The organism is Pseudomonas syringae (genome assembly GCF_001698815.1).
Classification (GTDB): domain Bacteria; phylum Pseudomonadota; class Gammaproteobacteria; order Pseudomonadales; family Pseudomonadaceae; genus Aquipseudomonas; species Aquipseudomonas syringae_A.
The window spans coordinates 459,073-516,167 of the sequence record NZ_LGSI01000068.1; the positions used below are offsets into that span (position 1 = coordinate 459,073).

General features: G+C 58.2%; 49 protein-coding genes and 4 pseudogenes (1 of these 53 running past the window's edge). 18 read left to right on the forward strand and 35 right to left on the reverse strand.

Going from position 1 to position 57,095, the window contains the following annotated elements:
• The first annotated feature begins 70 nt into the window (after positions 1–70).
• Together AFK24_RS25600 and AFK24_RS25605 are read left to right on the forward strand one after the other, a co-directional pair.
• Entirely contained in the window at positions 71–1,258 is a 1,188-nt protein-coding gene (locus tag AFK24_RS25600; protein ID WP_065835884.1) for an acyl-CoA dehydrogenase family protein, read from the forward strand.
• Positions 1,259–1,269: 11 nt separating this feature from the next.
• On the forward strand, positions 1,270–2,370 hold the full coding sequence (locus AFK24_RS25605) for a sigma-54 interaction domain-containing protein (RefSeq protein WP_020290675.1): 1,101 nt from the start codon (positions 1,270–1,272) through the stop codon (positions 2,368–2,370).
• Between the two features lie 10 nt (positions 2,371–2,380).
• Here AFK24_RS25605 and AFK24_RS25610 read toward each other — a convergent pair whose 3' ends face one another.
• From AFK24_RS25610 to sfnG, 7 genes are all read right to left on the reverse strand, one after another.
• Positions 2,381–3,157: an ABC transporter ATP-binding protein gene (locus AFK24_RS25610; RefSeq protein ID WP_065835885.1), complete on the reverse strand. Its 777-nt coding sequence runs from the start codon at positions 3,155–3,157 to the stop codon at positions 2,381–2,383.
• 6 nt (positions 3,158–3,163) lie between these two features.
• A complete protein-coding gene (locus AFK24_RS25615; protein ID WP_065835886.1) occupies positions 3,164–4,495 on the reverse strand; it encodes an ABC transporter substrate-binding protein in 1,332 nt (443 codons plus the stop codon).
• A gap of 52 nt (positions 4,496–4,547) precedes the next feature.
• Positions 4,548–5,615 (reverse strand): branched-chain amino acid ABC transporter permease, encoded by a 1,068-nt coding sequence (locus AFK24_RS25620; RefSeq protein ID WP_065835887.1) that lies wholly within the window; start codon positions 5,613–5,615, stop codon positions 4,548–4,550.
• Between the two features lie 21 nt (positions 5,616–5,636).
• Positions 5,637–6,518, reverse strand: a complete 882-nt coding sequence (locus AFK24_RS25625; protein ID WP_065835888.1) for a branched-chain amino acid ABC transporter permease — start codon at positions 6,516–6,518, stop codon at positions 5,637–5,639.
• A 3-nt stretch (positions 6,519–6,521) separates the two neighbouring features.
• Complete coding sequence (locus AFK24_RS25630; protein WP_065835889.1) at positions 6,522–7,325, reverse strand: ABC transporter ATP-binding protein; 804 nt, start codon at positions 7,323–7,325, stop codon at positions 6,522–6,524.
• A gap of 13 nt (positions 7,326–7,338) precedes the next feature.
• Entirely contained in the window at positions 7,339–8,424 is a 1,086-nt protein-coding gene (locus AFK24_RS25635; RefSeq protein ID WP_065835890.1) for an AMP-binding protein, read from the reverse strand.
• 192 nt (positions 8,425–8,616) lie between these two features.
• A complete protein-coding gene (gene sfnG / locus AFK24_RS25640; RefSeq protein ID WP_065835891.1) occupies positions 8,617–9,717 on the reverse strand; it encodes a dimethylsulfone monooxygenase SfnG in 1,101 nt (366 codons plus the stop codon).
• Positions 9,718–10,027: 310 nt separating this feature from the next.
• On the opposite strand from sfnG, the gene AFK24_RS25645 reads away from it, so the two are divergent.
• Complete coding sequence (locus AFK24_RS25645; RefSeq protein WP_065835892.1) at positions 10,028–11,266, forward strand: acyl-CoA dehydrogenase family protein; 1,239 nt, start codon at positions 10,028–10,030, stop codon at positions 11,264–11,266.
• 939 nt (positions 11,267–12,205) lie between these two features.
• On the opposite strand, the gene AFK24_RS25650 is transcribed toward AFK24_RS25645, so the two are convergent.
• From AFK24_RS25650 to AFK24_RS25665, 4 genes are read right to left on the reverse strand one after another with little or no spacing between them, the layout of a single operon-like run.
• Positions 12,206–13,129 (reverse strand): aminotransferase class IV, encoded by a 924-nt coding sequence (locus AFK24_RS25650; RefSeq protein ID WP_065835893.1) that lies wholly within the window; start codon positions 13,127–13,129, stop codon positions 12,206–12,208.
• Positions 13,130–13,143: 14 nt separating this feature from the next.
• Positions 13,144–13,914 (reverse strand): amino acid ABC transporter ATP-binding protein, encoded by a 771-nt coding sequence (locus AFK24_RS25655; protein ID WP_065835894.1) that lies wholly within the window; start codon positions 13,912–13,914, stop codon positions 13,144–13,146.
• 16 nt (positions 13,915–13,930) lie between these two features.
• Positions 13,931–14,593, reverse strand: coding sequence for an amino acid ABC transporter permease (locus AFK24_RS25660; protein ID WP_065835895.1), 663 nt, complete (start codon positions 14,591–14,593; stop codon positions 13,931–13,933).
• 1 nt (position 14,594) lies between these two features.
• Complete coding sequence (locus AFK24_RS25665) at positions 14,595–15,257, reverse strand: amino acid ABC transporter permease (RefSeq protein ID WP_065835896.1); 663 nt, start codon at positions 15,255–15,257, stop codon at positions 14,595–14,597.
• A 201-nt stretch (positions 15,258–15,458) separates the two neighbouring features.
• On the opposite strand from AFK24_RS25665, the gene AFK24_RS25670 reads away from it, so the two are divergent.
• Positions 15,459–16,853, forward strand: coding sequence for an MmgE/PrpD family protein (locus AFK24_RS25670; RefSeq protein WP_065835897.1), 1,395 nt, complete (start codon positions 15,459–15,461; stop codon positions 16,851–16,853).
• A 139-nt stretch (positions 16,854–16,992) separates the two neighbouring features.
• On the opposite strand, the gene AFK24_RS25675 is transcribed toward AFK24_RS25670, so the two are convergent.
• The gene (locus AFK24_RS25675) at positions 16,993–17,829 is read right to left on the reverse strand and encodes a transporter substrate-binding domain-containing protein (RefSeq protein WP_065835898.1); all 837 of its coding nucleotides are present in this window, start codon (positions 17,827–17,829) and stop codon (positions 16,993–16,995) included.
• Positions 17,830–17,968: 139 nt separating this feature from the next.
• A pseudogene (locus AFK24_RS25680) lies at positions 17,969–18,274 on the reverse strand (UTRA domain-containing protein); the annotation flags it as partial.
• Positions 18,275–18,353: 79 nt separating this feature from the next.
• Here AFK24_RS25680 and AFK24_RS30250 point away from each other — a divergent pair.
• Positions 18,354–18,753: pseudogene (locus tag AFK24_RS30250) on the forward strand (IS66 family transposase zinc-finger binding domain-containing protein); the annotation flags it as partial.
• A gap of 177 nt (positions 18,754–18,930) precedes the next feature.
• Here the strand turns inward: AFK24_RS30250 and AFK24_RS25690 are convergent.
• The gene (locus AFK24_RS25690) at positions 18,931–19,851 is read right to left on the reverse strand and encodes a LysR substrate-binding domain-containing protein (protein ID WP_080482303.1); all 921 of its coding nucleotides are present in this window, start codon (positions 19,849–19,851) and stop codon (positions 18,931–18,933) included.
• A 150-nt stretch (positions 19,852–20,001) separates the two neighbouring features.
• Between AFK24_RS25690 and AFK24_RS25695 the strand changes: the two genes are divergently transcribed.
• The gene (locus AFK24_RS25695; protein ID WP_065835900.1) at positions 20,002–21,228 is read left to right on the forward strand and encodes an MFS transporter; all 1,227 of its coding nucleotides are present in this window, start codon (positions 20,002–20,004) and stop codon (positions 21,226–21,228) included.
• 126 nt (positions 21,229–21,354) lie between these two features.
• Here AFK24_RS25695 and AFK24_RS25700 read toward each other — a convergent pair whose 3' ends face one another.
• Complete coding sequence (locus tag AFK24_RS25700) at positions 21,355–22,320, reverse strand: AraC family transcriptional regulator (protein WP_065836003.1); 966 nt, start codon at positions 22,318–22,320, stop codon at positions 21,355–21,357.
• Between the two features lie 105 nt (positions 22,321–22,425).
• On the opposite strand from AFK24_RS25700, the gene AFK24_RS25705 reads away from it, so the two are divergent.
• Positions 22,426–23,676 (forward strand): MFS transporter, encoded by a 1,251-nt coding sequence (locus AFK24_RS25705; protein ID WP_065835901.1) that lies wholly within the window; start codon positions 22,426–22,428, stop codon positions 23,674–23,676.
• 218 nt (positions 23,677–23,894) lie between these two features.
• On the opposite strand, the pseudogene AFK24_RS30255 reads toward AFK24_RS25705, so the two are convergent.
• Positions 23,895–24,161, reverse strand: a pseudogene (locus AFK24_RS30255) (LLM class flavin-dependent oxidoreductase); the annotation flags it as partial.
• Positions 24,162–24,469: 308 nt separating this feature from the next.
• Complete coding sequence (locus tag AFK24_RS25715; RefSeq protein ID WP_065835903.1) at positions 24,470–25,696, reverse strand: OprD family porin; 1,227 nt, start codon at positions 25,694–25,696, stop codon at positions 24,470–24,472.
• Positions 25,697–25,911: 215 nt separating this feature from the next.
• On the opposite strand from AFK24_RS25715, the gene AFK24_RS25720 reads away from it, so the two are divergent.
• The 5 genes from AFK24_RS25720 (at position 25,912) to AFK24_RS25740 (ending at position 32,884) form a co-directional block, all read left to right on the forward strand.
• Positions 25,912–26,817 carry a LysR family transcriptional regulator gene (locus AFK24_RS25720; protein WP_065835904.1) on the forward strand — a complete coding sequence of 302 codons (906 nt, stop codon included), beginning with the start codon at positions 25,912–25,914 and terminating at the stop codon, positions 26,815–26,817.
• A 346-nt stretch (positions 26,818–27,163) separates the two neighbouring features.
• Positions 27,164–28,600: a YfcC family protein gene (locus AFK24_RS25725; protein ID WP_065835905.1), complete on the forward strand. Its 1,437-nt coding sequence runs from the start codon at positions 27,164–27,166 to the stop codon at positions 28,598–28,600.
• Between the two features lie 46 nt (positions 28,601–28,646).
• Positions 28,647–30,515: a CocE/NonD family hydrolase gene (locus tag AFK24_RS25730; protein WP_065835906.1), complete on the forward strand. Its 1,869-nt coding sequence runs from the start codon at positions 28,647–28,649 to the stop codon at positions 30,513–30,515.
• A gap of 118 nt (positions 30,516–30,633) precedes the next feature.
• The gene (locus tag AFK24_RS25735; protein WP_065835907.1) at positions 30,634–31,500 is read left to right on the forward strand and encodes a serine hydrolase; all 867 of its coding nucleotides are present in this window, start codon (positions 30,634–30,636) and stop codon (positions 31,498–31,500) included.
• A complete protein-coding gene (locus AFK24_RS25740) occupies positions 31,493–32,884 on the forward strand; it encodes a CapA family protein (protein WP_065835908.1) in 1,392 nt (463 codons plus the stop codon). The genes AFK24_RS25735 and AFK24_RS25740 overlap by 8 nt, the downstream gene beginning before the upstream one ends.
• A 331-nt stretch (positions 32,885–33,215) precedes the next feature.
• Here the strand turns inward: AFK24_RS25740 and AFK24_RS25745 are convergent, their stop codons facing one another.
• Together AFK24_RS25745 and AFK24_RS25750 are read right to left on the reverse strand one after the other, a co-directional pair.
• Positions 33,216–36,938 (reverse strand): ATP-binding protein, encoded by a 3,723-nt coding sequence (locus AFK24_RS25745; RefSeq protein ID WP_065836004.1) that lies wholly within the window; start codon positions 36,936–36,938, stop codon positions 33,216–33,218.
• A 24-nt stretch (positions 36,939–36,962) separates the two neighbouring features.
• Entirely contained in the window at positions 36,963–38,063 is a 1,101-nt protein-coding gene (locus AFK24_RS25750) for an ABC transporter substrate-binding protein (RefSeq protein WP_139110573.1), read from the reverse strand.
• A gap of 427 nt (positions 38,064–38,490) precedes the next feature.
• On the opposite strand from AFK24_RS25750, the pseudogene AFK24_RS31705 reads away from it, so the two are divergent.
• Positions 38,491–38,700, forward strand: a pseudogene (locus tag AFK24_RS31705) (ATP-binding cassette domain-containing protein); the annotation flags it as partial.
• A 404-nt stretch (positions 38,701–39,104) separates the two neighbouring features.
• Here AFK24_RS31705 and AFK24_RS25760 read toward each other — a convergent pair.
• Positions 39,105–40,085 (reverse strand): AraC family transcriptional regulator, encoded by a 981-nt coding sequence (locus tag AFK24_RS25760; RefSeq protein WP_065835911.1) that lies wholly within the window; start codon positions 40,083–40,085, stop codon positions 39,105–39,107.
• A 388-nt stretch (positions 40,086–40,473) separates the two neighbouring features.
• Here AFK24_RS25760 and AFK24_RS25765 point away from each other — a divergent pair, with 388 nt between their 5' ends.
• From AFK24_RS25765 to AFK24_RS30270, 3 genes are all read left to right on the forward strand, one after another.
• Positions 40,474–41,457: an aldo/keto reductase gene (locus AFK24_RS25765; protein WP_170826396.1), complete on the forward strand. Its 984-nt coding sequence runs from the start codon at positions 40,474–40,476 to the stop codon at positions 41,455–41,457.
• A 285-nt stretch (positions 41,458–41,742) separates the two neighbouring features.
• Positions 41,743–42,432: a hypothetical protein gene (locus tag AFK24_RS25770; protein WP_065836005.1), complete on the forward strand. Its 690-nt coding sequence runs from the start codon at positions 41,743–41,745 to the stop codon at positions 42,430–42,432.
• 22 nt (positions 42,433–42,454) lie between these two features.
• Positions 42,455–42,784 carry a hypothetical protein gene (locus AFK24_RS30270; RefSeq protein ID WP_080482306.1) on the forward strand — a complete coding sequence of 110 codons (330 nt, stop codon included), beginning with the start codon at positions 42,455–42,457 and terminating at the stop codon, positions 42,782–42,784.
• Here AFK24_RS30270 and modC read toward each other — a convergent pair.
• Genes modC through AFK24_RS25795 form a run of 4 tightly spaced genes read right to left on the reverse strand, consistent with a single transcriptional unit; the run spans position 42,755 to position 46,169 of the window.
• Positions 42,755–43,855, reverse strand: coding sequence for a molybdenum ABC transporter ATP-binding protein (modC, locus tag AFK24_RS25780; RefSeq protein WP_065835914.1), 1,101 nt, complete (start codon positions 43,853–43,855; stop codon positions 42,755–42,757). The two genes, AFK24_RS30270 and modC, sit on opposite strands and share 30 nt — an antisense overlap.
• Positions 43,856–43,857: 2 nt before the next feature.
• On the reverse strand, positions 43,858–44,553 hold the full coding sequence (modB, locus tag AFK24_RS25785; protein ID WP_065835915.1) for a molybdate ABC transporter permease subunit: 696 nt from the start codon (positions 44,551–44,553) through the stop codon (positions 43,858–43,860).
• Between the two features lie 12 nt (positions 44,554–44,565).
• Positions 44,566–45,318: a molybdate ABC transporter substrate-binding protein gene (modA, locus tag AFK24_RS25790; protein WP_065835916.1), complete on the reverse strand. Its 753-nt coding sequence runs from the start codon at positions 45,316–45,318 to the stop codon at positions 44,566–44,568.
• A gap of 23 nt (positions 45,319–45,341) precedes the next feature.
• Positions 45,342–46,169: a TOBE domain-containing protein gene (locus AFK24_RS25795; protein ID WP_065835917.1), complete on the reverse strand. Its 828-nt coding sequence runs from the start codon at positions 46,167–46,169 to the stop codon at positions 45,342–45,344.
• Positions 46,170–46,351: 182 nt separating this feature from the next.
• On the opposite strand from AFK24_RS25795, the gene AFK24_RS25800 reads away from it, so the two are divergent.
• Positions 46,352–46,783, forward strand: a complete 432-nt coding sequence (locus tag AFK24_RS25800) for a TOBE domain-containing protein (RefSeq protein ID WP_065835918.1) — start codon at positions 46,352–46,354, stop codon at positions 46,781–46,783.
• Positions 46,784–46,891: 108 nt separating this feature from the next.
• Here AFK24_RS25800 and AFK24_RS25805 read toward each other — a convergent pair whose 3' ends face one another.
• The 11 genes from AFK24_RS25805 to AFK24_RS25855 form a co-directional block, all read right to left on the reverse strand.
• Positions 46,892–47,434 (reverse strand): flavodoxin, encoded by a 543-nt coding sequence (locus tag AFK24_RS25805; protein WP_065835919.1) that lies wholly within the window; start codon positions 47,432–47,434, stop codon positions 46,892–46,894.
• A 221-nt stretch (positions 47,435–47,655) separates the two neighbouring features.
• Positions 47,656–48,987, reverse strand: coding sequence for an ATP-dependent Clp protease ATP-binding subunit ClpX (gene clpX, locus AFK24_RS25810; protein WP_080482307.1), 1,332 nt, complete (start codon positions 48,985–48,987; stop codon positions 47,656–47,658).
• Positions 48,980–49,867, reverse strand: coding sequence for a nitrogen fixation protein NifM (gene nifM / locus AFK24_RS25815; RefSeq protein WP_065835920.1), 888 nt, complete (start codon positions 49,865–49,867; stop codon positions 48,980–48,982). Before nifM ends, clpX begins: the two co-directional genes overlap by 8 nt.
• Positions 49,860–50,327, reverse strand: a complete 468-nt coding sequence (locus AFK24_RS25820) for a nitrogen fixation protein NifZ (RefSeq protein WP_065835921.1) — start codon at positions 50,325–50,327, stop codon at positions 49,860–49,862. The genes nifM and AFK24_RS25820 overlap by 8 nt, the downstream gene beginning before the upstream one ends.
• A 197-nt stretch (positions 50,328–50,524) precedes the next feature.
• Positions 50,525–50,869, reverse strand: coding sequence for a nitrogenase-stabilizing/protective protein NifW (gene nifW / locus AFK24_RS25825; RefSeq protein WP_065835922.1), 345 nt, complete (start codon positions 50,867–50,869; stop codon positions 50,525–50,527).
• Positions 50,866–51,405 carry a hypothetical protein gene (locus AFK24_RS25830; protein WP_065835923.1) on the reverse strand — a complete coding sequence of 180 codons (540 nt, stop codon included), beginning with the start codon at positions 51,403–51,405 and terminating at the stop codon, positions 50,866–50,868. Before AFK24_RS25830 ends, nifW begins: the two co-directional genes overlap by 4 nt.
• An 11-nt stretch (positions 51,406–51,416) precedes the next feature.
• The gene (gene cysE, locus AFK24_RS25835) at positions 51,417–52,211 is read right to left on the reverse strand and encodes a serine O-acetyltransferase (protein ID WP_065835924.1); all 795 of its coding nucleotides are present in this window, start codon (positions 52,209–52,211) and stop codon (positions 51,417–51,419) included.
• Positions 52,208–53,356, reverse strand: coding sequence for a homocitrate synthase (gene nifV / locus AFK24_RS25840; protein ID WP_065835925.1), 1,149 nt, complete (start codon positions 53,354–53,356; stop codon positions 52,208–52,210). Before nifV ends, cysE begins: the two co-directional genes overlap by 4 nt.
• Before the next feature lie 60 nt (positions 53,357–53,416).
• The gene (gene nifS, locus AFK24_RS25845) at positions 53,417–54,625 is read right to left on the reverse strand and encodes a cysteine desulfurase NifS (RefSeq protein WP_065835926.1); all 1,209 of its coding nucleotides are present in this window, start codon (positions 54,623–54,625) and stop codon (positions 53,417–53,419) included.
• The gene (gene nifU, locus AFK24_RS25850; RefSeq protein WP_065835927.1) at positions 54,622–55,605 is read right to left on the reverse strand and encodes a Fe-S cluster assembly protein NifU; all 984 of its coding nucleotides are present in this window, start codon (positions 55,603–55,605) and stop codon (positions 54,622–54,624) included. The genes nifS and nifU overlap by 4 nt, the downstream gene beginning before the upstream one ends.
• Before the next feature lie 61 nt (positions 55,606–55,666).
• Entirely contained in the window at positions 55,667–55,990 is a 324-nt protein-coding gene (locus AFK24_RS25855; RefSeq protein ID WP_065835928.1) for a HesB/IscA family protein, read from the reverse strand.
• A 317-nt stretch (positions 55,991–56,307) separates the two neighbouring features.
• Here AFK24_RS25855 and AFK24_RS25860 point away from each other — a divergent pair, with 317 nt between their 5' ends.
• Positions 56,308–57,095: the 5' portion of an MFS transporter gene (locus AFK24_RS25860; RefSeq protein WP_065835929.1), read on the forward strand. 451 nt of this gene lie beyond the right edge of the window; 788 of the gene's 1,239 nt are visible here — the first part of the coding sequence; its start codon is at positions 56,308–56,310; the stop codon falls past the right edge of the window.

Genomic DNA, 57,095 nt, shown 5'->3' on the forward strand with positions numbered 1-57,095 from the left:
CATGCGCGTCGGCAGACCCCAGGCCTGACGTGAAGACCAACCGTCCGGCGCTGCAACTTCGAGGTTATCCATGACTGCAACACTGCAAAACACCCTTATATCGCCCCTGGAAACTGCACGACAACTGGCGATCGAATTCGCCCGCACGGCGGTGGAACGTGATCATCAGGGCGGCACCCCCGTTGCTGAGCGTAATGCCTTGCGCCAAAGCGGTCTTTTGTCCTTGAGCATCCCGCGTCAATTTGGCGGTCAGGGTGCGACCTGGCGTGAAACGTTCGAAGTGGTACGCGAGTTCGCCAGAGTCGACAGCTCGTTGGCCCACGTTCTGGGGTTCCATCACTTGATGCTGGCCACGGTTCGTTTGTTCGGCAAGCCCGAGCAGTGGCAACCGTGGTTCGAACTCACTGCACGAAAAAACTGGTTCTGGGGCAATGCGCTGAACCCGCTTGATACCCGCACCGTGGTCAAGAACCTGGGCGGCTGGCGTGAGTTTTCCGGCAAGAAAAGCTTCTGCTCCGGCGCCAACAATTCAGAGATGCTTATCGCCTCAGCAGTAGACCCGCAAGCCGGCGGCAAGCTGCTGATCGCCGCGCTGCCCAGCGCACGCTCGGGGATTACCCTGCATAACGACTGGGAGAACATGGGCCAGCGTCAGACCGACAGCGGCAGCGCGACGTTTGAGCGGGTCCGGGTCGAGGAATCGGAACTGCTGCTCGATCCGGGTCCGTTGAGCACACCGTTTGCCTGCCTCAGACCGCTGATTGCCCAACTGCACTTCGCCAATATCTTTCTGGGAATCGCAGAAGGCGCCTTCGAAGAAGCGCGTAAATACACCTTGGAAGAGAGCCGACCCTGGTTCAAATCCAACGCATCGAAGAGCAGCGAAGATCCGTACGTGCTCAACCACTTCGGTGATTTCTGGGTAGGTCTTGAAAGCACCCGAGCCCTGTTCGAACGGGCTGTCGACAACCTGGACGCCGCCTGGGCCAAAGGTTCGCAACTGAGCGTGACTGAACGGGGCAAACTGGCAATAGATATCGCTACGGTAAAGGTTGCAGCCAGCCGTAACGGCCTGGAAATCTGCAACAAGGTCTTCGAGGTTACCGGTGCCCGCTCCACCCATGCGTCCGTGGGTCTGGATCGCCACTGGCGCAATCTGCGCACCCAGAGCCTGCACGACTCGCTGGACTACAAACTCAATGAATTGGGCAATTGGGCATTGAATCAAGCCCTCCCCGAACCGACTTTCTATTCGTAGGGAAAACCTCCATGCAATTGCTTACCCTACCGCCCTCCCCGGCACTGGCGACCTCGATCCGCGCCACCGCGCAGGTATTCGAAGATCCGAAATCACGCGCCTTGCTGGCCCACCTGCAACAAATCGCGCCCAGTGAAGCCAGCGTGCTGATCATCGGCGAAACTGGCACCGGCAAGGAACTGGTGGCTCGCCATATCCACAATCTCAGCGCCCGGCAGAACCGGCCGTTCATTGCGGTCAACTGCGGGGCTTTTTCCGAGTCGCTGGTGGAAGCCGAACTGTTCGGCCACGAAAAAGGCGCGTTCACCGGAGCCCTGAGCGCCAAGGCGGGCTGGTTTGAAGAAGCCAACGGCGGGACGCTGTTTCTTGATGAGATCGGCGATTTGCCGATGCCGATCCAGGTCAAGCTGCTGCGAGTTCTCCAGGAGCGTGAAGTGGTCCGCCTGGGGTCGAGAAAAAGCATTCCCATCGACGTGCGCGTGCTGGCAGCCACCAACGTGCAGCTGGAGAAAGCCATTAATGCCGGCCACTTCCGCGAAGACCTATTTTACCGTCTGGATGTGGTCAGCCTGGAACTGAGCCCCCTGCGCGAGCGTCCGGGGGATATTCTGCCGCTGACCCAGCACTTTATTCAGACCTACAGCCAGCGTTTGGGCTATGGGCAAATCCAGCTCACTGCAGACGCCGAACGACGCCTGAAAGCCTATGGTTGGCCGGGAAACATTCGCGAACTGGAGAACGTGATCCACCATACGCTGCTGATTTGCCGCGATGGCATCATCCAGGCCCAAGACCTGCGCATGTCCAACATGCGGATCGAACGTCAGGACGACAATCCGGCCAGCGACAACTCGGCCCAGGCCCTGCTGGACCGGGCGTTTCAGAAGTTGTTCGAGGAGCAGGCCGGAGCCCTGCATGAACAAGTCGAAGACTCGTTGCTGCGCGCAGCCTATCGCTTCAGCCACTACAACCAGGTGCACACTGCGAATTTGCTGGGATTGAGCCGCAACGTTACCCGTACACGACTGATCAAGATCGGCGAACTGGCGGTCAATAAACGGCGCCCTGCACAGCCCGTCCAGGGCGACCGGATGTTGCACCTGTCGATTTAACGTTGCGCTATCAACGGTTCGCCGTTCCCAGGTAGTAATTCTGGATGTCCTCGCGTCCGGCCAACTCGGCCGCCGCGCCGGAGTCGACCACCCGACCGTTCTCCAGTACATAGGCAAACTGCGCGTAATCCAGAGCCAGGTTAATGTTCTGTTCAGCCACCAATAGGCTCAGCCCTTCGTCGCGATTGAGTCGGGCCAGAATGTCAAAGATCTCTTCGACCACCTGTGGCGCAAGGCCCATGGACGGCTCATCGAGCAACAGCAGACGCGGCTCGGACATCAATGCCCGGCCGATGGCCACCATTTGTTGCTCGCCCCCGGAGGTGTAGCCCGTCAAGCGCTTGCGCAGCAGACGCAACCGGGGAAAGTAGCCGTAGACTTTCTCCAGCCTGGACTTGAGTTCAATACGTGAAGGCCGCGACACGAACGCCCCGATCAGCAGATTCTGCTCGACGCTCAAGTGAGTGAAGCAGTGTCGCCCTTCCAACACTTGAGCCAGCCCCGCCCTGACCAGTGCGGCCGGGTCGGAGCGAGCGATGGATTGCCCAAGGTAGTGAATCTGGCCACTGACCACTTCACCACGTTCGGCGCGAATCAGACTGGAGATCGCCTTGAGGGTCGTGCTTTTACCCGCCCCGTTGGCGCCCAGCAGCGCGACCATCTGGCCTTGGCGCACCTGCAGACTGATCCCGCGCAGCGCGAGGATGGATTGTTCGTAAAACACCTCGACCTGCTCCACCGACAGAATGGTTTCAGCGGACGGGCTGGCGTGCGGGATCTGGTTCATCTGGACTTATTGCTCCTTACTGCAATCGCGAGGGGTGATGCCTTTTTCCTTGGCATACTGCGCGGCGGAGGCTTCGATGATCGGCCGCAACAAGGCGCGGTCAGCCTGCACCCAGTCACTGATCAGGTTCCAGCGCTGCCCATCCCATTGCTGAAAGCGCACCGCACCGCCACCTTCATGGTCGGCGCAGGACAGTTTCAAGGGTTGAACCAGTCCCTTGGCGCCCAACGCTTGCAGGCGAGCGTCGTCCAGATTCAGGTGTTCGAAGCCCCAGCGCACCTGCTCGCCGGTAAGCGGCTTGTCACCGAACCTGGCTTGCGCAATACGCAACGCCTCGACATTGAGAATGCCGTTCACAACGCCGAGGTTGTAGTAAACGGTGCCAAACCGCTTGGCATCGGCCAGATTGCCCTGGCCCTTGTCGAGCACGGATTTCTTGATACCTTCCAGCACTGGAAAATTCGTACCGGACGGGTGGGTCGTGATGGAAATGAAGCCCTTGGCGGCGCCGCCGGCAGGGATCACGTCTTCTTCGGAGTTACTCCAGATATTGCCGATGATGTGATCTGCAGGGAAACCTACCTTCTGTGCTGACTTGAGAGCCACCGGGTTCATCACGCCCCAGCCACGCAGGATCACCCAGTCTGGTTTGAGACGACGGATGTTCAGCCATTGCGATTGCTGTTCGTTGCCGGGATGCGGCACTTCCAGGGCGGTCAATTCAAACCCGTAGTTTTTTGCCAGGGTTTCCAGCACACCGTTGGTTTCCTTGCCGTACGGCGAGCCGTGGTAAAGCACAGCGATTTTCTTGCCTTTGAGGGACGCCACGCCACCTTCGCGCTGACCGATGTAATTGACGATGGCTGAAACTTCCGAATACGGGTTCAACTGCAACGGGAAAACATACGGAAATACGCTGCCGTCAGTGGAGTCGGTGCGCCCGTGGTTGATGGTGATCAATGGCAGCTTGTCGGCGGTCGAACGTTCCAGAGTCGCGTAGGCAATACCCACCGACAGCGGATTGGTGGCCGCGGCCGGGGCGCCATTGAGACCACCTTTGAGGCGTTCGTAGCATTCGACGCCCTTCTCGACCACGTACTCGGTTTCGCATTCCGACCAGGTCAACTTGACCCCGTTTACCCCGCCGTTGTCGTTGATGTACTGCATGTAATCGATAAAGCCACCGAAAAAACCGGTGCCGCCTGCGGCGTAAGGCCCGACCCGATAACTCTGCAAGGGAAAGTATTGCTCGTTGGCCGCTTGCGCCGTTGCCGCCAGTCCAGAGCCCAGAAGGGCCAGACCAAGTGCCAGGCGTTGCAGGTTTTTTCGGTGGTTCATAGGCAGGTTCCTTTAAGAGTGCACGTGGCGTTTTTTGTGGAAAATCGATCGATCAATAACGCAGCGGCCAGACTCGTGCGCGCTGCCGAAAGCGCTGCCAGAGGCGCGCCAGCCCTTCAGGTTCCTTGATCAGAAACGCGATGATCAAAGCCCCGAAGAGCATCTTCTGAATATTTTCCAGCTGCCCGGAATCGACCAGGCCGACCGGCAGCAAAGCGCTGAGGTTGCCCAGCAGAATGGGAAACAACACGATGAACGCCGCGCCGAGGAAGTTGCCGGACACACTCCCCAGCCCGCCGATAATGATGATGAACAGCACCTGGAACGAACGGCTCAAGTCAAAGCCGTGTGGCTCGACAGTGCCCAGATAGGCGAATGCCCACAGCGAACCGGCGATGCCCAGATAAAAGCCGCTGATGGCGAAGGCCAGCAACTTGGCCTTGAACAGGCGGATGCCGATGACCGCAGCAGCGGTGTCCATGTCGCGCACCGCCATCCAGTTGCGGCCCAATTCACTGCGCACCAGATTTTTGCCGAGCCAGAACAACAGCACTACCAGGCTCAGGGTCAGCAGGTAACGCCCTGCGGGAGAGCTGAAATTCAGCCCGGCAATGATCAGCGGTGGCGAGGTGATGACCCCTGACGCATTGTCATTGGTGAACCAGCTGAATTTGGTCAGCACCCACTCCACCACGAACTGCGCAGCCAGGGTCGATACCAGTAGATAGAAACCCTTGATGCGCAGACTGGGCAGGCCAAACAGCAGGGCTACCGCCGCTGCGACCACACCGCCCAGGGCGAAACTGAGCAGCAGTGGCATCCCCGGTATCCGCAATTGCAGGTTGTAGGCGGCAAAGGCACCGACGGCCATGAACGCTGCCGACCCCAGGGACAACTGTCCTGCGTAACCGGTCAACAGGTTCAGGCCCAGGCCGGCCAGCGACAGCACCAAAAACGGAATCAGAATTGCGCTGAACCAGTAGTCGTTGCCCAGCACCGGCACGCCGATGAAAGCAAAGGCCAACAAGGCCAGCAGCCCGATCCGGTCCTGGCGCAAGCGAAAGATGCGGCGCTCTGCTGCATAACTGGTGGAGAGCTGTCCAGCTTCTCGATAAAGCATTGAAATAATCCTTACTGAAAGTCAGACACGTTCGATCGCCCGCTCGCCAAACAGGCCAGCAGGACGAACCAGCAAAAACAGCAACGCCAGCACATAGGGCACCCAGTTTTCGATGCCGCTGCCGATGACGGGGCCGAGGTAGATTTCGGCGAGCTTCTCCGCTGCGCCGATGATCAAGCCACCGACAATCGCCCCGCCAATCGAGGAAAATCCGCCAATGATCAATACCGGCAGCGCTTTGAGCACCACCAGCGACAGGGAGAATTGCACCCCCAGCCGTGCGCCCCAGAGCAGCCCGGCGACCAGCCCGACAAAACCGGCCACGGCCCAGACCACCGCCCAGATGCGCGGTAGCCGGATACCAACCGCGAGGGAAGCCAGCGGGTCATCGGCCACCGCGCGCAAGGAAAGGCCGATGCGGGTGCGGTTAAATAATAGAGACAGGGCTATCACCAGCGTGGCAGCGGTGCCGGCGGCGAACAGATCGAATTGCGACAGCAGCATGCCGCGAATCTCCAGCGGCTCATCGGGGATGCCCAACTCCAGGCCGTGGACCTGCGCGCCCCAGAGCGCCTGGGCCAGACCTTCGATCATGTATGACAGGCCGAGGGTGGCCATGAACAGGATGATCGGCGGGCGATTGACCAATGGCCGCAGCACCAATTTTTCGATCAGCAAGGCCAGCGCCACCATCGTGGCAAGGGTCGCCAGGAACGCCCACCAAAATGGCAGGCCGCGTTCCAGCAGGCTGACAAAGGTCAACGCGGCAAACAGCACCATGGCGCCCTGAGCAAAATTAAACACGCCCGAAGCCTTGTAGATCAGCACGAAACCGATAGCCACCAAGGAATACATGATCCCGGCCAGCAGGCCGCCGATCAGCACTTCGAAGAAAAATTCCATGGCTTATTGGCTCCTGGCAGATTGCGAGCGGCGCGTGCCGAGGTAGGCGGCAATCACGTCCGGATTGCTGCGTACCTGCTCCGGCGTGCCATCGCCGATCTTGCGCCCGTAATCCAGCACCACCACATGATCGCAAAGGCCCATCACCACACCGATGTCATGCTCGATCAGCACCACAGTGGTACCCAGCTCGCGGTTGATGTCGCGGATGAACTGGCTCATTTCGCGTTTTTCTTCGGCGTTCATGCCGGCCATTGGCTCGTCCAGCAACAGCAAGCGAGGCGCGGCGGCCAATGCACGGGCCAGCTCCACACGTTTTTGCAAACCGTAGGAGAGCTTGCCCACCAAGGCATGGCGCCACGGATGAATACGCAGGAACTCGATGATCCGTTCGGCATGCCAGCGTTGCTCGTCGTCTTCAGCCGGGGCACGACCGACTCGCAGCACTTGCTCCAGCCAAGTGCTGCGACGTTTGAGATTGCGTCCGGTCAAGACGTTGTCCAGCACGCTCATGCCCTTGAACAAGGCAATGTTCTGGAAGGTCCGGGCGATGCCACCCTCGGCCGCCTGGTGCGGACGCATGCGGCGCCGGGTCTGGCCGGCATAGCTGATCGATCCGCTTTGTGCCTGGTAGACACCGTTGATTACATTGAGCAAGGAACTCTTGCCCGCGCCATTGGGGCCGATCAGGGCACAGATTTCCCCTGCGGCGACCGAAAAACTGATCGAAGTAATGGCCTTGACGCCCTTGAAGGACAGCGAGATATCGTCCAGAGCGAGTAATGTCGATGGGGCAACTGCATTCATCAAGAAAGGCTCATCAGGCAGGTTGGGGAGATACGGGTGCCGGTAAATCGGCCAGCGCATTGGCATTCGCGACTGCGCTCAGCGAGCGCGGCTGAATACCCAGCGCACTGAAAAACGCAGTGCTTTGCGGGGTCAGCGGCTCGCCCACCAGTAATGGTTTGCTCAGGCGACTCATGCCCAGCACATCCAGCAGCGGGCGACGAATCAGCCAATGCCCCAACCAGCGTCGCAAGACACCGGGCGCCGGACTCATGGCCCAGCGATAAAGCCCGTGACTGAGGCTGCCCGGCAGCGGTCGGCGCTCCCGGGCCCATAGTTCCAGCCGCGCATAGGACTCGCGGGTACCCAGCACCAGCGTCGGACCCAACTCCCGACGGTCGTTATCCCGGGTGCTCAATCCTTCGGGAAAATTCAGGCAGAAACCTGCCACCAGCCAGGGCGCCAACAGATAACGGGCCTGACCACTGGCGGCAAATACCCTGGCTGCCAGCGCCTGCTCGTGATTATCCAAGCCCTGAACGTCTATCAGTTGTCGCGCGCCAAGGAGCAAATCCCTGTGGCTGAGCTCCTGGCGCAACAAGCCATTGAGAGAGGGAAATATGAACGCATTGGTGGTGGGATTTACGGCAGGACGTGGGGGTTCGGCGTGCACACCGTCCAGCAGTGCGGCGTAGTCGACCAGGCCTTTGTCCGGCGCGGCGCTCAACCCACGCTTGTCGAGAAAGATCAAAACTCCCGGCGGCGCGCTGCGCAATTGCCCAACCGCCTCCAGACCTTCGGCGACAGCGAAGTCGGGTGCCAGGGCCGCTAGCAAATCCCGGTTATCCACGGCGGCATCCAGCAGACTGACGCTGCCGCCCAACCAATGCGCCGCCAGCGCCAGCAAAAGGGCTTCAGCCCTGGCCTCGCTGATGATCAGCAGATCATGGCTGGCGCCAAACCCTTTCTGATGCAGGGCACCAGCCAAGCGGCTGACTTCCACGGCCAGCTCGCTCCAACTGCGGGTCTGCCAGATGCCGAGTTGCTTGTAACGCAGGGCAATCTGCGCGCCACGGGTCTGGGACTGCTGTAACAAGGCCAGGGGCAATGACTGGGACATGTGGAGTTTCCGTCGAGAAAGAATCCATGGAGCTATAGCAGCGTCCGTGCCAGCTCATAAATATGTTGTTTATCAACGACCTGATGACTGTTCAGGTAGCGCTTGGCTGTATCTAGCCAGCACAGCATGTTGAACATCTGTTGCCCCACCAACAGCTGCCGTACATCTCAAAATCCACGGCAGCTGGCAGCATCAGGCGGAGACGCTTGCACCCTGTTCCTGCCTGGCAGCTTCCAGTTCGCGGACCAGCGGCAGCACGCGCTCGCCGAAGTAAGCAACCTCCTCCTGGAAATGCAGGAACGCCGACAGCACCAAATCCACACCAACTGACTTCAGTTCCACGATGCGCTCGGCAATCTGCTGCGGCGTACCGATCAAGTTGGTCTTGAAGCCATCGTTGTATTGCACCAAGTCCTGAAAGGTCGATTTAGCCCAGTTTCCCTCACCTTCCGGGCTGGCCTTGCCGGCCTGTCTGGCCGCATCACCAAAAGCATTGACCGCTTCCGGGTCGGCCTTGTCGATAATCTCGGCCAACACTGCACGCGCCTCTTCTTCGGTGTCCCGCGCAATGATGAAAGCATTGACGCCGACCTTCACCGAATGCCCGTTGAGCGCCGCCTTGGCCCGAATGTCATCGACCTGAGCCTTGATGCCCTCCACGGTATTACCGTTGGTGAAATACCAGTCCGACACCCGCGCCGCCATGTCCCGCGCGGCCCGTGAACTGCCGCCCTGGAAGATTTCCGGGTGGGGCTGCTGGATAGGCTTGGGCTTGAGGTTGTAATCATGGAAGCGATAGAAATCGCCCTTGAAGGTGAAGTCGTCAGTGGTCCAGATGCCCTTGAGGGCGCGAATGAATTCCTCGGAGCGGCGATAGCGCTCGTCGTGCTCCAGCCAGTGTTCGCCGATGGCAGTGAACTCACCCTTGAACCAGCCACTGACGATGTTCACCGCCACCCGACCGGCCGTGAGCTGATCGATGGTCGCCAGTTGCTTGGCGGCCAGCGCAGGATTCCATGGCCCTGGCAAAATCGCCGCAATGACCTTGAGCTTTTCAGTGGCAGCCAGCAGCGCATGACTGAAAGCGACTGACTCATGCTGGAACTCGGCACCGTAACCTGCAGTGAAACGGATCTGGGTCAGGGCGTACTCGAAACCGGATTGCTCGGCAATTTGCGCCAGTTTGCGGTTGTAATCGATGGTCCAGCTGGTGCGCTGTTCGATTTTGCTGACGACCAGGCCGCCGCTGACATTGGGTACCCAGTAGGCAAATTTGATGGGCTGCTGACTCATGGAGAACTCCTCGGTTGGAAAGCCCCGAACGTCATTGCATCCGGGATCAATTATTTTCACCGGAGCAGCAAACGTGCCATCGTCATAAGTCCAGTCAGATCAAGCACTTGCGGATAACTCACAAAACATTGCGCTGTACTGTTTGCTGACAAGCTGTTGAGAAACTGTCTGCCAGGCAACAGATGCATTTCGGGCTTCCAGCAAAAATCCATTTAAATCAATACGTTGTATTCAGGCACAAAGCGTGCAGTGCTCCAGCTACTCAATCCGGTGGTCTGACCGCCGATCACATTGCACTCAGGAGCACTGTATGACTCAGCCCACAGCCTCAAACCCACTATCCCTTGGAACCGATTACGAAATCCTGGCCAACCGCTTTCGGCCGATTTTTCGTGAGATAAGCGCGGGTAACGTGGAGCGCGAGAAGGCCCGCACCCTGCCCTACGAGCCGATTGCCTGGCTAAAGGAAGCCGGTTTCGGCGCCGCTCGCGTGCCCACCGAATATGGCGGCGCAGGCGCTTCGGTGGGTCAACTGTTCCAACTGTTGATCGAGTTGGCTGAAGCCGACTCGAACATTCCACAAGCCCTGCGCGCGCACTTTGCGTTTGTCGAAGATCGTCTCAACGCGCCACCCGGCGCCGATCGTGACACGTGGTTCGCGCGGTTCGTCGCGGGTGATCTGGTAGGCAATGGCTGGACTGAAGTCGGCGCAGTGAAAATTGGCGACGTGATTACCAAGGTCACCGCCCAGGGCGACGGATTTGTGCTCAATGGCGCCAAGTTCTACAGCACCGGCAGTATCTTCGCTGACTGGATTGACGTGTACGCGCAGAGGGCCGACAACGGTGCCGATGTAATCGCCGTCGTCCAGGCGCGCGACCCCGGTGTACGCCACAGCGACGACTGGGATGGTTTTGGCCAACGCACAACCGGCAGCGGCACTTCGGTCTATGAAAACGTGCCGGTGAATGCCGAGCATGTCATCTCGTTCGAACAGCGTTTCAAATACCAGACGGCGTTCTATCAATTGGTCTTGCTGGCGGTGCTGGCGGGCATTGGCCGCGCCATCGAACGCGACATTGCCCAGGAAGTTCGCGACCGCAAACGCGTGTTCAGCCATGGCAATGGAAACAGCGTGAGCAACGACGCACAGGTCCAGCAAGTGGTCGGGCAAATTTCGGCGCAGGTCTATGCTGCCGAAGCCGCGACCGTGCGTTCGGCCGAACCGCTGCAACGTGCCTACGTGGCTCGTTTCGGCAACGATGCGCAGGTTGAAAAGGACGCCAATATCGCTGCGGAAATCGAAACGGCCAAGGCTCAGGTGATTATTTCGGAATTGGTCTTGCGCGCCGCATCGGATCTGTTCAATGCCTTGGGCGCTTCGGGTGTCAGCGTCAGCAAGGCGCTGGATCGCCACTGGCGCAATGCGCGCACGGCGGCTTCGCACAACCCGTCGATCTATAAAGCGCGGATTGTCGGTGACTGGCGCATCAACGGCACCGAACCGCCGTACGTCTGGCAGATCGGCAACGGCGCAGGAAAGCCCTGATCGAGCAGGTTCTGAGCAAGGCGCCGCAAGTCTCGCGGCGCCTCATTCAGAAAGTCAGATCGGCTTGCTGATTTAACCAGATTCTGTTGGAGCGAGGCTTACCCGTGAATGGGTCCGTCGGCCGACATTTCGCTGGCTGAATTCACGCCTTCGCGGGCAAGCCTCGCTCCAACGAAGATCACTCCGGCTTGTTGATTTTCGCTTTGCCAGACACCGCCATACGCGACGTTTGAGTTGCCCCCAAACATAGAATCTCCCACAAATTCGCACTCACAAGGACGCGCTGAATTCTTTGGAGCGAGGCTTGACCGCGAATTGGGCGCCTCGGTGAGCCAGACACACCGCGTTATCGTTCTTCGCGGACAAGCCTCGCTCCCACGAAACGCCTTGATGCCCGTAGGACCGGATTTATCCGGGAAGAGGCCAGTGCTTACGCTGTAAATCTGCGTTGTCAGCGCCTACGTCTCGCGAATAAATTCGCTCCTACAGTTGGATACGATCCACATAACGCGTGCTGTCTGGATAAACGCGGTGTCCATACGTTTTTCGCGAGCAAGCTCGCTCCCACAGGTTCAACGCTGCTCTCGCTTTGGCTCCAGCTGTTGATCTTGCTTTGGCTTTTGATCTTGACCTGCCCCGTCGGAAGGCCGAGCGCAGGTTTTGCGCAGTGGGCAACCCGGCAAGGATGCCGGGTTAGCCGCCCTTGGCCATGGATGGCCGATGGCGGCGGGCCCACGGAGCAGAACCGGAGCGAGGGTATGTCGAGCCCAGGCGAGGCACCGGACGTCAGGGGCGAGAGCGCTTGGTTACTTGGCGCTTTTCCAAGTAACCCGCCGTAAGGGCGGAACTAAAAGTCGCCGTTACCGCAACAACGGATATGTACGCCTTTCTCCTGTGGGACCGGATTTATCCGGGAAGAGGCCAGTGCTCGAAGACACGCTACGAGGCAACCTGACCATTGGCAAAAATCGAACGCTGGTAAAGCTGATCCAACGACGCACTGACGCTGCGCACACCGGAACCTATCGGGCGGCCATCAACCATTTTCACCGGGGTTATGCCAGCCAGCGTCCCGGTAACAAAAGCCTCATCTGCGCTGTAGACCTGCGCCAGAGTGAACTCACCCTCGTGAACGGTAATGCCCTGCTCGCGAGCAATGCTGACCAGGGTCTGGCGGGTAATACCGTTGAAGCAGCAGTGGGCCGATGACGTCCACAACTCGCCTTTACGTACGATGAAGAAATTAGTGGAGTTACAGCTGGCAACGAAACCCCGACTGTCGAGCATCAATGCTTCGTCTGCTCCGGCATGCAACGCTTGCAGCAGTGCCTGAATCAAATTCAGCCGGCTATGAGAATTAAGCCGCAAGTCGAACACGTCCGGCGTACTGCAACGGAAGGCCGAAGTGAACAGCGAAATGCCACGGGACTTGGCCTCTACATCAACCACCTTGTACTCCGCGACACACACCACAGTTGCTTTGCCGACGATGAAGCGCGGGTCCTGATTGGGCGTACTCTTGCGGCCGCGGGTAATCATCAACCTCAAGTGTGCGCCGTCAGTCATGCCGTTGATCGCCAGGGTATCCCAGAGCACCTTTTCGACCTCGGCACGGCTCAGACCGATGTCGAGATCGATACTTAGGGCACCTTCGAAGAGCCGGTCCAGATGAGCCTGCAAGGCAACCAGACGTCCCTGGACCAGACGCAGCCCTTCCCATACGCCGTCGCCGCAGACGAAGCCGGCATCAAAAATCGACACCTGAGCAGCATCGCGGTGAACGAACTCGCCATTGAGGTAGACCTTGACGTCGGCATTGCGCGGGTCAGGCGCATACGCCTGGCTGCTGGTGGTTGAAAGCATGGTGGTCTCCGGTATTAGAACGAACGCTCGACAAAGCGTGCGAGGAATTCCTGGGTACGGGTTTGCTGCGGGCTTTTGAGGACTTGATCGGGCGTACCCTGCTCATGGATTACCCCGTTCTCCAGAAACAGCACACGCTCGGCAAAGTGATAAGCGAAACCCAGTTCGTGAGTCACCAGCAGCAACGTGCGCCCCTCATCGGCAAGTTGATGGATAACCCGCAGGACTTCCCCTACCAGCTCAGGGTCCAGGGATGAGGTCGGCTCGTCGAACAGAAGCACTTCGGGTTCCATCACCAAAGCCCGTGCTATCGCCACACGCTGTTGCTGCCCTCCGGACAGACGTCCCGGATAGGTATCGCGGCGGTCGGCAAGACCGACTTTTTCCAACTGAACCAAAGCGCGTTCCCGAGCCGCCGCCGGCGAAATCTTCTTCACCGAGATCAGCCCTTCCATGACGTTTTCCAGCACGCTCATGTGGGGGAACAGGTTGAACTGTTGGAACACCATCCCGACCCGTTCACGCACCTCGCGCAGTTGCCGCTCTTCGTAGACCCGCTCGCCGCCGCGCTCTTGGCCAAGCAGCACGCCGTTGAGCTCAATCTCGCCGCTGGTGGGCATTTCCATGAAGTTCAGGCAGCGCAACAAGGTGCTCTTGCCCGAACCGCTCCCGCCAATGATGGCGATGCGTTCGCCGCGACGGACATCCAGGTCGATGCCCTTCAGCACCGGTTGATCAAAATTCTTGTGCAACTGGCGGATACGGAACAATGGTTGTTCGGTCATGACAATTCTCAACAAATCAGCGAAGCGCGAGGCGGCGCTCAAGGCGCGCAGCGAGGAAGCTGAACGGCCAGATCAGGCAGAAATACAGCAAGGCAACCACCGTCAGGATTTCCAGGGGACGATAGTAGCTGGAACTGAGCAAGCGCCCTTGATACATCACTTCGGTCACCGCCAGCGTTGAAGCCAGGGAAGTCACCTTGACCAGTTCGATCATCCGGTTGGTCAGCGCTGGCAGCATTCGCTGGCAAGCTTGCGGCAGGATGATCCGCCTAAGCGCCCGGGCCCGGGTCATGCCCAATGCCTTGGCACCTTCCCACTGGCCGCGCACCACTGATTGCAGGCCAGCACGGAAAATCTCGGCGCAGTACGCCGCGGTATAAAGACTCAACGCCAGCGCCGCAGCAAAGAATGGCGTGAAGCGCACCCCCAGCAGGACCGGGAAGGCGTAGTAAATCCAGATCAGCTGGATCAGCACCGGCGTGTTACGGAACACTTCGATAAAGGTAATGGCTGGCAGCGTGATGCGTCGCTGCGGCGACAGACGCGCCACCCCCAACAATAGACCTGTCGGCACGCCGATAAGCGCGGCGATCAGGAACAACTGCAGAGTGACCTTGAGGCCGCGCAACAGCACCGGAAGGTTGTCGATGACGATATGGAAATCCCAGTTGTAATCCATCTCAAGCGCTCCTTGCCAGCCGGCGTTCAAGGCGCTGGCTGGCCAGACTCGCAGCAAACAGCACGCTGAAGTACATCACTGCGATCACGCTGTAGACCTCCAGCGGTCTGAACGTCTGCGTGTTGATTTGCATGGCCTGGTAAAGGAGTTCGGCGTAAGCCAGCGAGGAAGCCAGTGCCGTGGTTTTGACCAGTTCGAAGCTGCGCTCAAGAAAAGGCGCAAGCATGCGGCGCAAGGCCTGGGGCAAAATGATTCGGCGCAGCACCCGCGCCTGGGTCATGCCCAACGCCTTGGCGCCCTCCCACTGCCCACGCTCCATGGAAGCGATACCACCACGCAATACTTCGGCGTAGAAAGCACTGGACTGGATGGACAGCGCGAGCACCGCCGCCGTAAAAGGCGACAGGCTGACCGGCGCCAGTACCGGCAGCGCATAGAAAAACCAGAAAAAATGCACGATCGCCGGGGTATTCCGGTAGAAGCCGATAAAGGCCATCGCCGGATAGCGCAGTACGGCCCGTGATGACATACGCAGCACTGCCATCAATGCGCCCAGCAGGACACCGAAAAACAGTGATACCAGCGCGATACGCAACGTCCCCAACAGCCCTTCAAAGAGCAAGCCGCTGTAGGGCAATATCGCCGAAAAATTCCAAGTATACACTCGTGTTTCTCTCCTGGGGTGATCCCCTTTGAGCCCGCGTAGCCACGCCGTCTCTAGCGGAAGGCCGCGCATGTTAATAGCTGGACGCAAATAGCCATAAATACCTGTTAAGCATTTGCATATTCATTTTTGTTCTAGCAATGCATCTGCCGCGGAGGTGCTTAAGCAGTAGCCTTTGACGTTTTGCACACTGGCATCTGTATGAGCAACGAATCACTGACCCGCACCCTTGCGCAATTCGCCACCGACCTGAAACTTGAGAGCGTCCCCGACGCGTTACGTGAGCAGATCAAACTTCATCTGATCGACGCGCTGGCCTGCGGCCTGGCATCGACGCGCAGCGAGCTGGCCGCCACGTTCCGGCAGCACTGTATCGAGGAATATGCCACGGGACCCTGCCCCTTGCTGGGCAGTTCAGTGCGTCTGGCACCCGTGGGCGCTGCGCTTTACAACGGAATGGCGATCAACGCGCTGGACCATGATGATGGCCTGGAAGTCGACGGTCGCGGCATGGGACATCCTGGGGCAAGCCTGGTCGCCGCGGCACTGAGCGGCGTCTGGCAGCGCAAGACCTCAGGCCGTGAACTGCTTGAAGCGCTGATCGCCGCCTACGAAATCAATGCAAGGATCATCATTGCCCTGCAGCCTGGCATCGAGCGTTTTCGCCAGGTGTATGGCGTGTGCCAGCATCAGGCTTTGGGAGCGGCTGTCGCATTTGGCAAGCTGATGCAGCTGGATTCCGCAGGCTTGGAGAATGCCATGGGCCTGGCAGGAACCCTGACGCCCTTGCCGAGCTTGCGTAAATACAACTGGGAATCTCGGCCATTGGTGTCATTCAAGGATTTCACTGCGCCAGCGGCTGAGGCCGGGGTTCGCGCGGTGCGCCTGCACCAACGTCACTGGGTGGGTGCCCAGGCGGTGCTGGATGGCGATCAGGGATTGTGGCGGATGCTGGGGTCGGACCGCTTTGACGCGCATCTGCTGACGGCCGATCTGGGCAGCAACTGGCTTGCGGCCAATGCCAGCCTCAAGCACTACCCTGCCTGCCGCTGGATACACACGGCGCTGGAATCCTTCGAACAATTGCAGCTTAGCCACGCTTTCGATGTAGCGGCGATCCGCGAGATACGTGTACTCACGGGGACGACCCAGGCACGAGACTTTATGGACAAGCGTCCTCTCAACGAAGTGGACGCCCAGTTCAGTCTGCCGCACACCCTGGCGTGCCTGGCCCTGGGCATCGCCAAACATGACTGGCATAAAGCGAGCACCCTGAGCGATCCACAGGTACAGGCTGCGGCGGATCTGGTGGTCGCCGAGGTGGATCCCGAATTGAATGCGCTGATGGCCGATACTCGGCGCCCTGCCGGGCAAGTGCGGGTGCGTCTGGATGAAGGAACGCTGAGTGGAATACGCCTGAATTACCCGCTGGGCTGCCGTGAGCGACCGTTAAGCAGTGCGCAGGTGGCGGTCAAATTTCGTCAGTACGCGCCATTGGGCGCACCCGTCGAGACGGTCGAGCCGGTCCTGGCAGGACTGTTCGCACTTGAGCAGTGCGAGGACGTAGGGAATTTGCTGGGGGGTTTGTTTCGCTGACCATGGATCAAGGTACGCGAATTCATTCGCGAAACGGTCGGCTTACCCGACCGCTATCGCGAATGAAGCGGTGCGTCGCCCGCCCCAACAGGGGGGCCATTTCAATTCAAATCGTTATGGCATGAGCGGCGGTATTGTATTACTTGGCCCACTGTTCCTTGATCACCGGCGGCACCTTGCTCGGGTCTACACCGCGCAGACGCAGAGCGTCCTCGTAATACTTCTGGGTGACTCCGCTTTCGTACAGCTTGGCGAACTCCTTGCCCACGAAATCCCGGAAGGTTTTGTCATCTTCGTAACGCACGGCACCACTGGTGCTCACCGACACGATCGGAGTTGGCAAAATCAGGGTGCCTTTGCGCACTTTCGCCTGCTGCAGCGCCAGCGCCGGGTGGAAGTAAGAGAGGCCATCGACACGTCCCGAATAGAACGCGGCAACACCTTCGTCCATGTTGGTGTAGCGCTCCAGATGAGCCTTCTTGAATTTCTTGCTGAGAATCAAATCCGGACTGCTGCCCTGAGTCACGCCGATACGAACATCGTCACGATCAAGGTCATCCCAGGTGGTAGCGGTCAGGCCGTCACGCAACAGCACGCCTTGGGCATACCAGAAGAACGGTTGTTCAGGAAAATCCACGGCCTTGCGCCGCTCTTCCGTGGGATCCAGCACCAACATCAGATCGATCTGCCCAGACTGCAGCGCTGCAACCGAATTTCCCCAGGTGGTCTCTACCGTAACCAGCTTGACGCCCAGTTCCTTGGCGATGTCCTTGCCCACGTTATAGCCAATGCCGTTCCACTGCTCGGTGGCTGGATCCTTGAAGAACCAGGGTTCACCCTGGGCGACACCAATACGCAGCTCGCCGGAATCATGGATCTGTTTCCAGGTGGAACCTGACTCGGCAGCCTGAGCGATTGATACGGTGGAGAGCAGCATCGCAGCAAGTACGCGCGCGTAGAAACCAAGAGACTTCATCGGGGTGGTCCTGTGAATGAATATTGACCCGTACGGGTGAGCAAATGATGGCAATTCAGAAGCCACATTCAAAAGAATTAATAATCAGTTTTTAATTACTTTTTTGCATATACCTTTCAAAGTAGCCCTCGTCGCATGCTTAACCGGGATAGCGGGTTTCCATCACCACCAATAGCGCATCCGGCCTCCAGAACTCCTGGTCGAATTCCACCGGCTGGCCTTCTTCGCCGAAGTTCAGTCGTTCCAGATACAGGCTGCTGGAACCGACCGTCAATTGCAGCAACTCAGCCTGATGCTCATCCACCGTGCCGGTATGCATGGCCAGTTCGCAGCGCGACTGAACACGCCCGAACCGCTCTCTCAGCAAGCTGGTGAGGGAGGTGTTCAGGTCCGCTTCGAGCAACCCGGGACACCAGCTGGCAACCAGTGCGTTGAATTCCAAGATTGGCGCAGGCCCATTCGTACAGCTCCCGTCCTCGCGGTCTGACTTGTCACGCTGAAAAAATCCCCAGTAACATTCGGTCATGACGCTCGCGACCGACTCCCTGCCTAACGATCCTCACGCTTGAAGGCTCTGGTCTCTCCCCAGCGGGCAGAGATTACGCGTTTGAACATGATGATCGCCAAGCTGTGTCGTATGCAGTTCGGTCGCAGTTCCGAGCAACTGGACGCGATGACTGATCAGCTCCAGCTGGGTCTTGAGGAGCTGCAAGTCAGCCAGACTGAACTGACACCACCAATCGAACCGCCCCCTCGCGCCGCAAGCCATTGCCCGTACACCTGCCTCGCGAAACTCACATCCATCAGCCTGAATCACAATGTTCTGGTTGCGGTGGAAAACTTCGCCCGCTAGGTGAAGACGTGTCAGAAATACTGGAATACATTCCGGCGCATATTAAGGTGATCCGGCATGTGCGTTCGAAGCCGGGTCGCCAACGGATTGCGGCCACACCTTCAGAATTCCAGTCATAAGGGCTTGGCGTCGACTACAACTGACCCGCCCCGAAAGGAGGGTTTCTATCCCCTCCGTATCTGAGCTCTTTATTCCACACGGCAGCGGCGCTTAACGTTAGCTCGATTCTCGCGTGATCGCGGTAGTATCTACCTCAGCGCTTCAGCCTTGACCCACTCCATAAAAGCCTGAATCTCTAGCGTCTTCTCTTTCCCTGGCGAGCACAGGACGTAATAGCCACCGTCCGTATCTAACTCATCCTCAAAGAGCTTTTGCAGCCGACCTGTATTGAGTTCATCCGAGATGTGCGAGGTTCTCGCCATCGCCACTCCTAGTCCTCGCAGAGCCGCATGTACTGCCATGGCGGTATAGGGTACGGCCAGTGCGCAGTTCAAGGAATTGGCAGGGACGTTGTACTTATCGAGCCAGTATTCCCAGGATGGCGAAGACACTGGCTGCCCGCTCAACGTGTTGCGGGCGCGCAAGATAAGCGGAAACCTCAAGATGTCCTCGGCACTGGCAGGAGAGCCCAGGGCGGCTAGCAACGCACCACTGCACACAGGGAATATCCGCTCGGCCAGGATGAACTCCGAGAACAGACCGGGCCAGCAAGCTGCTTGAGTCCCAAGTCTTATGGCAACCTGAACATTTGGATTATCGAAACGGGCAAACTCTTCAGTCCTAAGTTTGATCTTGATGTCCGGCCATAACTTGTAGAACCTCGACAAGCGCGGGATCAGCCAAGTGGTCGCGAAAGAGTCATGCACGAAGATCTCCAGCATGAATGCTTGTCGTTCCCCTCGTTCAAAGCGGTCAACAACACTGCTCATATCCTTGAAGAACACACGAATCACCGGCAGAAGCTCAGCGCCCTGCTGAGTTAGCTTTATGGCGCCGGAGCTTCTTTCGAATAGCTCAACGCCCAACAAGTCTTCCAGTTGCTTGATCTGATGACTGATTGCGCTTTGGGTAATGTGCAACTCCGCTGCCGCCTGGGAGAAGTTCAGATGCCTGACACAGGCCTCAAAGCCTCTGAGCGAAGCAATAGACGGGAATCGTCTCAGCGACATGAACGGACTCTCTCAAACAATCTCATGGGCGACAAATTCCTTTCATTACCACCTTGGCCAAACGCAACGGCAAAATGGCTTTGCTAATAATCTGCTACTTGTACTTCATGGCTTTCCCCATGAGCAACCGTTTCCCTACCGGCAGGACGTATGACGGACTCAACCAATGCGCAGGAAAGCCCACTCGATAACAGCGTATCGAGAAAAAAAACCTTGTTTGCAGCGTGCGCGGCCCACGCTATCCACGATGGGCTGAGCGACCTGGTGTATGTCTTCCTGCCCATCTGGCAAGAGATGTTCGCGCTCAGCTACGTCTGGCTCAGCGTGCTCAGAAGCTGCTATTCGCTCACCCTGGCCGCATTGCAGATTCCCGCGTCTTTGCTCGCGACCCGGATCAAGCCGCAAACCCTGTTAGTCATCGCCACCTTAGTCACTGGGATCGGTTGGCTGATTGCTGGCCTGGCAGGCAGTGCCATGGGGCTCGGCGCGGCATTGGTAATCTCAGGCATTGGCGCAAGTTTCCAGCACCCTATCGCTTCGGCTATGGTTACCAGGGCTTTCGGGCAAGACAGGAAGCGCCCGCTGGGTCTCTATAATTTTTCGGGAGACCTCGGCAAGGCACTTCTGCCTGCGTCCGCCGCGTTACTACTGACCTATACCTCTTACCGCAGCTCTATCACTCTGTGTGCAGCTATCGGCTTGTTCGCGGCACTGTTGATCTGGTCGTTGCTTAGGAAAGGTCGTGCCAGAGCTGATGACCAGCTCATCGATGGCAAGTTCGCCATGAAAGGCACGGACGCGCATATCAATCCACGAGCCTTCAATACCCTGTTGACTACAGCGGTGCTGGACAGCGCCGTCCGCATGGGCTTCCTGACTTTCCTGCCCTTTATTATCAAGGCAAATGGCGGCTCCCTGGCCCAGACAGGTTTTGCCCTCACGCTTGTGTTTCTCGGCGGCGCTGTTGGCAAGTTCGTCTGCGGCTGGATGGCGAACTCCCTCGGGACAGTAAGGACTGTAGTCGTGACTGAACTGGCGACAGCGCTGCTGATTGGTGTAGTGCTCTTTTCGCCACTCAGTATCGGGCTGCTGGCGCTCCCGTTACTCGGTGCAGTGCTCAATGGGACGTCGTCAGTGCTGTATGGCTCAGTGCCCGATGTTGTCAATTCACAGAAACTGGAGAAAGCATTCTCGGTGTTTTATACCGGCACCATTGGGTCGGGTGCGTTGGCCCCGATCTTGTACAGCTTCATCGGCGACAATCTGGGCCTGACCACGGCAACCACTCTCGTTGCAGTGACAGCTGTAATTGCGCTGATTCCGGTGGTGCTCTATTCGCTAGTCAGCCCGGGCGCTTTTCACCCGACCGAGGCTTAAAACAAAGAAGACCATATTCTGATTTAAGTGGTTTCGTTGGCGAAAGCGTCTACCAGAGCTCAACAACCAGGCCCAGTTAGCGCGGGATCGAGATTGCTAGCGGCAGTCGATTATCCACCACGAACCTCAGGAAATAAGCAGCCGATGAGAGAGTCGGCTGGCACCGGGCGGGCGGCCCGTGATGCGTTTGAACGCGCGGCTGAAGGCGGCTTGAGAGGTGTAACCGAGGTTCTGCGCCACGGTTTCGATAGGGAGCCTCTCCTGGATCAGCCACTGACTGGCGAGGCGCATCCTCAATTCGGTGGCATAGCGCAGGGGCGGCGTTCCGATTGTTGCCTGGAAGCGTTCCGCAAAGACGGAGCGCGAGGAATTGCACTCCTCTGCCAACTCCGACACTGTCCAATTGCGGCCCGGGTGGCGATGGAGCGCCAGAATGGCGCGGGCGAGCCTGGGGTCACGCAGCGCTGCGACCAAGCCCGATGCATAGTCACAGCCACATTCAACCCAACCACGTACGATCATCGCCGCGACTACATCGGCAAGACGCGCAAGAATCCCGGCGAAGCCGATGCGCCCGGAGCAGATTTCTCCTTTCATGGCGGCGAGTATCGGCATGAGCCCTGGGTAGCGATCGCTCATGGCATCGACCGCAATCAGGCCCGGCATCAGCGGCCCCAGCCCCTGCATTCCGCCAAGATCGAACTGCATACAGCCGTAAAAAAGAATGGCGCTGGGAATGGCGCTGGTTGTAGGGCACAGGTTGACGGCACTGACCGTGTCACCCAGAGGAGCCGACTCGAAAAAGCTGATGTCCTGGGTTGGCGCGTCCGAGCTGGACAGCAGCTGATGCGCCGCGCCCTGCGGCAGAAACACTGCATTCCCTGCGGACAGTTCATGCAACACGCCATCTTCCGTGCGCAGCACAGCAGAACCGATGGCGAGATAGTGAAAGTAGGCATGTCCAGGCCGGGCATTCAAACTTATGCCGAACGATGGACCGGTCTGAATGCGACGGTACTGAACGCCACGCAGGCGCATGCCGGTCAGTAATTCGCTGATGAGATCGGAAGATAGGGCGAAATGATCTGACATGTTGAATCCGGAGTTTTGATCAAAAGTTACAGACGATTCATCATAGATCATCCTGATTTTGATGCCTAGACTTGGGCTCGCGTCAATTTCAGGGAGGTATTTGTAATGAACAGCAGCGTATGTGACACCGGATCCAATGCTCAAGATGGCGTTGTTGGAGATGTAGAACCGAAAGCGCCGGCCTGGATGGCGGTATTCTCACTGGCCATGGGCGTGTTCGGATTGTTGACGGCCGAGTACCTTCCGGCCAGTCTGCTTACCCCGATGGCCACCGACCTGGGTGTATCCGAAGCGATCGCGGGACAAGCGGTGACGGTGACCGCCGTCGTGGCACTGTTTGCTGGATTGCTGGTGCCAGGCTTCACGCGATCGCTTGACCGGCGCACTGTGCTTTTAGGGTTTTCGGTACTGATGATCGCTTCCAACCTGTTGGTTGCCTTGTCGTCCAGCATGTGGGTGTTAATGGTAATGCGCGTTCTTCTAGGGGTGGCACTCGGTGGTTTTTGGTGCATGGCCGCGGCCGTCGCAATGCGTTTGGTCCCGGCCTCCTTGCTTCCCCGCGCGCTGTCGATAATTTTCAGCGGCATTGCAGTAGGAACGGTCGTCGCGGTCCCACTCGGTAGTTACCTGGGCGGACTGTATGGCTGGCGCTCCGCTTTCCTTGCAGCTGCGGCCGTGGGTTGCCTTACCCTGCTCTTCCAGTGGTTCACATTGCCGAAGATGGCGCCGCGCAGTCCGGCACGACTTAGAACTGTGCTGGACGTGCTGATGCGTCCGGGCATTGCTATTGGCATGTTTGGCTGTGTACTTGCACACACAGGCCATTTCGCCCTGTTCACCTATATCCGACCATTTTTGGAAAGCACCACTGGCGTTGGTACGGATGGGCTCGCTCTAATGTTGCTGGGGTTCGGGGTGGCCAACTTTGTCGGCACAATGCTTACCGGGTGGCTGATTGCGCGGAGTCTTAGCGTGACACTGGCGCTTATGCCTGCGCTGGTAGGGCTGGCAGCGCTGGCTCTGGTGTTTTTGCCTGCCTCAGTACCGTGGCAAGCGCTGTTGGTTGCGTTTTGGGGGTTGGCGTTCGGGGGCGTGCCAGTGGCGTGGTCCAACTGGGTAGCACGTTCAGTACCCGACCAGCCGGAAAGCGCGGGCGGGATGGTGGTGGCATCGGTGCAATCTTCTATCGCAGCGGGTGCCGCCGCGGGAGGAGCAATGTTTAGCTTCAGCGGCATCGCTGGCGTCTTTATAGCCGGCGGGATCGTGATGCTGCTGTCAGCACTGCTGATTGCATGGCGCGTCAAAATCCAACCGTCCCCACTCGGCGAAGCCAGAGGTCCGGCGCTGCATATCTAAGGCACTCATATCAGGACGCCTTACTTTTCCGTATCCCAACCGACAACGTGCCGACACCGCCGAGCAATGCCCTGGCGGTGCCCGCTGTTCGAATGTTCGAATGTTCGAATGTTCAGCCAAGGACGATTTGGTCTTTGAGCAACCACGCTTTTTGCAACGACGAGGGTCGATCCAGGTGTCGACATCAAAATCAATATCAATAAATCCCTCCGCCAGCAGGCCGACGCCGTCGGGTTACCCAAGGACGTGCGGAGCGCCACCAATAGCTTTATGCGGTGGGTCACTGGCACCAGGCTGGCCGCAGTGATCCAGGGATCCAGGCAACTGCTGCCCGTGGGTATCAACACGCCGTCATAGCCCAGGCTTTCGGCGGCTACGGCGATTTGCCGCATGTACTCGTTGGTAGCTGGGCGGCCGCTGTTGGAGCGCCCCAAATAACGCGTGTCGCCGGAAGTGGGTAGAAACCAAAAAATATCGAGACTCATCAACACTGTCCTCGCTGCAAGATGAGAAGTTGTTCCTGCCAAGGGGGAAGTGTTGAAATACTGTCGCCCAACGAACACGTGTGATGGTGCTCGCACTTTCAGCCCCGTTTTTGATAACACACGCGTAATCCCCCACCTGTCCAGCGGTTAGGGCTTTTGATCGCTGCAGCCTTTGTATAGTGCGGTGGTCAAAAAAACGGTGGGACGAAAACTTAAATAATAATTAGGGGCGTATACAGGTTTAGAGACTCGAAGAAGTTCCTAGCCAAAAAACCTGTCACGCTTAGAATTCGCTTTACAGATCGCGACTACCAAATAGCCAAATCATAGGTCAAATAAAGCCGATTATCATCATGATTGGTTGAATAGTCAGTACGGAAACTGGCCCCTCTGTACTCGACCCCCAGCCCTTTGAATGTGCCGCTTTGCACCTGATACCGTAGCGTAGAGTCGCGCTCCCACTCGCTTGCGGCGCGGCCCTTGAACTCGCCCCCACCGGCTTTGTAGTAGCGAGTCATGAAGGCGAGCCCCGGCAACCCTAACCCGACGAAGTCATAATCGTAACGAAGCATCGTTGTATGCTCGTTGGCTTGAACAAACTTGCCGACGCCCGCATTGGTAAACGAGTAGACCGAACCGCCATTGATGTACGGCAGAGACGTATCACCTGACACTTTCTGGTAACCAAAGCCGATGGCCTGATTACCATAAGCCAACGTCCATAGTCCACTGAACATGTTGGCGTCCACGTTTCCAGCCACGGCACCTCCGGCTTTATCACTCGCGAAATACCGGAGATCTGACGTCAGCGAAACGGACCCGATATTTAACGTGTGATTCAATCCAAAAAACTGCTGATCGTAAAAGTTTTCCATCTGCCCGTAATAGTATGAAACGGTCAGTTGCTTATTTAAGCTGTAGCGCCCGCCTGCAAATTCAAAATCGGCGCCTTTGGCTCCGCTGTAACCATTCGGCGTGAAATCCTGATTATTGGAAGAGTTGCGTAATTTTTCCTGATCAAGGTGGCCTGCCTGTACATACAGACCTTCAATTCCTTTATATTCGATCTGGCTGCCCTGAACGGTCTGCGGCAAGATGCGTCCGTCATTGGTAACCAGCACGGGAATCTTGAGCTCGGATGTCCCGTGGCTGAACATCGCGTCCTTGTAGCGGACTTTTCCTGTCAAGCCAAAGCTGGAGAAATTCGACGCCGCATGCCCGTCAGCGTTGACCGGTAACAACCCGGTGTTGGCATGTTCCGGGCTTGAGTCCAGGCGAATGGCAGCCAATCCTTGACCTTCCAAGGCAAAGCCGACAACGCCGGGGGTAAAGCCAGATTTAACATTCAACAGAAAACCTTGTGCCCACTCGCGACGGTCATTGGCGCCATCGTGGTAATCATCGTTAAAGTAATAGTTACGAAACTGTAGTTTGGCATGAGCGTCCTCCAGAAAACCCTCCGCGAAACTTTCCGGAACCAGACACACCATGAATGACGCACACAACAACTCACCGCGCTTGATAGCGAAATGCATAATATCCTCCAAAACCTTTTAGAATTTTTATGGCAGTCGGAGAGCCCGATAAAAAATGTGGATCTCTATTATTTTTCTAGACGTATGCCCTTCTGGACCGGACAATATTGGGAAATACACAAAGACACAACATTATGAGTTATGCGCATAGACCTATGCAGATCTGAAGTAGAAGAACCCAACGTATAGCCTGGCCGAACCGAGGAGTGACCCGGATGAACTTTAAGCAGCTCGAAGCGCTTCAAGCAATCATGGCAACAGGATCCACCATCGGTGCAGCGTCCCGAATGGGCCTGTCGCAATCCGCTGTCAGCCGACTTCTGGGGCAGCTTGAAGAAGCGCTGGGGCTGACGCTATTCGCACGAAAAAAAGGACGTTTGCTGGCAATTCCGGATGCGGCTGAACTCTTGGCTGAAATAAGCAAGGTGGTGGATCACGTTCAGCGAGTCCAACGGTTGGCGGACGAAATCCGGATCGGTGGCGCCAGAAAGACACTGATCAAGGTCGGCGTACCGACTAGCATGGCACAGCAAATGATGCCCCGAGTGGTGGCGGGCTTCCTGGAGCAATATGAAGACACCGTGGTCGAGATTGTATCCGGCTCTTATGGAGCTATAGAAAGAGCACTACTGGACCGCTCCGCCGACATCGGGTTTGTATCGTTACCTTGTGAACTGGCAGACTTTGATCTTGATTACACCGTCAATACCGAAGCGGTGTGCGTGATGCCTTCCGATCATCCCCTGAGCAAACAGCCCGTTGTTTGCATCGACGATTTACGCGAGACTCCTCTGATATTGCTGGGGCGCCAGCGCGCATTGCGGACGGATCTGGACCTTGCATTCCGAGCCGCTAATTTGACACCACAGGTCCGGGTAGAGGTACATTCCGCAGCCGCCGCGTGCGGGTTCGTGGCGCAAGGATTAGGGGTGTCAATCATAAATTCTCTGCTTGCCTCGCATTTCGACCAGTTGCCTATCGTGTCTCGCCCCTTCAAGCCGTTAATTGGGTACACATTCGGGGTGGCCTTTCGTGCCGATGAACCCAGATCCAGAGCGGTTGACGACTTTGCCAAACACTTCATCGCGTACTTGAGTGAACATGCCGCGGCTCGTCGATAACCCCATGAAAGCGCCGGAGATAGCTTTCTGATTGCGAGCCTAACTCAGACACGCTATCCGCCACTAAAAAACCATAAATGCATAGGGCTATCCTGATAACTCATAATCTTGCGAAACCGAACAACGTCTTGATAAGGTCCGCCCTGACTACTCAATAATAGAAAATAAGAACAGGAGACGGACTCATGAGCTTGATATTTAATGGCTTCATGAAATTCAAGAAAGCGTTGGCCTCCCGCCAGCTTTACGAAAAATAAACTGTACTTTTGCTTCAACTGCCCATGAGCCAGAACCCTGTTCTGTTTTATAAAAGTTAGCGCATTTGCGCCAGCAAGAGTGATCTACCATGACAGCCATCACTAAAAGCAGCACCCCTGTCGACGGGGAAATTTCTGACGACAAGCCCTCGACGTCCAACTTGCAAATAAATCCTGCAGTTATTTTATTGGCCATCGTCTTTCTGGCTGTACTGCTCACCTACATCGTCGATTCCGGGGAATACAAACGAACAGGCGAGCTCGTATTACCCGGCACGTTTCAACAACTTGAAAAAAACAGCTCCCCCGTCCATCTGTTCAGTGTCGATGGGCGTAAAGCAGCTGATGTCAAACCCGTTTCAATCATTGAAGGGCTCATGGCAATCCCCAAGGGACTGGTGAAGCAGTCCGGATTGATTTTCATGGTCATATTGATCGGCGGTATGTTTGGTGTGCTCAACAGGTCCGGGACAATAGATTCAGGCTTGACCCGGATGCTGGCGCTAGCCAGGGGGAATATCTACATATTAGTCCCCTCCATCATGCTGATACTTTCATTGGGCAGTTCGTGTCTCGGGATGGCCAAAGAATACGTGATGGTCGTCCCGCTGATGGTGGCCATGGCCCACAGAATGGGACTGCCTACCATTATTGGACTGGCCATTGTGGTCATCTCGGTCAAGATTGGCTTTCTTTCCTCCATTTCCAACCCCGTCGCGCTAGGTATTGCCCAGCCCATCGTCGGCCTGCCCGTATTCAGCGGAATGGGGATGCGCGCAGCTACCTTCGTTGTATTCATGTTGGTGGGTACCGCGTTCGTCCTGATGTGTATTCGCCGTACTGGAGTCGACGTTAGAGCCCATGTCATCAATGACGATAAACGTCTTTCCGTTCGACATGTAGTCACCCTCATTGCCTTGTTGGTAGGCGTGAGCTTTCTCGTATACGCGTCCAATACCTGGAAGTGGAAGTTCACCGAACTCAGTGCCTACTACATCGGGATGAGCATTGTCTTCGCGGCCATCAGTGGAATGGGCGCCACTGCAGCGGCAGACGCATTCCTGAGCGGGATGAAGAAGGTCATGATGGCGGGGCTTCTGATTGGATTGGCCACCGCGGTTGAAGACGTTCTTTCCACTGGAAAGATCCTGGATTCCGTAGTGAACGGCCTCGCCGGCATGATTGGAGGTCACAGCCCCACTGTTTCCGCTTTCGGTATGTTCTTTTCCCAGCTGTTTCTTGATGTATTGATTCCGTCGACTTCGGGAGGCGCTGCAGTAACGATGCCCATTTTTGGTCCGCTTGGCCAACTGACGGGCGTCACGGCTCAAACAAGCGTTTACGCATTTTTGCTGGGACATGGTCTGACCAACATGATCACGCCGACGTCCAGTGGCTTGTTGGTATTACTCGCAACTGCACAGGTAGGTTGGGGGCAATGGGCGCGCTTTATTCTTCCCCTGTTCGTTACTTACTTCTGCATCGCACTCGTCATGCTCGCCATCGCGGTCTCCATTGGCTATTGACTCAGCCGCCGTGTGCTTCGAACACGGCGCTTCAAAGGGTTTACTGATGAACACTACTTCCGTATCTGGTTTTGATGCACTGGAGGTCCTGCGTGATCAGAGGGTGACCGTGCGCGACGGCATTGGCCTGGCAACGGATATCTATTTTCCTCGCGATCGAAGCGGCGCACTGCCGGTCATTATCGAACGCACACCCTACGACAAAACCAGTCCTTCTCGATCAGAATTAAGCCTTGACGGCCATCTGCTGACCCGTGAAGAAATGGCGGCTCGTTTTGCGGCCGCAGGGTTCATTACGGTGTTCCAGGATTGCCGGGGCCGGTACGCATCAGAGGGAGAGTTCGTCAAATACCTGTCCGAAGGCGAGGATGGATTCGACACCCTAGTCTGGTTGCTTGAGCAGCCGTGGTGCAACGGCAGGATTGGCAGCATGGGGCTTTCTTATGCGGCACATACTCAGCTGGCAATGGCATGCCTGAATCCGCCCGGGCTCATGACGATGGTGCTGGACTCCGGTGGTTTTTCCAACGCGTACCACTGTGGTATTCGACAAGGCGGCGCCTTCGAGCTCAAACAGGCAACCTGGGCTTATAAACAAGCGCTGCAAAGTCCGGCGGCGCTGGCAGACCCCGCTGTACTCAAGGCGCTCAAAGGCGAGGATATTCGGCAATGGTTTACACGCATGCCATGGGTACGAGGCCAGTCACCGCTGCGCCACGTCCCGGAATATGAAGACTATTTGTTCGAGCAGTGGGGCAAGGGAAGTTTCGGTCCTTATTGGGAGCAGATCGGGATCAACGCCGAGCACCACTACCACAATGTGCCGGATATCCCGATTCTACATATGTCCAGTTGGTATGACGCCTATGTCGGTTCCACGCTGAAAAATCGAACCTCGCTCAGTGAATCCAAGCGCGCCCCACAACACTTGATAATGGGGCCGTGGCTACACGGTGATCGCAACATCACTCACAGTGGCAACGTCGATTTCGGCCCTGCTGCGGCGTTTGATGGCCATGTAGACACTGACTGGTTGACCTGCCGGATACGCTGGTTCGAACAGTGGCTGAACCCCGACGATGAACGCCGATCCAACGCTGCTGTGCAGGTTTTCCTGATGGGTGGCGGCACCGGTCAGCGCGGTCAGGATGGGCGGCTGCAACACGGCGGTCATTGGTTGACTGGCGACACGTGGCCCCTACAAGGCAGCCAGGAAAAGGTGCTCTACCTGCGCCACAACCTCAGCCTGACATCGCAGTCACCAACGGACACTTATGCGAGCATGAGCTACATCTGTGACCCAGAACATCCGGTTCCAACCATCGGTGGCGCGCTGACGTCCGGCGCCCCAGTGTTCTCCGGGGGTGCTTTTGATCAACGTGAGACGCCCGAGTTTTTCGCCAGCCAAGGCAACAATCTCCCGCTGTGCGCCAGGCCGGACGTGCTGTCCTTTCAAACAGAGCCGCTGGAACAAGATCTCGTTGTTGCCGGTCCGCTGTCGATTGAACTCTGGGTGGAAAGCGATGGGTTGGACACTGACTTCACCGCCAAGTTGGTCGATGTGTACCCCGCCTCTGCGGACTACCCACACGGCTATGCCATGAACATTACCGATGGCATCTTGCGTTGCCGTTATCGGGATGACTGGTCGACCCCCTCACTGATGACGCCTGGGAAACGCGTAAATATTCGGATTGAACCATTCGCGACCTGCAACCGATTTGCCAAGGGGCACAGGCTGCGACTGGACATCGCCAGCAGTAACTTTCCTCATTTTGACGTTAACCCCAACAGCGGTGAGCCTGAAGGCCAGGGTTTACGAAAAATGAAAGTGTTGAACAGTGTGCACATGTCCAAGCACTGCCCTTCCCGACTGATATTAACTGTCCTGGAGGGCCCTGAGCTGCCTCGATAACATCCTGACCTGTTGCATTGATTTGTAAGTTCCAATCACTTTTTTACCTATCGCCCTCTTCAACTGAGCCCTGTTTAACTGGGCAGTGAAGAGCGTTCACCCTCGCCTCGGAGTCAGCATGCGAACTGTGATAAACCAACTCAATAAGATGTGTGACGAACAACCTTACGTCACCGCCTGGTACTTCAAGAATCTCATTACTGGTGAAGTTGCACATCGCTTTGGTCATACCCCATTCGCTGCGGGAAGTACGCGCAAGACGTCGATTCTGATGGCGGCGCTTCGTGAAGTACATAGAGGGAATCTCGATCTGAATGAACCCATACTGTATGAAGAGCGACTCCGTGAGGGCGTGGTGTCAGGAACATTCAAATACCTGACACCGGGGTTCAGCATCAGCCTGCGGGATGCGCTGGTCCAGATGATTATCGTCAGTGACAATGTATGCACTCGAATGGTGTTGGAGCGTATCAGCCTCGCTCAGATCAACGACTTCTGCCAGTCATTGGATATGGGCAATACCTCCCACCGAAATACAATTCCTCGTCCCGACCTGCCCATCGACCACAAACTTGAAGAAGTCACCACTACGTCTGCCTTTGATCAAGGCCTGCTATACGACCTGATCCTCCAAGGCAGTGTGAACCCTGTAACTGCCACCTTGCTCGGTTGCTCGTCTGAACAATGTGCCTTCGCTCTGGATGTTCTCAGCTGGCAGAAGCTTCGTACCAAGATGGCCTCATTACTACCGGCGGATACGAAGATCGCGCACAAGGGAGGGACCGGTAAACGCGGTCGAATGGATGGCGGCATCGTCTTTCGTGACGGAGCGCCGCTGTTTATTTTCACGGGCTACACCGATCAGGTTCCGCTGGTCATGCCTGACGGACTGCCCGGCTATGCATCAGCGTTCTCGACATTGGGGCGACTGGCGCGAACCTGTTGGGATGCCATCCCGGCAACCGGAGCACTGACTCATGGATAAGGTCCTAGATAACAGCGCCACCGACGCCACAACGCCGGGAGAACTCTCATCCTCCTGGACTTCGGCCAATGTCGAAGACGGTTTCACCCTGGTGGCAGTGGGCGACTTGATCATTTCCGACGCCATTCATGCGCGCATAAGCCGTCGCTCCCCGGATCTGCTCAACGTGCTGAAAAATGCTGACGTGACCTTCGGTAATTTCGAAGGTACCGCAATTGATCTTCAGCAGTACACAGGCTACCCATCGGCACTGTCGGGGGGCTCCTGGTTGATCAGTACGCCCGTTGTGGCCGAGGATTTAAAGAAGATGGGCTTCAATCTGGTCAGTCGAGCAAACAATCACAGCACCGACTGGGGCGTTCAGGGTATGCGCAGCACCGACCAGCTGTTTCGTCGCGCTGGCGTTGTGCAGGCAGGGACAGGGGAAACACTCGCCCAGGCCAGCTCACCCGCGATATTGAGCACCGCAGCCGGACGGGTATCGCTGGTGGCCGCGGCCTCCCGTTTCGAGGCCGATGCTCGCGCCATCGATCCACTGGGTCAGATCCAGGGACGGCCCGGTCTGAACGCTCTGCGTACCACCCGATTCGTGCTGGTCTCCGACGAGCGCCTGCATCAATTGGCCGAACTGCGTGACTCTTTACCTAAAGGGATGATGCGACGCTCGGTGCTGGCGAGCGACGCGAAAAACCAAATAGTGACGCTGTTCGACACCAAGTATCGGGCCCGCACTCAACTGGATAAGGAGGTCGAGTTCTCGTTCACGCCGGATGAACGAGACAGGCTCCGTATCTTGCAGAGCATCCGTCAGGCCAAACAGACGTCTGACTTCTCGGTGTTTTCACTGCACACCCATGAGCCGGGCAACTATTGCGAAACTCCGCCTGACTTCATGCCGATCATTGCTCGCCAGGCTATTGATAACGGTGCCGATGCGGTGATTGGACATGGTCCGCATCAACTCCGGGGTATCGAAATCTACAAGGGAAAGCCTATCTATTATTCGTTGGGCAATTTCTTTTTCATGGAAAATCAACAATTCCCTATCACGCGGGATGAGTACGAAAAGGACCGCGTTGAACCCGGTGCCATGACGGAAGCCGAGTTCATGGAGCATCGCCGAGTACACGGCGTGTTCAAGGAGCAGATCTGGTACGAGAGCGTGATCGCGGTTAATAGATTCAGCCCAAGCGGCACTTTGCGAGAAGTGGTGCTGCACCCGGTGGAAATGCACTGGCAAGACGAGCGCGACGCAGATCGAGGCATTCCACGGCTGGCCTATGGCGCTGACGCCCAGCGAATACTGACGCGTTTGCAGCGACTCTCTGCGGCCTACGGCACGACCCTCAAAATCGCGGGCGACCAGGGTCTTATCCGGTTCTGACCGGCCAGACTGAAGGCGTCATTTCAGGGCGTCTCCAACTGCACAAGGCGATCTGAACGATCGCCTATCCACTCAGCTCAACCTTCTCCGATCCGCCCCCCTTCAAACCACCTAACGACAACAATTCCAAGACACGCTATTGGGGCCTACCCATGACCGAATACAGCTCGCAAGTGACCGCCGCAGCCGCACCCGGCAGAGTGTCGCCGAACTGCGCCGCCTCGGCGTCGTTGACATCGGGATGCTCGAGTACCAGAGATGCGAGGATTTTGCGGAACTAATCATAGATCGCGGGCATATCGTCGACCAGCAGGATGCGCCGGTTCGGTGTTCATCGCTTATTCTGCGGAGCATCAAGAGGGATATCGAGGGTGAAGGTTGCGCCCTGTCCAGCCCCGTCGCTTTGCACGGTCAAGCTGCCACCCATTTCCTGCGCGGCTAGCGCGCAGCTGTGCAGGCCGAAACCGTGACCGTCTTTGCGAGTAGTGAAGCCATGCGTAAAGATACTCGCCATGTGCTCTGGCGCAATCCCATTGCCGTTGTCGGCCACCGTAATACGCAGTACTGATCCGTCAGCGAGGAAGGCGCCGAACGTGATGCACGGGCTGCGATCGACCACGCCGTCCAACGCCTGCCTGGCGTTGCTGATCAGGTTCACCAGAATCAGCAGCACCCGGTGCCGGTCCAGCGACAGCAGGGGCAAGTCGGCAATTTCCCTGACCACCGTCACCTCCTGGCGTGCCAGTGATCCGGCACTCATGCGTAAGGCATCATCGATTAACTCTGAGACCGGCACTGTTTCGACGACACTGACGGTAACGGCATAGGACTGCTGGGCAGCGACGATGGTTTTGATGTGGTCAATGCCCTTGGTGAGTCGCTCGAGTTCTTCGATGATGCCCTGTTGCTCTGCCGTCACCACCTCCGCCAGCTTGAGCAGGTAGCCGGGCAGCATCTTTCCTTTGTGGTCGGTGGTGAGAAAATCGCTCAGATCATTGACGTGTTCGTTCATCAGCTGAACCACCTTGCCCAGCCCCTGGGCTTTGGAGGTGCGCATCTGGTTGCTGACCAGTTCTGCCGATACGTTCACGCTGTTGAGGACGTTGCCGACGTTATGCAGAACAGTACTGGCGATTTCGGCCATGCCCGCCTGACGGGATTTTGCATGCAGTTCGGTTTGCACCTGGCTCATGCGTATCGCCGCGCGTACGCGAGCCTTGAGCTCCAGCGGCGAGAAGGGTTTGGCGATATAGTCATCGGCGCCACTCTCCAGCCCGGAGACGCAGGCCTCGCTGCCGCCGCGGGCGGTCAACAGGATCACGGGTAAATGGGCGAAACCGGCGCTGGCTTTGATTCTGGCTGTCAGGCCAAAGCCGTCGAGCTCCGGCATCATCACATCCGAGACGACGACATCGATTGGTCGACGCTGCAGGAGTGCCCAGGCCTGCTCTCCATCAGCTGCGGTGGCGACGATGTAGTCGTTGTGCAAAAGTTCGCTGAGGTAGCTAAGCATTTCCGGGCTGTCGTCTACCACCAGCACCCTGGACTGCAAGGCGTGTTCCGGGGGCTGCCCGTCGTCTGCGCCTTCCGTCGAAGCTCGGTCGTTGCGACTGCCATGGCGGCCGTCGTCGAAACGCAGGTGGCGCTGCTCGGTCGTGCTCGTTGTGCTCGGTGACGATTGCTCGTGCATATTGCTGGCTTCGGTCGGCAAGGTGTTTTGCTCAGCCCCCAGCGGAAGTCGAACAAAGAAGCACGACCCCCGTCCGGGCTCACTGTTGACGCCGACTTCGCCCCCCATCAGTTCGACCAGATCCTTGACCAAGGCGAGACCGATGCCTGTGCCGCTGTAGTGGCGCGTGGCGGAATTGTCGATCTGGGAAAAACGCTGGAACAGCAGCGGTAGTTTGTCTGGCGCAATGCCAATCCCCGAGTCTTGCACCGCGAGTTCAAATCGCTCGCCATCAAGCGGAGTTACTGCCAGGTGCACGGTGCCGCCAGCGGGCGTGAACTTGATGGCATTGCTCACCAGGTTGAGAAGAATTTTCTCGAAGTGTCGGGGGTCCAGGAAAACCGTGCCGAGCGCGGGATCGATGCTGCAGGTTAAAGTGCAGCCTTTGCCCTTGGCCACCATGGCGGCATCCTCGGCCAGCACACCAACCGCCTTGTTCAAGTCAATTGGCGCCGGACACAGCTCAAACTTGCCCGCTTCGGCCTTGGAGAAATCGAGGATGTCGTTCACCCGGTTCATCAAGCGTAGCGCGTTGCGTTGGGCGCGGTCGATTTGCACACGCCAGTCCGCCGGCGGGATGGCCGCCGCCGAGAGCTGCTCCAGGGGGGCGAGAATGAGGGTCAGAGGGGTGCGCAGTTCGTGGCTGACCGTGGCAACGAAATCGCTCTTTGCCTGGTTAGCCGTCTCGGCCTGGTTGCGCGCCTGAATGAGTTCGACGGCCTGCGCCTCAAGCACCTCGGTCTGCTGGTGCAGCGTGTCGGTCCGTTCGGCGACCATTCTTTCCAAAGAGGCCTGGACTTGCTGTCGTTCGGCTTCGGCCTCGGCCTCCAGCACCCGGATGCGCAGGGCGTTCTCCTGGAACACCCGTACCGCGCGGGTCATGATCCCAATCTCGTCGCCACGTCCAGCGCTGGCGATCTCGGCGTTCAGGTCGCCGGCCGCAAGCCGGCGCATGACCGATGCCAGGGCCACGATGGGCTGCGCGATAAACCGCGACGTGCTCCAGGCGATGGCGCCGGCTAGCAGGATGGCGACGGCACCCGCGACCACCGTCGCAAGCATGCCGCGATCATTGTGGACCAAGGCGTCGGAGCGCGCTTCGCCAGCGAAGCGTGCAACCAACAGGCCGGCGCTCCGTGCCTCGTTGCGAACTTGGTCGCGCGCGCCGCTCAATGAGTTGCTCGCCTGATGGAACCTGGCGAATGCCGCCCGGTAGCCGGCAATCTGATCGTTGACAGTCAAGGGCGTAGCCTTGGCTTGCAGCCCCACGGTCGAAGGGAGAACGCGCGCGAGACGGGAGAGCTCGTCCAGGATGGCGCCGACAAAGCCGGCGACCTCGGCCGACGGTGACAGGCGAAACGACAAGGTCTGTGCCTCCAAAGTGGCAACGCGCTCGGCGAAACGCTTGGACAACGCGGCTGCATTGTTCAGCAAACCGGTTGCTGCCTGAATGTCGTTTGCGTCACGGGCAACGTGCTCGTCCACTTCATCCAACATCGCCTCGAGGCGCTCGGCCACATCCCCGACGGCGGCGAGATGCCGCAAAGCCTCACCTCCCCGGTGTTTGGGCGCCTCGCCAAGGTGCTCGACCGCCAGGCTGGCAGCAGCGACCGCCGTCGCCAACAGGTCCAGAATCTCTCCCTCCTGCGGCGTCCTCATCACCTCACGCAATTGCTCGACCACGGGTGGGAGTGCCGCGCAGGCGTTCCGCGCTGCAGTGGCGGCCGCCCCATCGCCGGTCACCAGCATCTTGGCCACATTGGCGGTGATGATCCGTTCGCCGTTGCGGAGGATATCCAGGATGCGATGGGCGCTTTCAATGTTGCTCACCCGCGCCTTGTGGTCAACGGCGCGGGAATCAAGCCCCTTCAGCCCATCGGCGATGCCCTGTTCGACGAGGATCGTCGCCTCTCGCATCCGGCCGTAGTGGGCTGTCATGTTCTCCGTTTCGCCATCCATGGTAAGGGTCGCCGCCCGCAAGGCGTCGATTGCCGCGGCGAGCCTCTCCAGACTGCCCTTGAGCGATTCCGCCTCAGCCGCCGGAATGGCGGTGAGGCCGGCGATAGCCGTCGCCACCATGCCTTCGGCCTGGAACAGGCTTTCCTGGTCGCGGGTGGCGATGAAGTTTTCCACCCGCCCGGTGGCCCCGTTGACCGACGCCAGAATTTCTGCGGAATGGCTGGCAGAATCCACTGCACGTACCATGCCTCGCAGGCCGTAGAGGTTCACTAGCGATACCGCCAGCATCAGGAACACCAGTGCGGCGACCGCCAGGCCAATTTTGACGGCAATGGGCCTGTCCCTGACTGGTTTGAATGTCAACATGGCGCCTCGCATCCCCGCCCGCCGCTACTGCTTCATAACCTCCGGCAACGGCGCCGGCGGCGCCGTGTTGTTGATGGCCGCGTCGATCATCGCCGCAACGGAAGCCTGGCTGTAGAAAGGATTGGCGGCGCCGCCCACGGGCATAGTGGCGAGCCAGGCGTCCAGGTCTTTCGCATCGATGCGTACCAGCGGCACCTCGACGAACTTCGGCACCTGCTTGCCCGCCAGAATCTGCTGGGCCACCCAGAAACCCACCTGGGAGACGCTCGGGGAGGCGGAGACCGAGACGGTCTCGTAGCCATTGGCATCGCGTTCCTGTTTCCACAGGGCGAGTTCGTCTTGACGGTTCCCCATCACGATGATCGGCAAAGGGCGTCCCGCCGCCTTGAACGCCATGGCCGCTCCATAACCGTCGCCCCCCTGAGTAGCGACGGCATCAATGCTGGGCAGAGACGGCAGCGCCAGCGCCACCTCCTTGCGGGCGACGGAAGCCGTCCAGTTCCCGTACACGGTCTTGACGAACCTCAGGCCCGGATAGTCGCTGGCGGCCTTGCGAATGCCGTCGCTGATGTTTTTATCGGTGGCATCGCCAGCGATGCCGCGGATCTCTAGCAGCGTTCCGTTCCCCTTGAGACGCTCGGCGACATAATCCATTTCCACGCGGCCCATGGCGGACCAATTGTAGTCCACGGTATAGGCGCAGCGTTCGGTGACCAGGCTGGCCATGACCACCACCACAATACCAGCGTTGCAGGCATCGCGGATCACCCCGTTGAGGGCCGTGTCGGACGCGGCCAGGATGACGATGGCGTTGACGCCGTTGACGATCATGTCCTGGATATGGGCCGCTTGTTCCGACGCCGAGTTATTGGCGCTGACCACCGGGGCCTCCCGGATCAAGCCATCCTTTTGCGCCTGGACCGCAATCTCTTGCCAGTTGCGCACCATCACCTTGCGGAAATCGCTGCCCGCGTAGGAGTTGCTGAAGGCAATGCTATGACTTGCGGTAGGATCGCCGGCGATGCCGCCGGCGGCAGCCTGGGCTGGATTGGCAGCAACCATCGCCAGCCCGGTCACGCAGCCGGCGAAGCGCCACAAGATTTTGTGGATCGGTTTAGTGTTCATGCTGTTCTCCATCGTGCTTGGGATTTACCAACAGCAATCCACCTGCACCTGCCGACAGCCTGGATCAACGGCCTGGTCTGGTTGGAGCAGTCGGCCTGCAGATTGGAGATCGTCGACCATGTGATGTTTGGCGCAGGCATTGAGCATCTCCCTGTATGGCGCGTGCTAAGGCTTGGGCATACGCGGCCAGACCGAGAGTCTTGCGGAAATTCTCACGAACTGAAGATGTGTCGCCCAATGATCAACATGCCCCGATGGACACGTGTTACCAGACTGCTCATTCGGTCGTTCCAATAGAACCGGGCATGAAGGACCAGACACATACACCCTCCTTTCCTTGGCGGCCGACCATTGAAACCAGTACATTGCCTGCAGTGGCAATGAGCATAGTATCAAAGTGCCCTCTTCGCGCGCGGCCATGGAGGATTTCAGCCAGCTGAGCGACCCACAACGTCACACCGGCTACGACACCTGGGTGGGCGAGCCCGGCATCAAGCTTTCGGGCGACTGGCGCCAGCGTGTCGCGATTTCCGGAGCGAGGCTCAAGAACGCCCCGATCCTGCTACTTGACGAGGCTACCAGCGCCCTGGATTCGGAAGTCGAAGTCGCCATCCAGGCGCGGCTATCGATCATGATCGTCAAAGAAATGCGCCAGCGCGCTCCAGGCATAGGGATTCAATGGAAGAACGCCTGCGTTATTGGAGTCACCACCGGACCGTGTGTCCGCTTTTGCCCAGAGTAGGTAAAAGCGATTTCGCCAACCCTTGCTATGATTTCTGAGATTTCATCGTAGGGATTGCCCATGAAGGTGAACATCGAGGCCAAGGCACCTTCCTCCCGGAGAGCCTAAAGAATTCGCTAAGGGTCTCCGGTCATTCGTAGGCATGCTGGGTTGATGTGTTCCTGGTCAAGCCCAGATGCAATTCCCGGTTGACCTATCGAAACGCTATCGGCCTAAAAATGCTCAAGGGCGAGGTAATGGACGAGGGGACTGATTGTTTCTCAACGTCGTCTTACATACTCGCATCACGCGTGGTGCGGCTAGTCGAGCCGCCCACCATTTTCCCGTGCGTGCTTGATGTCTCTCGAGGGTGGGGCTCCGAAACGTCGGGCATATTCGCGACTGAACTGGGCGACGCTTTCATAGCCGACCCGCAACGCGGCGGTGTTCACGTCTACCCGCTCGGTCAACATAAGGCTACGCGCGGCTTGCAGCCGTAGCGATTTTTGATACTGAATGGGGCTGGTGCCTGTCAGCTTGCGAAAGCGGTGATGCAGCGTAGAGCTGGCCATTCCTGATCGTTCGGCGAGGTCGGCCACTTGCAACGGTTTATCGTAGTGATATTTTAGCCATTCAACGGCTCTCACGACGCCCTTGTCTCTGTAACCATCGCGAGTGACGCTGCGCAACAAATGCCCCGCTTCACTGAGCAGCAGCCTAACGCATATCTCGCGCTTGATAAGGCCCGACATCAAGCCTGCTTCAAGCGGCCGTTCGATCAGCGTGGAGAGTCGAGCGAACGCATCGAGCATCTCACTCGTCGCCACACCGGATACGAAGCCCCGCGGCTCAGTAGCCAGTTCCAGCTTTGGCGGTTCCAGGGTCAGGATCACCTCATTGAGCATGGAAAAATCGAGCTTCAACACAACTGATAAATAAGGGGTTTGCTCGTTAGCCGCAGTAACGCGAGCCAGTGTCGGTATATCGACCGAAGTGACGAAAAACGCCCCTTGTGCGAACCCACAGGGCTCCTCGCCGAACGTGATCTCCTTCGCGCCCTGCAGAATGATGGCCACGCAAGGCTCATAAATGCAGTACGCGGGCGTACCTAGCTCGGCTAATCGATAAAAGGTCAAGCCTGGAATCGACGTTGTGCAAACCTCGTTCAACCCAATCTGCACGGTGACTTTTTCGATAAGCCGTCTGAGTGCCTGGAGGCGCTCGTTGGGCTGAGCGGGCTCGCGCACGCTAAGGGATGGCATATGGCTGAAACCGAACTGCGAGAGGGAAGCGCTCGTCATCACATGCATCCTGTTAACGGAATATTCGAGTCTGCTGAGAATGTGTGTCTAGCACAAGCGTATCGGCAGGATTGTGCACAAAATACGGCGAATTAGGGTCACTTGGCTAAGCCTGGTTGCTCTAATTTGTATTACGAATACCGGCTTCGATGAGCCCGTGAAACCTGAGTCGCGAAAGGAAAGTGGGATGGACAGACGAAATTTTCTTGCCTATTCGGCGGCTGGTGCTGTTGCTGCCGCCTGGCTGCCAGCATCGAGTGTCGCACGTTCGGCAGCGGACGCCGCAGCGCCCTCTTCGCTGACAGAGCGCGGGAGCGTGATGCGCACTGAAGGTCGGCTAGTGCGCGCAGACCTGCCCCTCAATTTGCCCTCGCATACCATGAGATACATGACGCCTCAACGCTTTGGTATGGGCGGGACGCAGATCGGCAATATCTTTGCTCCGATCAGCGACGAGCAGGCGGCTATGGTTCTGCAGGCTGCTTGGGGGTCGGGTGTAAGGCTTTACGACACGTCGCCGTTCTACGGATTTGGCTTGAGTGAATATCGTCTAGGCCGATTTCTGCGGGGCAAGGATCCAGATGACTATGTGGTCTCCACCAAGGTGGGCCGCGTATTGACTGCCGCTGGGGGCGCGCGCGCGGACCATGCCATCTGGAAGTCACCAGCGCCCTTCAACTACCGATATGACTACACCGCAGCAGGAGCGCGTCGTTCCGTGGAAGACAGCCTGCAGCGACTGGGGCTACCGCGTATCGATATCGTTTTCATTCATGACATATCGCCAGATAACACCGAACTGGAAGGCGGATGGGAAGCGGCGTATCGAATTGCGCGCACAGGGGCGATGGTTGAGCTTGAAAAGATGCGTGATGAGGGGCTCATCAAGGCATGGGGCTTCGGAGTCAATACGCCGAATGCTGTGGTTCACGCATTGGCCAGTGATGACCCGACTCCCGATATCGTGTTGCTTGCCTGTCAGTATTCCCTCTTTGACCACGGCGATGCGTTGCGCAACACCTTTCCGGCATTGAAAAAGAAGGGCACCAGCGTCGTGGTTGGAACACCACTGAATGATGGATTTCTGGGAGGGCGCAGCCGATATAACTTCAGCCTGGATCTACCTGCCGGTGCGGTAGAAAAGCGCGGGCAAATCATGGCGGTTGCCAGCTGGTATGGCATCGACATCCATACTGCCGCCTTGCAGTTCGCAGCGGCACATCCGCAAGTGTCCGCGATCATTTCGGGGGCGCGTTCGACAGGGCAGATAGTTTCCAATGTACAAGCTATGAAAGTTGGTATTCCGGCAGGGTTCTGGGAGGAGCTCAAGAGTCAGAGTTTGATTGATGCTCAAGCACCGGTCCCTTCCTGAAGAGTGTCCACGCCCGCGCTATCTGCTGATGTAAAGTTATCGTCGCCAGCCTCATTTATCCCGTGGCTGGTTTCTAACTTATCCTGCTGTTTGCAGCAACGATGCAGATAGCAGCCGCTTTATTAGCGTTTTGCCGGAGCAAGCTCTAACTTCCTATCGCGGCAATCACTTACATCCATAACGTTGAGCGTTTAAAGGCATTATTCTCCAGCAATTAAACTGCGCACGCATCCAAATAAGAACACTAGCCTGAGATCGTAATAAATGAAGATACGAGCGCCCCTCATGATTTTCGGCGGCCTACTTGCGCTCTCCAGCAGTGGTCAATTACTCGCAGACACACTTGCACTTAGTGTTCCATTGCCTGATCCACTCCCACAGCTAAAGGTTCTGACACTCCTTGTAGGTCTACACCTGCTCGGTATGTGCTTCGGTCTTGGTGGGGCGACGATGCTAGACCTGTGGATTTTGCGTTGGATGCGCAGGGGTAGCCTCCCGGTTGAAATCGGACGCACCTTTCGCTTCATCAGCGACGCGGTCACTATTGGACTATGCCTGCTGTGGCTTTCGGGCCTTGGTTTCCTTGCCCTTTACGCGATGGAGTCGCCGGAAAAGTTTGAAAACCCTAAACTCTGGGCGAAGGTAATTGTGGTGATCGTCCTGACCATCAATGGAATAATCATCCACGCGTTTGTGTTGCCAGCAGCACTACGCGACTTGAGCCGCCCCCTGCTCTTTGGAGTCTCCCACAGCAGAGCTGCCTTATTTCTCGCATCAGGTGCAATTTCGGGTGTGTGTTGGTACACAGCTTTTGCCTTCGGCATTTTTCGGGAGTTAAACAACAGTGTCACATTCACCCTGTTGGTCATCATGTGGCTTACGCTGATAGTAGCCGCCTCTCTCGCCGCAATTCTGCTCTGGTTAAACTCTACAGCGGCAGTAAGAAAACCTCCTTCGCTCAGCCCTCCGAGTTAAAAAACAATAAAGATCCTGGACATTGCTTGTAACTGCTCACTTAAATCAGGTGGATACCTTCGCCTTAAGCGTTGCTATCAGGAAGGTGGATGAGCGGACGGTTACTTCCAACCTCCTCCACTCACCCGTCAACTCCCAACCGGCGAATATCGCCAAGCGCAACATCCAACGGCGGTATGTCTTGAATTCAATGATCTCCTCGTCATTGATAGAACGCTGCGCAATCCTATTTGATGCGCTGATCAAAGAGGGTGAGAATGAAGGTTATTCATGGAAGATCAACGCTGAAGGAAAAACCATCGTCACCGTCAACGATGAGCACTTAATTCATCAACGCCACAGCCTTGACTAGCGCATACACCGGCATGCCTGTGCTTAGCTCAAGGTCCACTGCCGAGCGGCGAGTTATGCGTGAAAGCATCACAGCGCCGTCCAAGTTGATGCGCACCAGTGTTTGCGCACTCTGCAGGTCATCGATAAAGTCCAGTACTTCGCCTTGCAGCATATTGAGGATGCTGCTGCGTTGCGGTTTTTCCAGCGCCAGGGCGACATCACGGGCCTGGATGCTGACGCGCACGCGTTGGCCCAATGGCAGTTCGCTCAACGGCAAGACCAGCAAACCACCGGGCACGCGCACCCGGCTCAGGCGGAAGGTTTCGTCATGCGATTCGAGCACACCTTCCAGCGCAGTTTCAGCTTCATTCAGATGAGCCAAGGGCAGATCGGCACGGGTCAATAGCTGGTTAAGCGGTCCGACGGCGCGCAGCTGGCCATTTTCCAGGTAAAGCATGTGATCGGCCAGGCGGCTGACTTCCGCCAACGAGTGACTCACGTAAAGCATTGGGATACCGAGTTCACTGTGCAACCGTCCCAGGTAAGGCAGCACTTCCTGTTTGCGCCCTTGATCCAGGGCTGCCAACGGCTCATCGAGCAATAGCAGGCGCGGGCTGGTAGCCAGCGCGCGGGCAATCGCTACCCGCTGACGTTCACCACCGGACAGGTGTTGTGTCGAGCGTTTGAGCAGGTGACCAATGCCGAGCAACTCCACTGCCCGCTCCAGTGAGACGCGACGTTCATTAGGCGCTATACGCCGCTGGCCGTATTCCAGATTCTGGCGCACATCCAGATGCGCAAACAGGCTAGCCTCCTGAAACACGTAACCCAACGGCCGTCGATCAGGTGGCAGAAAGAACCTGCGCGCCTCATCCTGCCAGCATTCACCAGCGACTTCGACGTAGCCGCTCTTATCCCGCTCCAGTCCAGCAATACAACGCAGCAAGGTGGTCTTGCCCGACCCGGATTGACCGAAGATCGCCGTGACCCCACTGGCGGACAGACGTACTTTGACCTGCAGATGGAAATCACCCCAACCGTGATCCAAACGCAGATCAATGCCGCAGGGCGAAAGTGCAAGATCGGTCATATTCACATCATCCGCAGGCGGGCGTTAAAGGTATAAAGGGCAAACAACACCAGAAAGGCAAAAACCAGCATGCCCCCTGCCAGCCAATGCGCCTGGGCATATTCCATCGCTTCGACGTGATCGTAGATCTGTACCGACACCACACGTGTACGCTGTGGGATATTGCCACCGATCATCAGTACCACACCGAACTCGCCAACGGTGTGGGCGAAACCGAGGATCGCTGCTGTGATAAAGCCAGGACGCGCCAGCGGCACGACCACGGTGAAAAACGTATCCAGAGGTGATGCACGTAGCGTCGCGGCGACCTCCAGCGAGCGCTTGCCAATAGCCTCGAACGCTTGTTGCAACGGTTGTACGACGAAAGGCATGGAATACAAGGTAGATCCAAATACCAGCCCAGCGAAGGTAAAAGGCAACAGGCCCAAACCGAGTTTTTGAGTCAGCGCGCCCAGCGGGCCGTGCGGGCCGAGACCAATCAACAAGTAAAAGCCAAGCACCGAGGGCGGCAGCACCAACGGTAACGCAACCATGGCACCTATCACTGCGCGCAGGCGCGAACGAGTAATGGCCAACCACCAAGCGATCGGCGTGCCAATAACCAATAGGATAAGCGTGGTGAGACTGGCCAGTTTGATGGTCAACCAGACTGCGTCAAGATCGAATGCAGAGAGCAATAGAAGCTCCTTAAAGACCAGGACACCCGAACACTAGAGCGTGTAGCCATACGAGCGGATGATCGCTGTAGCCTTGGGCCCCTTGAGGTAGTCGATCAATGCCTTGGCTGCCGGGTTGCTCTCGCCCTTGGTCAGGATTTGCGCGTCCTGTCGGATGGGTTTATAGAGATCGTCCGGCACCAGCCAGTCCGAACCGCTGACCAGCTTGCCGTTCTCGGTTACCTGGGACAGCGCAACGAAACCAAGCTCGGAGTTCCCGGTAGCAATGAACTGGTAGGCCTGGGAGATACTTTCACCGGTGACGATCTTGCTTTCGACTTGCTGGGTCAGGCCAAGCTTATCCAGTGTTTGCATGGCAGCGGCGCCGTAGGGCGCGGCTTTTGGGTTGGCAATGGACAAATGCTTGAAGTCGCCTTTCTTCAGCACCTCCCCCTTGGCGTCAACATAGCCGGGCGTGGCCGACCACAGCACCAGCTTGCCGATGGCATAGGTGAATCGACTGCCCTGGACACCCGCCTTCTCGCTTTCCAGCCTGGCAGGAGTGGTGTCATCAGCGGCAAGAAACACCTCAAAAGGCGCACCCTCTGTGATCTGGGTATAGAACTTGCCGGTAGCGCCAAAGATCAAAACCGCCTGGTTGCCGGTGTCGTTCTCGAATTGCTCGGCAATCTTGCGCATCGGCTCGGTGAAGTTGGCAGCCACGGCCACCTGCACTTGCTCGGCCTGCACCAGGGTCGAGATCAACACGAAGCCAATGCAGACAAGCAGACTGGAACGGACTTTCATATTTAAAACTCCTTGAGTCGTGATCAATCGTATACGGCGAGGATAACGCTGGAAGCCTTGAACAGAGCGCACGCCTGCTGCCCCACTGCCAAGCCCATGATGTCGTAGCTGTCGTGAGTGATAACCGCGGTAACACTGCGCCCGGACGGCAACAGCAGGCTGACTTGATCGTTCACCGAGCCCTGTTGAATCTCGACGATCTCGCCCCATAACTGGTTGCGTGCGGTAAGACGCAAGTCGCGGTCAGTGCAGAGCAGCACCGATGAGGATTTGACGAAAGCGAAAACCTCCTTGCCAATGGCCAGCGCGAGATTCTCCGCACTGGCTTTAGTGATGACTGAAATCAGCTCGCTCTGCGCATCTAGACGCAGGCGCACTTCGTAGTCCACGCCCCCATCGCGTAGACCGGCAATAGGCCCAGAGAATTGGTTGCGTGCGCTGGTCTTCATCGAAAGTCGGTGCATAAGGCTTTGAAAGTCATGAATATCGGCTCCTCCCACGTCTCCCACGTCTCCCAGACGTACGCTGAGCCGGTCGAGCGCAACCTGATATTCGAGTTCCAACGCCCGGTACATGGCGGCAATGCTGCGCCCGTAGTCGGTAAGCTGAGTGCCGCCGCCCTGCCGGCCACCCGTAACCCGGACCACCAAGGGTTGCGCCGCCATGTTGTTCATTGCATCTATCGCATCCCATGCCGCCTTGTAGGACAGCGGCACCGCTTTGGCCGCCTGGCTGATAGAACCACACACGCCGATCTGTTCGAGCAGACGAATACGTATTTCGGAGAGTGAAACGCCAACCGCGCCTTCAAGCGAGAAGTGACCGATGAAGCGCTGCGGGGTATTGGTCATATTGGCTCCATCTGTATACGTCGATACATAGCGATAAACGTGCCAATTATGAAGGCGCTATGGTTGTGCCTATATCAAAGCCTTTCCTACAGTAATAGCGACCGGACAGGAGTCCCTATCCGGGTTTTCTATGTAGCAAACACTACAACGTGTCGCGAAGCCGACATCCGCGGAGAATCAACATGCAAATCAGCGCGCGTAATCGTTTGTGGGGAAAGATTTCACAGTGCCATCCTGGTGCAGTTAACGCAGTGGTGGATATTGACCTGGGCAACGGCGACCAGTTGGTCGCCGTAGTAACCATGGACAGTGTGCGCGAGCTGCAACTGGCGACCGATGTCGAAGTGGTTGCATTGATCAAGGCACCTTGGGTCATGCTGATGACCGATGCCAGCAACTTCCAACTGTCCGCGCGCAATCAGCTACCGGGCACCGTGGAGTCGGTAGAAGCCGGGGCGGTAAATAGCGAGGTGACGCTGCGTTTGGCGGGTGGTGCGCAAATCACCGCTATCGTTACTCGTGAGGCGGTGGCTGAGCTCGGGATAGCGCCCGGTGTGCAAGCGACGGCAGTGATCAAGGCCTCGCATATCATTTTGGGCCGCAAGAAGACCTGATTTTTCCAGATCAGGTCTTTGACAAGGCTGTGAGCCGATGGGCCCTTTCAAAAGAAAGAGCCCATCAATCGTACGACTTTCAAACCAGATACCGAATTAGACGCCAGGTTACAGCGCCAGACCAAAGTCCGCCGAAATCGACTTCAACCAGACATCCAGACGCTCCTCCGTGAGACCACTCTGATTGTCCAGATCCAGCGCCAGGCCAACGAACTTCCCATCGACCACCGACTCAGAGTGCTCGAACTCATAACCTTCGGTTGGCCACGCACCGACCAGTTTGGCACCCAGCCCGGCAAAGAAGCTGTGCAGGACGATCATCGCGTCGAGGAACTCATCGCCGTAGCCGACTTGATCACCCAACCCGTACAGCGCGATGGTCTTGCCGGAGAAGTCCAGCCCTGCCAGTTTGGGCAGGAATTCTTCCCAGCTTTCGGTCTCGCAATCGGCGGACAGGCCCGGCAACAAACCATCGCCCAAGGTCGGTGTACCGAGGATCAAGTGCGAGTAACTGGCGAAGTTTTCGGGCGTGGTGCGATTAACATTCAGCGGGTCTGCCATGGTCTCGTCATCGAAACGCTTTTTGATGATTTTGGCGACCTTGCGGGATTTGCCCGTGTTGGTGCCGAAGAAGATTCCAATTCTGGCCATAGTTCACTCACCTCTGGCTGCTGCATAAATAAGAAAGCGTTCCGGCACTCTTCAAAGCCCGGCTCACCAAGACAAGAGCACGAAACGGGCCATGCCGGACACTCGATCTATCGACATAACCAACTGATACTTAATGACGTTTTATAAGCTTTTAGAGCGCATGTCGCAAAACCGACGTGGCGCTTCGCACGCGACGGTAGGCTCTGTCGGCTTTGCGACATTCAAACATCAACGCTCAAGCGCACCGGCTCAGGGCTGGCCTCCCCGACCGATTGACGCGCTTGAGGCATCGCTTCGTCTTCCTCCGCCAGCCGCTCTGCTACACGCAAACAGTCGCCGCCCTCGGTATCGCCTTGATAAAGCTCCAGGGTGCAGCCACTCAGTTCGGGGCGCGACGGCATGCTGAACATGGTCGGTTGCAGCGCGGCTTCCAGTACGGCACGCAGGCCCCGAGCGCCGGTCTTGCGTTGCAGTGCCTGATCGGCAATGAAGCTCAATGCCTCGGGGGTGAAATCCAGGCTCACGCCCTGATAAGCGAATAACTGCTGGTACTGTTTGATCAGCGAATTACGCGGTTCGGTGAGGATGCGCAGTAACGTGTCGTGGTCCAGTTCCTGAAGAAAGGTAATGATCGGAAAGCGCCCGATAAACTCAGGAATCAGACCGTATTCGTGCAGGTCGTCCGGGAGTAGCGAGGCCAGCAACTCGTTGACCGAGGGTTGCTGCCAACGCGGCGGCGCATGAAAACCGATGCTGCTGGTCTTGGGCTGGATACGGCTGCTGATCAATTGCTCCAGGCCCGCGAATGCTCCCCCGGCGATAAACAGAATATTGCGCGTATCGACCACCTGCTCTTCGCCCTGCTCGCTGCGCCGCCCTGCCTTGCCGATGCGGACTTCGCTGCCCTCAATCATTTTCAGCAGGGCTTGTTGCACGCCCTCCCCGGAAATATCACGCACCGCCGTACCGCCACCGCTGCGCCGCGCCAGCTTGTCCACCTCGTCGATGTAGACGATGCCCCATTGCGCCTGCTGCACGTCACCGTTAGCGGCTTCGAGCAAGCGGGCAATGATGCTGTCGACATCGTCGCCGACATACCCGGCTTGGGTCAGCGTGGTGGCGTCGGCGGTGGCGAAGGGCACCCCAAGCGTGCGCGCCAGGGTGCGCACCAGCAGGGTCTTGCCGGTGCCGGACGGGCCAGCCATCAGGATATTGGATTTCTCCAGTTCGACCCGGTCGCCCAGCTGACAGACCGGCTCACGGTCACTGTTGAGCAAGCGCAGGTAGTGGTTATACACCGCCACAGCAAGGGTTTCCTTGGCCGTTTCCTGGCCGATCACCGAGCCGTCCAGGTGTTCCTTGTAGGCGGCGGGCGTACTGAGTTTGGGCACCAATTGTTGGTGTTTGCGGCGCTGCCCCCAACTGTTCACCACCTGATGGGCCAGGGTGACGCACGCCTCACAGATCCGCCCTTCGTTACCGGCGATCAAGGGCACCGTGGAGCTTTTTTCCGCGCCGCAGAACGAGCAGCAGGGTTTCTGAGTATCAGCCATGGGAGCGGCTCTCCATTGATGGGTGGTGTTGCAACAGCTGCTCCAGCCATTGCCGTTGATGAGCCTTGCGCTGACGATCCCGGAGTTTTTCACGCAGGTGCGGCAAAACGGCGTCCAGGGGCGCGCACATGGATGGCTGGATCGACTCACAGAACAACAAATGAAAACCCAGCGGCGACTCCACCGGCGCACTGATGCGCCCCACCTCCAGGGCGAACAGACTGGCCTCCAGCTCCGGATAAAGAACCCCCGGCCTGACATTGCCCAGTTGCCCGCCTTGCAACGAGGTCGGGCATTCGGAATGTTTCAGAGCCTGCTCGGCGAAACGCCCCGGCTTGCCGTACAAGCGCCTGGCAATGGACTCGACCCGCGCCAAAGCGGCCTCCCGGGTGTTTTCTGCGAACTCCGGGTTGATGGTGATGAGAATGTGCCGGGCCTGACGCGAGGCAGGCCGCATGAACTGTTCCAGATGGTTGAAATAGTAAAGGCTGACTTCGACGTCGCCGATTTCCGTCAGGTCTTTGCACACCCGATCCAGCACCGTCTCGACCTTTAGTTCACGGGCCAGCAGCGGGCGAATACGCGCCTCGTCCAGCGCACTGTCGAAGAGTTCCAGACGCAGCGCTTCGGGGTCGTCGTAGCGGCTGGCGATACGTGCCCAAGCATCATCGATTTGCCCCGGCGGGATCATCACGCCGAGCGCCTCGGCGCTGTGCAGCACCGCCTCTTCGATCTGTATCTGACGGCTGACAATGCGCTCGGCTTCAAGCAATTGCTCGTTGCTCAGCGCGGCGGGCGGGCAACCGAAGTGCTCGTGAGCGACCTTCAGCAACTGATAGCGGCTTTGCCCGGAAGACAATTGCCGGTGATGACTACTCATCGCTAACCTCCACTGGCGATTCAGCCATCGCCAGGCTCTGCTCGGGTACTTGCAAGACATAGCCATTGCCAAAATGCACGTGGTACTGGATGCCCTGCGGCAGGTCGCGCAGGACTTTCTCGATGTTGCCGCCGCGCCCGGCCTCGATCACCACCTCGCCGCGCAACGACAAGGCACAGCGCGTAACCACCGAGTCGCGGTACTCGAACAGGTTTGGAACCCACGGGACCGATGCCAGGATCAATTCCTCTTCACGGCAACCGATCATTTTTCCGTCACCAAGAAAGTGCACGCGGTAGATCAACTGGTCCTGCAAGTAGGTGCCCACATCGTAGACACAGCCCACCGCGCCGCGGCGGATCAACAGCGTGCCGGTGTCCAGCCCCGGATAGGTGCCGTCGTTGCGCACATTGCGGATCAGGCGGACTTCGTCGCCATACTCAAATAGCGGAAGGCTCATGATGCTCTCCTCCTATTTCCAATACAGGACACTAGTGGCCTGTACGGTTAATTCGTTATCTCAAATTCGGATGCCGCACGTCCCTAGCCAAGGCACTGTGACGAGTCATAGCCCGCTATGGCGAGGAACAGCAACGCAGGATAGGGGCGTGTGGCGCCGAAGTTGACTAACAGAATTAGCCACACAGGCCACTAGGTTCACCCCAGCAATTGATCAATGGAGACGAAAGTCGTCTGCGGCTCATTCATGCGGAACACCTTGAATACTTTTTCGGTCTGCGCATCGGACGCCACGAAGTCCTCATAAGCGCGGCCAAGCAACTGGCGGTAAACGGCCAGCCGCACGTTATCCTCGTGGTGGTCCAGCTCACCGGCCTTGCTCAGGTAGTCGTGGTAACGCTGCATGATGTGCAAGCGATTGACGTGTACGATTTTCTGCTCGTAGGGCACGTCGAACAAATCGAGGAAATCCTCGGCAGAGACCAACTCCTCCATCGCCTCATCGAGGGTCAGTCCGGCAGCTGCATCAAAGGCTTGGGTCATGGTCGTATCTCCGCGGTGGCCGCAGTGGGAAAGGGGATGATCTGAGCATTGCGCGCCTCCAGCACCTCAAGCAGTAACCGGGCACCGAGGCGGTTTTCGGCGTCCAGCTCGACAACCTTGGTGAGCATCGCTTTACCGTGCTCGAAATGGCCCAGGCGCAGGCACAGGTAACCGGCACCCTTGAGCGCCAGCAGGTAGAAGCGCAACAAGCCAATGCCGTGCTGCGCCGCCGTGACCAGATGCGCAGGCTGAATGTCGCGCCACAGCGCCGGCAATGCCAGCCGCGGGCCAACGCAGGCCATGACCCGTGCGGCGATACCCAAGGCATCCTGATAACGGTGCTGGTAGTAATAAAAACGGTACAGCCCGACCAGCACGTTAAGGTCGTGCGGTGCCAGCGCCTGCGCACGCAACAACGGCTGCTCGCCCGAACCCTCGCTGTATTGCTCGGCGGCAGCCTTCAGGCAGTCGGCAACTTCAGCGCTTTGCGGCTCGTCGAAGTAAAGCCCGTCGCCATCAAAATCTTGCAGGTCCATGGGCGCAGTCCTCACTCGGCCAGCGGGCTGACAGTCACGCGTCGGCCAACCGAGACCTTGGCCAGCGCAACGGCGGCGCCAGGGCAGTCGCTTTCACAGACCTCGTTGTCCGGTTCACAACGCTGGTAAAACTGCTCCTGAGTACCTGGCGCCAGCAACCCACCGGCCTCGACTTTGCGTTCCAGGCTGTCGATGCGTTCCAGCAGACAGGCAATGGCCTTGCCTACCGGGTCGGGGATCAAATGATGGTCGAGGTCGATGCCATACGGGTTGAGCCGTCCGGCTTCACGCAGGCGAACCACCTTGCCGGGAATGCCCACCACCGTGCAGCCATCGGGCACATCCTCGACCACCACCGAATTGGCACCCACCCGGGCGTTATTGCCGATGCTGATCGGCCCGAGGATTTTCGCCCCGGCGCCGACCAGCACGCCGTCGCCCAAGGTCGGGTGACGCTTGCCCTTGCGCCAACTGGTGCCGCCCAACGTGACGCCGTGGTAAAGCGTCACGTCTTGGCCTATCTCGGCGGTTTCACCGATCACCACACCCGCGCCATGGTCGATGAAGAAACGCGAGCCGATATGCGCCCCCGGATGGATATCCACATTGCTGATCAGCCGTGCGAAAAACGACAACAGCCGGGCCAGATAGCGCCACTCACCCAGCCACAGGCGATGGCCGATGCGATAAAGCATGATCGCGTGCAGCCCTGGATAAGTAGTGAGCACTTCCAGCGTCGAGCGCGCTGCCGGGTCGCGCTGAAAGACGCAAGCCAGATCCTCGCGCCACTCGCTGAGCAGGCTCACTTCAATCCCCCAAACAGCAGCGCGCCGTCTTCGCAGACCTGGCGATACAAGGCATACAGATCGCTGGTCAGCGGGCTGCGCTTGGTCCGGGTAGAAAAGGCGCGAATGCACCCGAGCAGCATATTGCTCTGCCCGGCATTCAACTCGATGCCCAAGGCCAGATAACTGGACTCAACCATGCGCGTGCCCGAATGCTTGCCGAGCACCAGACTGTGACTACGGCCAAGCCGGTCCGGGTTCAGGCCCTCATAGTTGCTGCGATGCTTGAGCAGCCCGTCGACGTGAATACCCGCTTCGTGAGTGAACACCCCGGCGCCAACCACACTCTTCTGCCAGGCCACCTTGCGCCCCGAGGCTTGTTCCACCAGTGCGGAAATCGCCCCAAGACCCAGCATGTCGATACCCGTATCGATGCCGTGCAACTGCTCCAGTGCCATGGCGCATTCCTCCAGCGCCGCGTTGCCCGCCCGCTCGCCCAATCCGTTGACCGTGGTGTTGATGTGCGTTGCCCCACCCTTGACGGCGGCCAGGGTGTTGGCGGTGGCCAGACCAAAGTCGTCGTGGGCGTGTACCTCCAGTTCCATGTCCAGGCGCTGATGCAGAAAGCTGAAGCGCTCGTACATGGCGAAGGGTTCCATCACCCCGACCGTATCGGCAAAGCGCAGGCGTCGGGCCCCGGCTATCTGGGCCGCCTCAGCGACCCTGATAATGAATTCCGGATCGGCCCGCGAAGCGTCTTCGCATCCCAGGCAGACTTCCAGCCCGGCCTCGCGGGCCTCGCCGACCAGCCGCACCACCTCATCAAGGGCCCAGGTACGGTCGCGGGCGAGTTTATGTTGCAGCATCAGATCGGACACCGGCAACGACAGATCGACCATGCCCACACCGCTGGCCAGAGCAGCCTGCAAATCGGTGTCGCACAGTCGGCACCACGCCAGCAAGCGCGCCGACAGACCCAGCCCGGCGATGGCGCGCATGACTTCGCGCTCCTCCTCACCCATGCTCGGAATGCCAATCTCCAGCTCCGGCACACCGATACGGGCCAGGGCAACAGCGATGGCGATCTTCTCTTCAGCATTGAAGGCCACGCCGGCACTCTGCTCGCCGTCGCGCAATGTGGTGTCATCTATGATCACGCTGCTCATAACATCCTCCGACCCACGGGCCGTTATGGATTGACCCGGTCTGGATTGACCTGGTCTGGGTCAGGCGTAGACCGGGGCGAAACCTTGATCAGCTTCCTGCGCCGGGCCGTTACCGCTCCAATACGGCGACAACGCACGCAGCCGGGCCACGATTGGCGGCATCTCGCGAATCACATGCTCGATTTCCGCTTCGGTGGTGTAGCGCGACAGCGAGAAGCGCACGGTGCCATGGGCGGCTGTGTAGGGAATGTCCATGGCGCGCATGACGTGGGAAGGCTCCAGCGAACCTGAAGTGCAGGCCGAACCGCTGGAAGCGGCGATGCCGACTTTGTTCAGCAGCAAGAGAATGGCCTCGCCCTCGATGAACTCGAAAGCGATGTTCGCCGTGTTCGGCAGACGGTTGCTCGGGTCGCCGGTGACGAAGGCATAGGGCACCACGGCCAGGATGCCGGCTTCGAGCTTGTCACGCAGGCGCTTGACCTCGGTATTCTCGTGGGCCATGAACTGCAAGGCGCGCTCGGCAGCCACGCCCATGCCAACGATGGAGGCGGCGTTTTCGGTGCCCGCACGGCGACCGCGTTCCTGATGCCCGCCGCGCAGCAGCGGACGGAAGCGTGTGCCGCGCCGCAAATAAAGCACGCCGACACCCTTGGGCGCATGCAGCTTGTGGCCAGACAGCGAGAGCATGTGAATCGCCGAATGCTGCAAGTCCAGCGGCACCTTGCCAACCGCCTGCACCGCATCGGTATGGAACATCACCCCGGCCTCATCGGCCATCAGCGCCATCTCTTCAACGGGGAACAGCGTGCCCGTCTCGTTATTGGCCCACATCACCGAGACCACCGCCACATCGTCGCTCAACAGGCTGGCGTACTCGTCCAGGTTCAGGCGTCCGCGCTTGTCGACCTTGAGCTTGTGGACCGTGTAGCCCTCGGTGACGAGCTGGTCGCACAGGCTGAGAATTGCCGGGTGTTCAACCGTGGTGGTGATGATGGTCTTGCGTTCCGGCTGAGCCCTGATCGCCGAGAGAATGGCGGTCGAATCGGACTCAGTGCCGCACGAAGTGAAGATGATTTCCGAATCGTGCTCGGCGCCGAGCAACTTTTGCACGCTCTGCCGGGCCTGCTTCAACGCAAGGCCGACGCGATTGCCGAAGCTGTGCATCGAAGAAGGGTTGCCGAACTGTTCGGTGAAGTACGGCAGCATCGCCTGCACCACTTCATCATCCACACGGGTCGTCGCATTGTTGTCCAGATAGATATCGTTCATCTCACACCCCCGCCATTTGCGGTCGTAGCGCTGACCGGAATAACTTTGACGAACTCACCGAGTTCCTCGATCAGCCGCTGTTGGATACCGCTCAGGGTAGTGCTGGCCAACTGGCAACCGGTGCAGGCGCCGGTCAACTTGACGTAGACGTTCTTGCCGTCCACATCCAGCAATTCGACATCGCCATGATCACGCTGCAAGGTCGGCCGGATGGATTCCAGCACTCTCTCGATACGGCGGATGCGCTGCAAATTGGTCATCTTGCCCGCGTCCGGCACGCTGGTCTTGGTGACCACGGGTTCGGCCTGTGACGCCGCTGCGGCAGGCGAAAACGTTGCGTCATCGAGGGTAACCAGTTGGGTTTTCTTACGCTGCTTGGCCTTGGTCGGTGCCGCCACGAAGGACTCGCCACGCGCTGTCAGTTCTTCACTGAGGATGCGCTCGATGCCTTCATGGCAAGACGAGCAGCCGCCGCCTGCCTTGGTGTAGTTGGTCACGTCCTCGACGCTGGACAGGTGGTTGGCGCGGATGGTTTCGCGCACCATCACCTCATCCACCGCAAAGCACTTGCAGATCAGCGCGCCTTCTTCGTGGTCGTCTTCCAGCGCCTCGCCACGGTAGTTGGACACCGCCGCGCGCAGCGCTTCACGGCCCATCACCGAACAATGCATTTTTTCTGGCGGCAGGCCGTCGAGGTAATCGGCGATGTCCTGGTTGCTGATCTTCAGCGCATCGTCGAGCGTGAGCCCCTTGACCATTTCAGTCAGTGCCGACGAGGACGCGATGGCCGAGCCACAACCAAAGGTTTGAAAACCGGCGTCGAGAATCACGTCAGTCTTGGGGTCGACCTTGAGCGACAAGCGCAAGGCGTCACCGCAACTGAGCGAGCCGACATCGCCAACCGCGTTGGATTCAACCACCGCGCCCGCATTTTTCGGGTTGTAGAAGTGCTCTTTGACTTTTTCCGAATAGTCCCACATAACGGCTAATCTCCCGGTGAGTCCTGGGCTGTGCCGGCACCGCCGACGGCCTCAGGGGCGCCTAGCAGGCGAAGGATTTTCCGCAGCCGCAGCTGCTGCTGGCGTTCGGGTTAACGAAGGTAAAACCACTACCTTCCATGCCCTCGATGAAGTCCATGGTCACCCCGCCAAGCAATGTGCTGCTGGCTTCGTCGATGAGCAGGGTAATACCACCGCAGTCGACCTTCTGGTCCTCGGCGCTGACGTTCTCTTCAAGCTTCAAACTGTATTTCAACCCCGAGCAACCCCCGCCTTCGACACGGATGCGCAGTCCGGCGACCGGCTTGGCGTTGCTGCTGATGAAGCGGCTGACGGCGGCCATTGCGCTGTCTGTCATAGTGATCATTCGCGTATCTCCTCGGCTTGCGTTGCTCTTGGGCCAATCTCACGAAACAGCAAGTGCAAAGCCGGTGCCACGCCGGGGAATAACGAATAATCGGTTAGATATCAATGAGATGAAAAATATCAAGATGGATATCGGGCTGTAGCGAACAAGACCACCGACCCTTCATGTAGGCTTCGTGACAAATCCAGGAGGTCCACGGCGCAGTCCAGCGCAAGGCTCGGCGCGAGCCCGCGTGGCACAGCCTTTTCTAGTCTCTGGCGCGCACTTTGCAGTCGATGTTGCAATCGAGGTCGAACCGTCCTTTGCCAGGGTCAGCCATGCTCCGTCATACCTTTCGCGCGCTTGGCCACGCAGGCTATCGCTGCTACTTCATCGGTCAGGGTATTTCCCAGATCGGCAACTGGACTCAGCAAATTGTGCTGTCCTGGCTGACCTACGCGCAGAGCGGATCGGCCTGGACCCTGGCGCTGGTGGTCGCGCTCGGCCAACTGCCGCTGCTCTTGTTGGGCCCTTATGCGGGCGTGCTGGCCGACCGGCATCCGCGGCGCCCTTTACTGCTGGCCTGTCAGGTGCTTGGCTTACTGCTGGCCAGCGGCCTGGCGCTGTCGAGCCTCAGCGCTGAACCGAGAGTCGGCCTGCTGCTGGCCGCATCCTTGGGGACGGGCCTGTTGAATGCCCTGGAAATGCCGGTGCGTCAGGCCCTGCTCGGCGCCCTGATCGGCAACCGCGACCTGCGCGACAATGCGCTGGCCCTGAACTCGCTGTCGTTCAATGCCGCCCGGCTGATCGGCCCACCCATGGCCGGGCTGCTGTTCACGCACTATGGCGCGGCGTTGTGCTTTGCCCTGAACGCCCTGAGTTATCTGGCCGCGCTCTACAGTCTGCGGCAAATGCCGGTCATGCCTGCGCTGGTGAATCCCCATGCGCGGGCCGGACTCGATCAAGCGTTACGCTGGCTGCGCGATACGCATCCGGCGCGCTGGCTTTTACTCGCGGCCGGGATCAGCAGCCTGTGTCTGGCGCCCTTTATGGCGCTGTTGCCGGTTTATGCACGGGATATTTTCGCACTCGATCCCGCCGGGCTTGGCCAATTGCTCGGCACTTC

Excerpts from the sequence above, each read along its gene's own strand:
- AFK24_RS25830 (WP_065835923.1), bottom strand. The coding sequence starts at position 51,405 with ATGGACCTGCAAGATTTTGATGGCGACGGGCTTTACTTCGACGAGCCG.
- AFK24_RS25690 (WP_080482303.1), bottom strand. The coding sequence starts at position 19,851 with ATGTCGCTGAGACGATTCCCGTCTATTGCTTCGCTCAGAGGCTTTGAG.
- AFK24_RS25660 (WP_065835895.1), bottom strand. The coding sequence starts at position 14,593 with ATGGATTACAACTGGGATTTCCATATCGTCATCGACAACCTTCCGGTG.
- AFK24_RS25620 (WP_065835887.1), bottom strand. The coding sequence starts at position 5,615 with ATGCTTTATCGAGAAGCTGGACAGCTCTCCACCAGTTATGCAGCAGAG.
- AFK24_RS25715 (WP_065835903.1), bottom strand. The coding sequence starts at position 25,696 with ATGCATTTCGCTATCAAGCGCGGTGAGTTGTTGTGTGCGTCATTCATG.
- modC (WP_065835914.1), bottom strand. The coding sequence starts at position 43,855 with ATGACCGATCTTGCACTTTCGCCCTGCGGCATTGATCTGCGTTTGGAT.
- nifW (WP_065835922.1), bottom strand. The coding sequence starts at position 50,869 with ATGACCCAAGCCTTTGATGCAGCTGCCGGACTGACCCTCGATGAGGCG.
- AFK24_RS25735 (WP_065835907.1), top strand. The coding sequence starts at position 30,634 with ATGCGAACTGTGATAAACCAACTCAATAAGATGTGTGACGAACAACCT.
- clpX (WP_080482307.1), bottom strand. The coding sequence starts at position 48,987 with ATGGCTGATACTCAGAAACCCTGCTGCTCGTTCTGCGGCGCGGAAAAA.
- nifV (WP_065835925.1), bottom strand. The coding sequence starts at position 53,356 with ATGAGCAGCGTGATCATAGATGACACCACATTGCGCGACGGCGAGCAG.
- sfnG (WP_065835891.1), bottom strand. The coding sequence starts at position 9,717 with ATGAGTCAGCAGCCCATCAAATTTGCCTACTGGGTACCCAATGTCAGC.
- AFK24_RS25800 (WP_065835918.1), top strand. The coding sequence starts at position 46,352 with ATGCAAATCAGCGCGCGTAATCGTTTGTGGGGAAAGATTTCACAGTGC.
- AFK24_RS25765 (WP_170826396.1), top strand. The coding sequence starts at position 40,474 with ATGACGCCTCAACGCTTTGGTATGGGCGGGACGCAGATCGGCAATATC.
- AFK24_RS25625 (WP_065835888.1), bottom strand. The coding sequence starts at position 6,518 with ATGGAATTTTTCTTCGAAGTGCTGATCGGCGGCCTGCTGGCCGGGATC.
- AFK24_RS25615 (WP_065835886.1), bottom strand. The coding sequence starts at position 4,495 with ATGAACCACCGAAAAAACCTGCAACGCCTGGCACTTGGTCTGGCCCTT.
- AFK24_RS25695 (WP_065835900.1), top strand. The coding sequence starts at position 20,002 with ATGACGGACTCAACCAATGCGCAGGAAAGCCCACTCGATAACAGCGTA.
- AFK24_RS25750 (WP_139110573.1), bottom strand. The coding sequence starts at position 38,063 with ATGAACACTAAACCGATCCACAAAATCTTGTGGCGCTTCGCCGGCTGC.
- modA (WP_065835916.1), bottom strand. The coding sequence starts at position 45,318 with ATGAAAGTCCGTTCCAGTCTGCTTGTCTGCATTGGCTTCGTGTTGATC.
- AFK24_RS25720 (WP_065835904.1), top strand. The coding sequence starts at position 25,912 with ATGAACTTTAAGCAGCTCGAAGCGCTTCAAGCAATCATGGCAACAGGA.
- AFK24_RS25795 (WP_065835917.1), bottom strand. The coding sequence starts at position 46,169 with ATGACCAATACCCCGCAGCGCTTCATCGGTCACTTCTCGCTTGAAGGC.
- AFK24_RS25820 (WP_065835921.1), bottom strand. The coding sequence starts at position 50,327 with ATGAGCCTTCCGCTATTTGAGTATGGCGACGAAGTCCGCCTGATCCGC.
- AFK24_RS25600 (WP_065835884.1), top strand. The coding sequence starts at position 71 with ATGACTGCAACACTGCAAAACACCCTTATATCGCCCCTGGAAACTGCA.
- AFK24_RS25760 (WP_065835911.1), bottom strand. The coding sequence starts at position 40,085 with ATGACGAGCGCTTCCCTCTCGCAGTTCGGTTTCAGCCATATGCCATCC.
- AFK24_RS25725 (WP_065835905.1), top strand. The coding sequence starts at position 27,164 with ATGACAGCCATCACTAAAAGCAGCACCCCTGTCGACGGGGAAATTTCT.
- AFK24_RS25670 (WP_065835897.1), top strand. The coding sequence starts at position 15,459 with ATGAGCAACGAATCACTGACCCGCACCCTTGCGCAATTCGCCACCGAC.
- nifM (WP_065835920.1), bottom strand. The coding sequence starts at position 49,867 with ATGAGTAGTCATCACCGGCAATTGTCTTCCGGGCAAAGCCGCTATCAG.
- AFK24_RS25705 (WP_065835901.1), top strand. The coding sequence starts at position 22,426 with ATGAACAGCAGCGTATGTGACACCGGATCCAATGCTCAAGATGGCGTT.
- AFK24_RS25700 (WP_065836003.1), bottom strand. The coding sequence starts at position 22,320 with ATGTCAGATCATTTCGCCCTATCTTCCGATCTCATCAGCGAATTACTG.
- AFK24_RS25770 (WP_065836005.1), top strand. The coding sequence starts at position 41,743 with ATGATTTTCGGCGGCCTACTTGCGCTCTCCAGCAGTGGTCAATTACTC.
- AFK24_RS25645 (WP_065835892.1), top strand. The coding sequence starts at position 10,028 with ATGACTCAGCCCACAGCCTCAAACCCACTATCCCTTGGAACCGATTAC.
- AFK24_RS25675 (WP_065835898.1), bottom strand. The coding sequence starts at position 17,829 with ATGAAGTCTCTTGGTTTCTACGCGCGCGTACTTGCTGCGATGCTGCTC.
- AFK24_RS25805 (WP_065835919.1), bottom strand. The coding sequence starts at position 47,434 with ATGGCCAGAATTGGAATCTTCTTCGGCACCAACACGGGCAAATCCCGC.
- AFK24_RS25855 (WP_065835928.1), bottom strand. The coding sequence starts at position 55,990 with ATGATCACTATGACAGACAGCGCAATGGCCGCCGTCAGCCGCTTCATC.
- AFK24_RS25610 (WP_065835885.1), bottom strand. The coding sequence starts at position 3,157 with ATGAACCAGATCCCGCACGCCAGCCCGTCCGCTGAAACCATTCTGTCG.
- AFK24_RS25745 (WP_065836004.1), bottom strand. The coding sequence starts at position 36,938 with ATGTTGACATTCAAACCAGTCAGGGACAGGCCCATTGCCGTCAAAATT.
- nifU (WP_065835927.1), bottom strand. The coding sequence starts at position 55,605 with ATGTGGGACTATTCGGAAAAAGTCAAAGAGCACTTCTACAACCCGAAA.
- AFK24_RS25650 (WP_065835893.1), bottom strand. The coding sequence starts at position 13,129 with ATGCTTTCAACCACCAGCAGCCAGGCGTATGCGCCTGACCCGCGCAAT.
- AFK24_RS25605 (WP_020290675.1), top strand. The coding sequence starts at position 1,270 with ATGCAATTGCTTACCCTACCGCCCTCCCCGGCACTGGCGACCTCGATC.
- nifS (WP_065835926.1), bottom strand. The coding sequence starts at position 54,625 with ATGAACGATATCTATCTGGACAACAATGCGACGACCCGTGTGGATGAT.
- AFK24_RS25655 (WP_065835894.1), bottom strand. The coding sequence starts at position 13,914 with ATGACCGAACAACCATTGTTCCGTATCCGCCAGTTGCACAAGAATTTT.
- AFK24_RS25635 (WP_065835890.1), bottom strand. The coding sequence starts at position 8,424 with ATGTCCCAGTCATTGCCCCTGGCCTTGTTACAGCAGTCCCAGACCCGT.
- AFK24_RS25740 (WP_065835908.1), top strand. The coding sequence starts at position 31,493 with ATGGATAAGGTCCTAGATAACAGCGCCACCGACGCCACAACGCCGGGA.
- AFK24_RS25630 (WP_065835889.1), bottom strand. The coding sequence starts at position 7,325 with ATGAATGCAGTTGCCCCATCGACATTACTCGCTCTGGACGATATCTCG.
- AFK24_RS25730 (WP_065835906.1), top strand. The coding sequence starts at position 28,647 with ATGAACACTACTTCCGTATCTGGTTTTGATGCACTGGAGGTCCTGCGT.